General features: G+C 42.4%; 47 protein-coding genes and 1 tRNA gene (2 of these 48 cut by a window edge). 40 read left to right on the forward strand and 8 right to left on the reverse strand.

Features of this window, described 5'->3' with window-relative positions:
• Both BXO88_RS08345 and fsa read left to right on the forward strand, forming a co-directional pair.
• Nucleotides 1-372: the 3' portion of a FadR/GntR family transcriptional regulator gene (locus tag BXO88_RS08345; RefSeq protein WP_078037286.1), read on the forward strand. Its footprint begins 315 nt before the window's first position; 372 of the gene's 687 nt are visible here — the last part of the coding sequence; the start codon falls outside the window, past its left edge; the stop codon is at nucleotides 370-372.
• A 92-nt stretch (nucleotides 373-464) separates the two neighbouring features.
• Nucleotides 465-1,121, forward strand: coding sequence for a fructose-6-phosphate aldolase (fsa, locus tag BXO88_RS08350; RefSeq protein ID WP_078037287.1), 657 nt, complete (start codon nucleotides 465-467; stop codon nucleotides 1,119-1,121).
• Nucleotides 1,122-1,273: 152 nt separating this feature from the next.
• On the opposite strand, the gene BXO88_RS08355 is transcribed toward fsa, so the two are convergent.
• Nucleotides 1,274-2,500, reverse strand: coding sequence for a 6-phosphofructokinase (locus tag BXO88_RS08355; RefSeq protein ID WP_078037288.1), 1,227 nt, complete (start codon nucleotides 2,498-2,500; stop codon nucleotides 1,274-1,276).
• A gap of 232 nt (nucleotides 2,501-2,732) precedes the next feature.
• Nucleotides 2,733-3,803 (reverse strand): pectinesterase family protein, encoded by a 1,071-nt coding sequence (locus tag BXO88_RS08360; protein WP_078037289.1) that lies wholly within the window; start codon nucleotides 3,801-3,803, stop codon nucleotides 2,733-2,735.
• 570 nt (nucleotides 3,804-4,373) lie between these two features.
• Here BXO88_RS08360 and BXO88_RS08365 point away from each other — a divergent pair.
• The 11 genes from BXO88_RS08365 (at nucleotide 4,374) to BXO88_RS08415 (ending at nucleotide 16,047) form a co-directional block, all read left to right on the forward strand.
• Nucleotides 4,374-5,969 (forward strand): glycoside hydrolase family 28 protein, encoded by a 1,596-nt coding sequence (locus BXO88_RS08365; RefSeq protein WP_242945182.1) that lies wholly within the window; start codon nucleotides 4,374-4,376, stop codon nucleotides 5,967-5,969.
• Between the two features lie 117 nt (nucleotides 5,970-6,086).
• Nucleotides 6,087-7,457: an ABC transporter substrate-binding protein gene (locus BXO88_RS08370; protein ID WP_078037291.1), complete on the forward strand. Its 1,371-nt coding sequence runs from the start codon at nucleotides 6,087-6,089 to the stop codon at nucleotides 7,455-7,457.
• A gap of 144 nt (nucleotides 7,458-7,601) precedes the next feature.
• Complete coding sequence (locus BXO88_RS08375) at nucleotides 7,602-8,510, forward strand: carbohydrate ABC transporter permease (protein ID WP_078037292.1); 909 nt, start codon at nucleotides 7,602-7,604, stop codon at nucleotides 8,508-8,510.
• 3 nt (nucleotides 8,511-8,513) lie between these two features.
• Nucleotides 8,514-9,371: a carbohydrate ABC transporter permease gene (locus BXO88_RS08380; RefSeq protein ID WP_078037293.1), complete on the forward strand. Its 858-nt coding sequence runs from the start codon at nucleotides 8,514-8,516 to the stop codon at nucleotides 9,369-9,371.
• A 4-nt stretch (nucleotides 9,372-9,375) separates the two neighbouring features.
• Nucleotides 9,376-10,542 carry a glycoside hydrolase family 88 protein gene (locus tag BXO88_RS08385; protein WP_330395116.1) on the forward strand — a complete coding sequence of 389 codons (1,167 nt, stop codon included), beginning with the start codon at nucleotides 9,376-9,378 and terminating at the stop codon, nucleotides 10,540-10,542.
• Nucleotides 10,543-10,693: 151 nt separating this feature from the next.
• Nucleotides 10,694-11,653 carry an AraC family transcriptional regulator gene (locus BXO88_RS08390; protein ID WP_078037294.1) on the forward strand — a complete coding sequence of 320 codons (960 nt, stop codon included), beginning with the start codon at nucleotides 10,694-10,696 and terminating at the stop codon, nucleotides 11,651-11,653.
• 105 nt (nucleotides 11,654-11,758) lie between these two features.
• Entirely contained in the window at nucleotides 11,759-12,619 is an 861-nt protein-coding gene (locus BXO88_RS08395) for a sugar phosphate isomerase/epimerase family protein (RefSeq protein ID WP_242945183.1), read from the forward strand.
• A gap of 366 nt (nucleotides 12,620-12,985) precedes the next feature.
• Entirely contained in the window at nucleotides 12,986-14,290 is a 1,305-nt protein-coding gene (locus tag BXO88_RS08400) for a hemolysin family protein (protein ID WP_078037296.1), read from the forward strand.
• 59 nt (nucleotides 14,291-14,349) lie between these two features.
• The gene (locus BXO88_RS08405) at nucleotides 14,350-14,904 is read left to right on the forward strand and encodes an NUDIX hydrolase (RefSeq protein WP_078037297.1); all 555 of its coding nucleotides are present in this window, start codon (nucleotides 14,350-14,352) and stop codon (nucleotides 14,902-14,904) included.
• Nucleotides 14,905-15,000: 96 nt separating this feature from the next.
• Complete coding sequence (locus BXO88_RS08410; protein ID WP_078037298.1) at nucleotides 15,001-15,531, forward strand: adenine phosphoribosyltransferase; 531 nt, start codon at nucleotides 15,001-15,003, stop codon at nucleotides 15,529-15,531.
• A 12-nt stretch (nucleotides 15,532-15,543) separates the two neighbouring features.
• Nucleotides 15,544-16,047, forward strand: a complete 504-nt coding sequence (locus BXO88_RS08415; RefSeq protein WP_078037299.1) for a GreA/GreB family elongation factor — start codon at nucleotides 15,544-15,546, stop codon at nucleotides 16,045-16,047.
• A gap of 106 nt (nucleotides 16,048-16,153) precedes the next feature.
• Here BXO88_RS08415 and BXO88_RS08420 read toward each other — a convergent pair whose 3' ends face one another.
• A complete protein-coding gene (locus BXO88_RS08420) occupies nucleotides 16,154-16,618 on the reverse strand; it encodes a CBS domain-containing protein (RefSeq protein WP_078037300.1) in 465 nt (154 codons plus the stop codon).
• Nucleotides 16,619-17,004: 386 nt separating this feature from the next.
• Here BXO88_RS08420 and BXO88_RS08425 point away from each other — a divergent pair, with 386 nt between their 5' ends.
• The 9 genes from BXO88_RS08425 to BXO88_RS08465 all read left to right on the forward strand — a co-directional run bounded on the left by BXO88_RS08425 (nucleotide 17,005) and on the right by BXO88_RS08465 (nucleotide 30,563).
• Entirely contained in the window at nucleotides 17,005-19,257 is a 2,253-nt protein-coding gene (locus BXO88_RS08425; protein WP_078037301.1) for a RelA/SpoT family protein, read from the forward strand.
• A gap of 93 nt (nucleotides 19,258-19,350) precedes the next feature.
• Entirely contained in the window at nucleotides 19,351-20,031 is a 681-nt protein-coding gene (locus BXO88_RS08430) for an MBL fold metallo-hydrolase (protein WP_078037302.1), read from the forward strand.
• 127 nt (nucleotides 20,032-20,158) lie between these two features.
• Nucleotides 20,159-21,964 (forward strand): coproporphyrinogen III oxidase family protein, encoded by a 1,806-nt coding sequence (locus tag BXO88_RS08435; RefSeq protein WP_078037303.1) that lies wholly within the window; start codon nucleotides 20,159-20,161, stop codon nucleotides 21,962-21,964.
• A 188-nt stretch (nucleotides 21,965-22,152) separates the two neighbouring features.
• Nucleotides 22,153-22,569 (forward strand): hypothetical protein, encoded by a 417-nt coding sequence (locus BXO88_RS08440; protein ID WP_078037304.1) that lies wholly within the window; start codon nucleotides 22,153-22,155, stop codon nucleotides 22,567-22,569.
• 259 nt (nucleotides 22,570-22,828) lie between these two features.
• Nucleotides 22,829-24,703, forward strand: coding sequence for an OPT family oligopeptide transporter (locus tag BXO88_RS08445; protein ID WP_078037305.1), 1,875 nt, complete (start codon nucleotides 22,829-22,831; stop codon nucleotides 24,701-24,703).
• Nucleotides 24,700-25,050: a PqqD family protein gene (locus BXO88_RS08450; RefSeq protein WP_078037306.1), complete on the forward strand. Its 351-nt coding sequence runs from the start codon at nucleotides 24,700-24,702 to the stop codon at nucleotides 25,048-25,050. Before BXO88_RS08445 ends, BXO88_RS08450 begins: the two co-directional genes overlap by 4 nt.
• Nucleotides 25,051-25,241: 191 nt before the next feature.
• Nucleotides 25,242-25,433 carry a hypothetical protein gene (locus BXO88_RS08455; protein ID WP_078037307.1) on the forward strand — a complete coding sequence of 64 codons (192 nt, stop codon included), beginning with the start codon at nucleotides 25,242-25,244 and terminating at the stop codon, nucleotides 25,431-25,433.
• Nucleotides 25,434-25,621: 188 nt separating this feature from the next.
• Nucleotides 25,622-26,125, forward strand: coding sequence for a QueT transporter family protein (locus BXO88_RS08460; RefSeq protein WP_078037308.1), 504 nt, complete (start codon nucleotides 25,622-25,624; stop codon nucleotides 26,123-26,125).
• A gap of 190 nt (nucleotides 26,126-26,315) precedes the next feature.
• Nucleotides 26,316-30,563 carry an EAL domain-containing protein gene (locus BXO88_RS08465; protein ID WP_168171656.1) on the forward strand — a complete coding sequence of 1,416 codons (4,248 nt, stop codon included), beginning with the start codon at nucleotides 26,316-26,318 and terminating at the stop codon, nucleotides 30,561-30,563.
• Here BXO88_RS08465 and BXO88_RS08470 read toward each other — a convergent pair.
• The gene (locus BXO88_RS08470) at nucleotides 30,542-31,096 is read right to left on the reverse strand and encodes a chromate transporter (protein ID WP_168171657.1); all 555 of its coding nucleotides are present in this window, start codon (nucleotides 31,094-31,096) and stop codon (nucleotides 30,542-30,544) included. The two genes, BXO88_RS08465 and BXO88_RS08470, sit on opposite strands and share 22 nt — an antisense overlap.
• Before the next feature lie 2 nt (nucleotides 31,097-31,098).
• Entirely contained in the window at nucleotides 31,099-31,728 is a 630-nt protein-coding gene (locus BXO88_RS08475) for a chromate transporter (RefSeq protein ID WP_242945184.1), read from the reverse strand.
• A gap of 333 nt (nucleotides 31,729-32,061) precedes the next feature.
• Between BXO88_RS08475 and BXO88_RS08480 the strand changes: the two genes are divergently transcribed.
• The 12 genes from BXO88_RS08480 (at nucleotide 32,062) to BXO88_RS08535 (ending at nucleotide 47,441) form a co-directional block, all read left to right on the forward strand.
• Nucleotides 32,062-33,636 carry a MotA/TolQ/ExbB proton channel family protein gene (locus BXO88_RS08480; protein ID WP_078037310.1) on the forward strand — a complete coding sequence of 525 codons (1,575 nt, stop codon included), beginning with the start codon at nucleotides 32,062-32,064 and terminating at the stop codon, nucleotides 33,634-33,636.
• Between the two features lie 11 nt (nucleotides 33,637-33,647).
• Nucleotides 33,648-34,661, forward strand: coding sequence for an OmpA family protein (locus tag BXO88_RS08485; protein ID WP_078037311.1), 1,014 nt, complete (start codon nucleotides 33,648-33,650; stop codon nucleotides 34,659-34,661).
• A 198-nt stretch (nucleotides 34,662-34,859) separates the two neighbouring features.
• Complete coding sequence (locus tag BXO88_RS08490) at nucleotides 34,860-36,464, forward strand: Na+/H+ antiporter NhaC family protein (protein WP_078037312.1); 1,605 nt, start codon at nucleotides 34,860-34,862, stop codon at nucleotides 36,462-36,464.
• 193 nt (nucleotides 36,465-36,657) lie between these two features.
• Nucleotides 36,658-37,317: a hypothetical protein gene (locus BXO88_RS08495; RefSeq protein ID WP_139355549.1), complete on the forward strand. Its 660-nt coding sequence runs from the start codon at nucleotides 36,658-36,660 to the stop codon at nucleotides 37,315-37,317.
• Between the two features lie 156 nt (nucleotides 37,318-37,473).
• Nucleotides 37,474-38,748, forward strand: a complete 1,275-nt coding sequence (locus BXO88_RS08500; RefSeq protein WP_168171658.1) for a sensor histidine kinase — start codon at nucleotides 37,474-37,476, stop codon at nucleotides 38,746-38,748.
• A gap of 120 nt (nucleotides 38,749-38,868) precedes the next feature.
• Nucleotides 38,869-40,206 carry a hypothetical protein gene (locus BXO88_RS08505; RefSeq protein ID WP_139355550.1) on the forward strand — a complete coding sequence of 446 codons (1,338 nt, stop codon included), beginning with the start codon at nucleotides 38,869-38,871 and terminating at the stop codon, nucleotides 40,204-40,206.
• A gap of 11 nt (nucleotides 40,207-40,217) precedes the next feature.
• Entirely contained in the window at nucleotides 40,218-41,006 is a 789-nt protein-coding gene (locus BXO88_RS08510; RefSeq protein ID WP_078037316.1) for a response regulator, read from the forward strand.
• 320 nt (nucleotides 41,007-41,326) lie between these two features.
• Nucleotides 41,327-42,169 carry an SDR family oxidoreductase gene (locus BXO88_RS08515; protein WP_078037317.1) on the forward strand — a complete coding sequence of 281 codons (843 nt, stop codon included), beginning with the start codon at nucleotides 41,327-41,329 and terminating at the stop codon, nucleotides 42,167-42,169.
• A 176-nt stretch (nucleotides 42,170-42,345) separates the two neighbouring features.
• Entirely contained in the window at nucleotides 42,346-43,395 is a 1,050-nt protein-coding gene (locus tag BXO88_RS08520; RefSeq protein WP_078037318.1) for a 3-deoxy-7-phosphoheptulonate synthase, read from the forward strand.
• A 253-nt stretch (nucleotides 43,396-43,648) separates the two neighbouring features.
• Complete coding sequence (gene tyrS, locus BXO88_RS08525; RefSeq protein ID WP_078037319.1) at nucleotides 43,649-44,869, forward strand: tyrosine--tRNA ligase; 1,221 nt, start codon at nucleotides 43,649-43,651, stop codon at nucleotides 44,867-44,869.
• A gap of 168 nt (nucleotides 44,870-45,037) precedes the next feature.
• The gene (locus BXO88_RS08530) at nucleotides 45,038-45,562 is read left to right on the forward strand and encodes a hypothetical protein (RefSeq protein WP_078037320.1); all 525 of its coding nucleotides are present in this window, start codon (nucleotides 45,038-45,040) and stop codon (nucleotides 45,560-45,562) included.
• 67 nt (nucleotides 45,563-45,629) lie between these two features.
• Nucleotides 45,630-47,441, forward strand: a complete 1,812-nt coding sequence (locus tag BXO88_RS08535; protein ID WP_139355551.1) for a DUF5722 domain-containing protein — start codon at nucleotides 45,630-45,632, stop codon at nucleotides 47,439-47,441.
• 223 nt (nucleotides 47,442-47,664) lie between these two features.
• Here the strand turns inward: BXO88_RS08535 and BXO88_RS08540 are convergent, their stop codons facing one another.
• Nucleotides 47,665-48,189: an S-ribosylhomocysteine lyase gene (locus tag BXO88_RS08540; RefSeq protein WP_078037321.1), complete on the reverse strand. Its 525-nt coding sequence runs from the start codon at nucleotides 48,187-48,189 to the stop codon at nucleotides 47,665-47,667.
• Nucleotides 48,190-48,402: 213 nt separating this feature from the next.
• On the opposite strand from BXO88_RS08540, the gene BXO88_RS08545 reads away from it, so the two are divergent.
• Nucleotides 48,403-49,683 (forward strand): SPFH domain-containing protein, encoded by a 1,281-nt coding sequence (locus BXO88_RS08545; protein ID WP_078037322.1) that lies wholly within the window; start codon nucleotides 48,403-48,405, stop codon nucleotides 49,681-49,683.
• Nucleotides 49,684-49,814: 131 nt separating this feature from the next.
• On the opposite strand, the gene BXO88_RS08550 is transcribed toward BXO88_RS08545, so the two are convergent.
• Nucleotides 49,815-49,887, reverse strand: a tRNA-Arg gene (locus tag BXO88_RS08550).
• A 302-nt stretch (nucleotides 49,888-50,189) separates the two neighbouring features.
• Between BXO88_RS08550 and BXO88_RS08555 the strand changes: the two genes are divergently transcribed.
• Nucleotides 50,190-51,050: a MurR/RpiR family transcriptional regulator gene (locus BXO88_RS08555; RefSeq protein ID WP_078037323.1), complete on the forward strand. Its 861-nt coding sequence runs from the start codon at nucleotides 50,190-50,192 to the stop codon at nucleotides 51,048-51,050.
• A 285-nt stretch (nucleotides 51,051-51,335) separates the two neighbouring features.
• Here BXO88_RS08555 and uvrB read toward each other — a convergent pair whose 3' ends face one another.
• Nucleotides 51,336-53,333 (reverse strand): excinuclease ABC subunit UvrB, encoded by a 1,998-nt coding sequence (gene uvrB, locus BXO88_RS08560; protein ID WP_078037324.1) that lies wholly within the window; start codon nucleotides 53,331-53,333, stop codon nucleotides 51,336-51,338.
• 313 nt (nucleotides 53,334-53,646) lie between these two features.
• Between uvrB and leuB the strand changes: the two genes are divergently transcribed.
• The 4 genes from leuB to BXO88_RS08580 all read left to right on the forward strand — a co-directional run.
• Entirely contained in the window at nucleotides 53,647-54,741 is a 1,095-nt protein-coding gene (leuB, locus tag BXO88_RS08565) for a 3-isopropylmalate dehydrogenase (protein ID WP_078037325.1), read from the forward strand.
• A 257-nt stretch (nucleotides 54,742-54,998) separates the two neighbouring features.
• On the forward strand, nucleotides 54,999-56,081 hold the full coding sequence (serC, locus tag BXO88_RS08570; RefSeq protein ID WP_078037326.1) for a 3-phosphoserine/phosphohydroxythreonine transaminase: 1,083 nt from the start codon (nucleotides 54,999-55,001) through the stop codon (nucleotides 56,079-56,081).
• Between the two features lie 10 nt (nucleotides 56,082-56,091).
• The gene (locus tag BXO88_RS08575) at nucleotides 56,092-57,261 is read left to right on the forward strand and encodes a phosphoglycerate dehydrogenase (RefSeq protein WP_078037327.1); all 1,170 of its coding nucleotides are present in this window, start codon (nucleotides 56,092-56,094) and stop codon (nucleotides 57,259-57,261) included.
• Nucleotides 57,262-57,549: 288 nt separating this feature from the next.
• A protein-coding gene (locus BXO88_RS08580) for a sodium-translocating pyrophosphatase (RefSeq protein WP_078037328.1) crosses the window boundary here: on the forward strand, nucleotides 57,550-57,671 show its beginning. 1,870 nt of this gene lie beyond the right edge of the window; 122 of the gene's 1,992 nt are visible here — the first part of the coding sequence; it begins with the start codon at nucleotides 57,550-57,552; its stop codon lies off the right edge, out of view.

Genomic DNA, 57,671 nt, shown 5'->3' on the forward strand with positions numbered 1-57,671 from the left:
GCGCGTATGGCTGCAGAAAGAGCTACAGACGAAGACATTCGCACGCTTACTGATATTCATGAGACATTTATAGAGACATCCATGCTGATGGATGATGAAAAGCTTGCTTATCTGGATGAGGAATTTCATACCACAATCATGAAGATGACCGGAAATGAGGTCATGGAGATGATCAATCAGAGTATGAACAAGAAGATAATGAATTTCAGATTTCAGACCTTCAAGATACGTCATAATGTGAAGAATGCCATCGAGGCTCACGGTAAGATACTGAGAGCAATTACCGACAGAGATGCGGATGTGGCAGAGATGTACATGAAGAGGCATATCGAACTCATCGATGAGGACATGGAAAGAATTATCGTAATGTAGAGTTTTGTAAAATAAAGGTTTATAATATGACGTTGGAGCGCATAGTACGATGCGTTCCTATATCGTAAAATATTTATTTATAGGAGGGAATTATGAGGTTTTTTATTGATACTGCAAATGTGGATGAGATAAGAGAAGCAAATGATATGGGAATCATTTCAGGTGTTACTACCAATCCTTCTCTCATCGCAAAAGAGGGTAGAGATTATATGGAGACCCTTAAGGAGATTACAGAAATAGTTGATGGACCTATCTCCGGTGAGGTTAAGGCCAGCACAACTACTGCAGAGGGAATGATCGCTGAAGGCAGAGAGATCGCTAAGCTCCATAAGAATATGGTAGTTAAGATTCCTATGACTGCTGAAGGCCTCAAGGCTGTCAAGGTACTTTCCAGCGAAGGTATCCATACAAACGTTACTCTTGTTTTCTCAGCAGGACAGGCACTTCTCGCTGCAAGAGCAGGTGCTACCTATGTTTCCCCTTTCCTTGGCCGTCTCGATGATATCTCAACAGACGGTATAGCGCTTATCCAGGATATCGAGGATATCTTCCAGATGTATCCTGATATCGAGACTGAGGTTATCTGTGCTTCTGTTCGTCATCCTATGCATATCGTAGAGTGCGCAAAGACAGGTGCCGAGATAGCAACAGTTCCGTTTAAGGTACTTATGCAGATGGTAAAGCATCCTCTTACTGATATAGGAATTGATAAGTTCGTGAAGGATTACGAGTCTGTATTCGGCAAATAAATCGGATATAAATCAGATAATCAAGAAAGCTCCCGGTTTGGTGTTATACCTTGCCGGGAGCTTTTATAATGATGAGTTATGGCTTGATACAATTCAGCCTGTTAAATCAATTTTAGAATTTAATTAGTTAGAGGCGATGACCATGAAATTGATCAAAGTACTATGTACTTCGGTATACCGTTTTCGAACTTACAGGTTAGCTCGCCCTGAACGAGAGGGGTGAGATAGCGGAGCATTTCTTCCTTTACCCCGTTTCCTTCCTCGTTTATCCATTCTACGGGAACTTTCTTCTCGCGGTCTGCAATCTGAGAAATGTCTGCGGCACCGTAGCTTACTTCATACTTTTCGCCCGGTAAACGTGTAAGAGTTGACATGACTCCGTTTTCACCGCTTACAGCAAGGCGTACAGCGTTTCTTCCCAGCTCAAGGGATTCCTTTATATCTGTTTCTGAAAGAAGATGTCCGGCACAGCGCTGAAGGAGGTTAAGCTCAATATAACGTACCTTACAGCCGATATTGGAACGGATGGCATTCTCGAGAACACGGCCTGCACCTGTGGCAATGGTATGTCCGAAGGCGTCCTTTGTCTGATCGCGATCAGCGTAGTCACAGATCATTTTGCCACTCTTGTCTTTGATGCCCTCGCTGATGGCTACTATGAGATTGTTGCAGATAGAGAGCTCTCCACGCACATCTGATATGAAATTGTTTAGGTCGAAAGGATGTTCCTCGAGGTAAATGAGGTATGGAACATTGCTGTTATTTCCTTCAGCAAGTGCAGCAGCTGCTGTGAGCCAGCCTGCATTACGTCCCATCATTTCTACGACTATGACATATGGAGTGTCATATACCTCCAGCTCACGCTCAAGCTCAGAGATGGAAGTTGCGATGTATTTGGCAGCAGAGCCAAAGCCGGGACAGTGGTCGATTCCGTAAAGATCGTTATCTATGGTCTTTGGAGCACCGATTACAACTATATCATCTATGTTGTTCTCTTTGATATACTCTGAAAGCTTCCATACGGTGTCCATGGAGTCATTTCCACCGATATAAACGAAATATCCGATCTCGTTTTTTCTGAATATATCTATGATACTCTGAAACTCAGAAGGATCTTTGGATGGGTCCTGAAGCTTATAGCGGCAGGAACCAAGAGCTGCCGCAGGAGTTACGGAAAGGGTTTCGAGTATATCGTTAATGTCTTTAATGGAGCTTAATTCAATAAAATTTTCCTGTAACACTCCCTGAATTCCGTATTTTGCTCCGTAGACCTTGTCAACAGAAGAAGATTTGAGTGCTTCCTCGATTATTCCTGCAAGTGTTGCATTGATGGCTGCTGTAGGTCCGCCTGACTGTGCTACAAGTAAATTCTTATTCATTGCTGCTCCTTTGATGTGAAAATCTAGTGCTTAAAAAGTTCGCATTCTTAAGATTTTTACAACAAAATGAAGACTCTGTCTATTGTAAATAATCAGACAAAAAACCAACTTATTTATTTATATTATGATGTATGTGTCAAAAGGATAGATATAGATGAACCATCCCTTGTGAAAATGAAGAGAGAAGGACGTCTCAAGATGATATTTCGTCAGGATTTCCTCAAGGGATGATTTATCTAATGGAATATCGGTCGGCTTCTTCCGAAGTAAGGATTTTGACAAAGGTCGCCCGGGAATTGCTTTTTTTCATACAGATGGATCCGGGACCGAAATTCTCATATTCATAAAATCTGACTGTAGATTCGGCATCCTTTTTGTTCCAGTTATGAAAACCTTCATCCTTAATATGAGGTCCCAGATAACAATGCAGGATAGCAACAAATGCATGATTTCGCCAAGGTCTTCCCAGGTAACAGCTACTATCGGGACAATCTGATTCAAAACGACAATTCGAGAAAATATATCCGTAGGACTGATCTTTAGGCGTTGAAGCGGCTGTGGCGAAGCTTTTGGTTTCTCTTGCTTCATCCTGCCGGAGGATCACTTTTAGGTCTTCCGGACTTTTATTCCGATTTATCCTTTTCAGGAGTTTAGCCCTGTCTTTCTGGAAGAGGAGACAATCATCGAAGTACGCACTGGCTGAACCGAAGATAAAGTCGATATCACCTTCTATATAGCAGTTCTTATAATATTGAACACCGTTGATTCTGGGTGCAAACTGTTTGGGACCTACAAAACCGTTCTTTTCGATTTCTTTTTCGGGAAGAGGACCGGTGAAAAGAGTATCCTGCCAACCCAGCAGCCTGACATTTTCGAAGTGAAGATTATTGCCTTCTGCATAAAGCGCGATAGCCTGACCGATATCTGGACCGGAACCTGCATGGTTTTCTATAGTGATATTTCTGAGAGTTACATCGTCAGAATCAATGAACATGGTATAGCTTCTAAAGGTGCCGAGTCTGCCAATGTCTTCGGAGGGCATCTTTGCATAAAGTCCATACGTAATTACAGTACGGTCTGAAGCGAGATGATCGTTTACTCTTGATTCATCATCAGCGTTTATGGTTTCTGAAGATCTAAAATCGGTATTATTTCCTATGATAGTAAGTTTCTTTGCTGTTACGGTGACACGTTCTTCATAGATCCCTTCTCTTATAAGGATGGTTTCACCATCGACCGCGTTATCTACAGCCTCCTGAATGCTTGTGTAATCCCCATCATCATATTTTGAAACAATAATCATGTATGCTTCCCTTTCGGTAAAAACAGGTTTTGTGAAACATATCATATTATAAATTGAACAATCACTATAGAAATTATAAAATCGAATACTATTACAATATCGGCTACAATTCTCTTTTGACTAGATTCTGAGAGGGGAGAATTAGTGAAAACGTGATAATTGTCAAAATGATATCAGGATAATACTAAAAAATGATAACATAAAGCGTTTACATAACCCCATAAATTATGTAATATGTATAGACTAAAGACCGCAAATACGTGCATTTTCGAAGATGAAGAATACAATAATTATCTAAAAGGATATAGAAAATAGGCAATTATATTAGAATCAGACGCAAAATAGTATCCGATAAGATAATAATAAGCTAAATAAGGTTTGTTTATGTAAGTTTTTTCTAAAAGTGAATGATATAATCTTAAATGTCAGATGAGAAAAGACAAAAATAATTGAATTGTTAAAATTTAATTGTACATATGGTATGAATCAATGAAACATATGAAACAGGATGAGTGCAATATGATACAAGAATGTATCTGATTATACAATCGGATACTGAAAAGAGGCATCATGGATTTTGAAATAAGTGCTGCTTTTAAGCGGAGTGTAACAATAGAAATAGAAAATAGTACTATCTGCTACACTGACGAAGAGTACAGAATTCTGATAAACGGAGAAGAAAAGCTTAAGACAAATCTGAATGTTGTCTCGATAGACGGTCTTTTGCCTGACAGTGATTATACATTGGCTGTAGAGGATTCAAGGGGCAGGACAGAAAAGACGTTTAAGACAGGACATGAAACTGTACTGCTTGATATAAAAAACTTTGGCGCAAAGGGCGATGGTAAGAATGAAGATACAAGCTTTATACAGGCAGCCATAAGCTCTTGTCCGGTGGATGGAACGGTCTATGTTCCTAAGGGCATATATCTTACAGGACCGCTTTTTCTAAAGAGCCATATGAGCCTTTGGGTAGACGAAGGAGCAGTGCTTCTCGGATGTGAAGAAAGAGAGAAATATCCTTTACTTCCAGGAATGACTGAGACAACAGACGGGAGTGATGAATACAATCTTTCAAGCTGGGAAGGTAATCCTGAGACCAGCTTTGCCTCACTTATCACTGCTGTAAATGTGGAAGATCTGGATATTTTCGGAAAAGGAACCATAGATGGCAATGGGGACAAGGGAGACTGGTGGGTGAATCCAAAGGTCAAAAGGATAGCCTGGAGACCCAATACAGTATTTCTTAATCACTGCAGAAATGTGAGATTGCAGTCTGTTACAGTCAGAAACTCACCCTGCTGGACCATCCATCCGTACTATACAGATGAACTTTCGATCTACAACATCAATGTCTGGAATCCGTCGGATTCACCAAACACCGATGGTATGGATCCGGAAAGCTGCAGCAGAGTACTGGTACTGGGGAGCAGGATATCTGTAGGAGATGACTGTATAGCCATAAAGTCGGGAAAATACTATATGAGTGAAAGACATCATAAGCCTTCCGAGCATATATTGATCCGAAATTCATTTCTGGAAAGAGGACACGGCAGTGTGACGATAGGATCTGAGGCGTCCGCGGGAGTCAATGATGTGACAGTCGAGAGATGCATCTTCGAGGGGACAGACAGAGGTCTTCGTATAAAGACAAGAAGAGGCAGAGGACCAAGGGCAGTTTATGACAATATCATCTTCCGTAACATCATCATGAAGGATGTACATATGCCTTTCACCTTCAATATGTTTTATTTCTGTGATCCTGACGGACACAGCGAATATGTGCAGGATCAGAATGAAAGACCTGTGGATGAAAGAACTCCGGAGATAGGAACCATAAGGGCTGAGAATATCGAAGCGACGGGAGCTGATCAGTGTATGCTGGTGGCTTACGGACTTCCGGAGAGATACATTGACAACATCGTACTTAGAGATGTGAAGGTTTCCTTCCGGCCTAAATCGGAAAGAAAGCCCGGTCAGACCATCATGATGGATAATTTCCCTGAGATGACCGGAAAGAGCGTATATGCAAGGAATGTAAAGCGCCTTGCCATGGATAACATAGAGATAAGAGGCTCTGATGATACGGAGACAGAGCTAATCAATGTGATCGATTTTGACAGCTATAATGTAGTCTACGTAAATGATGTGGCTACAGAGTTCTGATGTCCGTTTGATGCAGGTTATATCGGTACTGGCACCGTTTCCTGCATTGCAAATAGAAATAAGAGATTAAATTCAATTTATAAGCGGGGCTCGAAGGGGTACCCCAAGGAGGTAAAAATGAAAAAAATGGTAACAAAGATTCTTTCAGGAAGCTTAGCTGCAACAATGGTACTTGGACTTGCAGCCTGCGGCAGCAAAGAAGCACCTGCAACAACAGAGGCTCCAAAGCAGGAGACAACCAAGGCTGCTGAGACAGCTAAGGAGACTGTTGCTGAAGCAGCTGCTGCCAATGGCGGAGATGTAGTGCTCCGTATGTCATGGTGGGGCGGTGATTCAAGACACAACGCTACACTTAAGATGCTTGATGAGTATATGGCTGCAAATCCTAATATCAAGGTTGAGTCAGAGTACGGTGCATGGTCAGGCTGGCAGGACAAGATCGCTACACAGATCGCCGGTAATTCAGAGCCTGATCTTTTCCAGATCAACTGGAACTGGTTATGGCAGTTCAGCCCGGACGGAACAAGATTTGCAGATCTCAAGGATCTTTCTTATTTCGATCTTTCACAGTATGATCAATCACTTATTGATCTCATGACAATCGACGGACATGTACTTGGCGTTCCTGTATCATCAACTGGCCGTGTGTTCTACTGGAACAAGGCTACATTTGAGAAGGCAGGTCTTGAGGTTCCTAAGAGCTTTGCTGATATCCTTGCTGCAGGACCTGTATTTAAGGAGAAGCTCGGTGATGATTACTATCCACTTTCATGCGGTACATATGATCTCACCATCCTTCTTACATACTATATGCAGGAGAAGTACAACAAGCAGTGGATCGTAGACGGACACCTCAACTACACAGTTGATGAGCTGGCAGATGGTTTCGATTTCCTTAAGAGTCTGGAACAGAACCATGTAATCCCTACACAGGAGAAGCTTACAGGTGACGGCGCAGATTCACTTGATAAGAATCCTAACTTCATCGATGGACATTATGCCGGAGTTCTTGAGTGGGACAGCTCGATCAAGAAGCTTTCAGATGCACTTGAGGATGGTCAGGAGCTTGTGATCGGTGAGTATCCTGCAGACTACGGTACACCTGCAACAGTTTATAAGGTATCCATGGGATTCGCTGTATCACCTAACTCAGCCAACAAGGAAGAGGCTGCCAAGCTCCTTCAGTACATGTTCAACGGTGACGGCGTAGAGACTCTTGCTCTTGAGAGAGGTGTTCCTGCATCAAAGGCAGCTCAGGATAAGCTTTCAGCTTCCGGTGCTCTTCAGGGTCTTACATACGAGGCTAATAAGGCAGCTTCTGCAAATGCTCCGTTTGCACTTTCACCATACTATGAGGATGCAGCTCTCAAGGACAGCGCAGAGGGTGCTTACCAGGAGATCATCAACAACATGTCTTATGACGGAACAGATTCAAAGGAGCTTGCTCAGGCACTTATTGATGCTGTGGATGAAGTAGAGAACAAGTAATACCGGCATCCATAAGGATAGGAAAGTGATTTATCCCTGATCCTCCTAAGTTTAGGGTTAAATAAATTAATTTGTACCTGAAACGGGCCTCCGAACCGAAGGTCCGTTTCATCTGCGAAAAATATGAAATAAGGAGTAGACAAAATGTCAAATACAAAAACAAAAAGTGCTCCGAACAACTTCTGGAAAGAAAATAAAGGTTTTATATTTATTTTTCCCTGGTTGGTAGGATTTCTTGTTTTCAAGGGATATCCATTCCTTTCATCATTGGTTTACAGCTTCAGTGATTATTCACTTTTTGAAGGCATTTCAAAGTGGGGTATCTTCAATTATCTGGATGTTTTTACAAATTCAAAGATTCAGACAGGTTTCGGCATCACATTCAAGTATGCATTCATGACGGTTCCTCTTAAACTTGTCTTCGCATTATTTGTTGCTTACATCCTTAACTTCAAGATCAAGGGAGTTAAGATGTTCAGAACAGTCTATTACATTCCTTCAATTCTCGGATCATCAGTTGCCATAGCAGTTCTCTGGAAGGCCATCTTCAAGGACGACGGAATCATTAACATGCTCCTCGGATTTATCGGAGTAGAAGGACCGCACTGGCTGTCAAACAAGTCGGCGGCACTTTTCATCATCTGTCTTCTCCGTGTATGGCAGTTCGGTTCCACCATGGTCATCTTCCTTGCAGCTCTTAAGGGAGTTTCACCTGATCTTTATGAGGCGGCTTCTCTTGACGGTGCAGGTAAGTGGAGACAGTTCTTTACAATTACTGTTCCGATGATCACACCGGTTATTTTTTATAACCTCGTTACACAGCTGGTTCAGGCGTTCCAGGAATTCAACGGACCTTACATCATCACAGCGGGCGGTCCGAGAGGCGCTACAACACTGGTTTCACTGCTTATTTATAACAACGCGTTCAAGAAATACGCAATGGGTCTTGCAAGTGCACAGGCATGGGTACTGTTCATCATCCTTATGATTTTCACAGCTATCTTACAGTACAGCCAGAAGCACTGGGTATACTATTCCGATGAGGAGGCTTAAACAATGACACTTGAAAAGAAAAGACAGATAGCCACAGTTTTTAAGTATATCGTACTGGTTCTGGTGGGTATCGTTATGATCTATCCACTGGTATGGATGATCGGTGCTTCATTTAAGACAAACTCAGAGATCTTCTCAAGCATCGGATTCATTCCCAAGCAGCCAACTGTTCAGGGCTATATCGATGCCATGAACGGTTACGGCGGAGATATCGACATCTGGAAGTCAATGCTTAACACCTACAAGATCGTAATTCCGAAGGTCATACTCACCATCGCTTCATGTACACTGACAGCCTACGGTTTTGCGCGATTCAAGTTCAAGGGACATGATCTTCTGTTTGCGGTACTCATGGCTACTCTGTTCCTTCCGAACGTAGTTCTTAATGTACCTCAGTTCATCATGTATAACGGCTGGGGATGGGTCGACTCTCCGGTATATCTTCCTCTTATCGTTCCTACCATGTTCGCTCAGGATACCTACTTTGTATTTATGCTCATTCAGTTCCTGAGAAATATACCAAAGGAGCTTGACGAGGCTGCGAAGATCGACGGATGCACAGCACTCGGAACTCTGTGGCATGTTATCGTTCCGGTTCTTAAGCCTGCCATGACTTCGGCAGCTCTGTTCCAGTTCATGTGGTCATCAAATGACTTCATGGGACCGTTGCTCTATGTTTCTACTCCGAAGCGTTATCCGGCAGCTATATTCGTAAAGATGTCAATGGATGCAGATACAGGCTTCTCATGGAACAGAATTCTGGCACTTTCACTTATTTCTATCATTCCATCCCTGATTGTGTTCTTTATAGCTCAGGATCAGTTCATCGATGGCGTGACAGCAGGTTCTGTTAAGGGATAAAGAAATGAAGATGCAAACGGGCTATCTTGAAGGTGGCAGAGAAGAGACAGAAAAACTGCTTAACGAATATATAGAGTACCTTATGAAAAATTCGGATTCCGAGCATCCGGCATGGAATCTGGAGGTCATAAGAAGCGGTAAAGAGAATAAATGGAATTATATAGACGGATGTATGATCAGGGGCATTCTCAGTCTTTATGAGATAACTGAGGATGAAAAGTATCTTCGTTTTGCGGATGATTTTATGGGGGGCTTTGTGAGGGAAGACGGCTCCATAAGAACGTATGATGTTGAGGAGAAAAATCTCGATAACATTAATCCGGCAAAGAATCTGTTTATGCTCTATGACAGGACCGGAAAAGAGAAGTACTTAAAAGCAATAAAGCATGTACGTTCGCAGGTTGATATGATGCCCAGAACGAAGGCCGGAAATTTCTGGCACAAAAACATTTATCCCTACCAGGTGTGGCTGGATGGATTATACATGGCTCAGCCCTTTTACCTGGAGTATGAAAAGAGATTCGATGATTCCAGGAAGGTGATGGATGTGTATGAACAGATCTGTAATGTGGAAAAGTTCATGCGTGATAAGGAAACGGGTCTTTACTATCATGGCTATGATGAGACGAGATCCATGTACTGGGCAGATAAGGAAACGGGATGCAGCAAAAACTTCTGGCTAAGGGCAGAGGGGTGGTTCATCATGAGTCTTGTGGATGTACTTGAGATAATGATGGATATGGAAATGAAATCACAGTTTCTGCATCTGAAGACAATGCTAACGGAGCTTGCTGAGTCGCTTTCGAAGTATCAGGATGAAAGCGGACTCTGGTATCAGCTTATAGCTTTGCCGGAGCTTCAGGGAAATTATCTTGAGACTTCAGGAACAGCGCTTATAAGTGCAGCTCTTTTGAAGGGGGTAAGGTTGGGACTTCTCCCTGAAAGATTCAAGAGTATAGGACAAAAGGCTTTTTACGGAATAGTTGACAGGAGATTGTCTAAAGGTGAAGATGGTAATCCATGCGTGACCGGCATATGTCTCGTGGCAGGTCTCGGTGGAGAGAAACACCGTGACGGATCGGTTGAGTATTACCTGGCAGAACCTGTAGTTGATAATGATGCAAAGGGAGTAGGCCCCCTATTCCTTGCGTATACAGAGATGCTGCGATAAAATATGGGATGTGTGTCCGATCGGATAAGTTTCGGTGAGACATGCATCCCATTTACTGTTTTAATTTCATTTAAAAACATTTTTGCGAAGCTTAAATATGCATGTTTCGGGATATGAGCGTGTGGAGATTCGCGATTAAAAGAGGAAACTAATGGCAGACGAGAACTTACACAATTCGCGACTTGAGCTGGTCTTTGAAAAAAGGATACCGGGACTCAGGGTTTCTGAGGCGGTCAGACATCAGAGGTTCATAATGCGAAACAGGCATTTTCATGAGACCATAGAGCTTCATTTCATAATATACGGACAGCGCCTTATGTTCGTGAATCAGGAGACCTACAGACTTACTCCACATACAGCCATCATGGTGAATCACAATATCATACATAAGACTTCAACAGCGCCAAATATGCCACCGGATCATCATAACTTCATTCTTCAGCTGGACAGATCGGTATTTGATGAAAAGTTCAGAGAGTTTGGACTTAAGAGCTTTGATGATTTCGGTGCAACCTACGGTGGACTTGCAAAGTTCAATGACACCGAATGGCAGCTTATACAGTCCATAATCGATGAATTCAAGGCATCCTGCGAGGATGAGAGAAGAGGCATGACTTCTTCAATGGAGGATCTGCATTCTTTTCTGTACCTGCAGGCTGTGGAGCTGGCATGCATCTTTGCGAAGAGTCGAAGAAGAGATATGCAGAGAAAACTGATGGAGCAGGGACTGGAAACAGAAGAGCAGCAGTCTGTGGTAAAGACCGGTGTACACCAGAAGGTCAGAGACATCGCCATGTATCTTCAGAGTCATACAGATGAGAACATGTCTCTGGATGATCTGGCAAAGAAGTTTTTCATGAGTAAATCATATCTCACCAGGGTTTTCAGAAATGTAACGGGATTTTCGGTTGTTGAGTATATAACCTATATCAGGGTTCAGAAGGCGCAGCAGCTACTGAGGGATTCTGACACCAGCATAACTGAGATCGCCGAGATATGCGGATTTGGAAACATCACTTATTTCGAAAAGGTATTTAAGCAGATGACCGGCTTTTCGCCGGGAAAGTACCGGAAGAATCCTGAGAAGGAAGTGAAGCTCAGGCTGAAATAAAAATGGACCATTGAAACGGTGGCTTTTAGATATTAATTTCAGGCGGTAAAACTGCAGCAGGATCATAAAAGGCGGTAGATTAAAAAGCGATAAAGGAGACAGATTATGATACAGTTTGGGATGCGAGTTCATGATATTTGCGGAAAGGGTACGGTAACAGGAGTTCTTGATAAGGTACAGGAACTGGGAGTCCATTATGTTCAGCTTGCTATGTCGAAAAGTTTTTCAGATGCGGATACATCTGTGGGACATTATAATGCAGGTCTCGGGGACTTTGTTGGAGAAGAGCTTCTGAAGAGAAATATCCATGTGTCTATACTTGGCTGCTATATAAATCCTGCTCATCCTGATGAGGAAAAACGTATGAGGGAGGTTCAGAGATTTATAGAACACCTTAAGTACTGTAAGCGTATAGGCGCTGATATGGTTGGTACCGAAACAGGACGGGCTGATGCTGATATGAAGATAGTTCCTGAGACGTATACAGAAGAGAATTATCTTCGTGTTCTTGATTCTTTCAAGCGAATAAGAGAAGCGGCAGAAAAGCTTGGAGTGATGGTGGGAGTTGAGGGAGTTTTCAATCATACTATTCACTCCCCGGAGCTTATGAGAAGATTTCTTGATGATATAGATTCTGTCAATTTTGATGTTATCCTCGATTCCGTGAATCTCATAACACCTGATCTTGAAAATGATCCTGACGGTCAGAATGCTCTGATAAAGAAAGCATTTGACCTGTACGGAGACAGGATATCAACACTTCACCTTAAGGATGGTGTGTTCGAGGGTAATGATCAGAGATTCAGACATCCGGGAGAGGGCTTTTTTAATTATGAAGAACTGATGAGACAGGTGAGCCTTTGGAAGCCGTATATAGTGGGTACTCTTGAGAATTCCACACCTGAGAGATACTATGATGACTGCAGGTACCTTCAGGAACAGTATGACAGATTCAAAGTGAAATAAAATACGGGCATAATGTGAAAGAAAGCCTGATTTGACAAAATATAAGGGTTCAGATACACTGATATCCGTAGATTTCATTGAGTCGAAGTTGATGAATATAAAGTTTTCCTTTATCAGAGGATATATGTTCTCAAATCGTTTAGTGATAAAAAGGAGATATTAACAGCATGGATGAAGGAGGAGCCGAGAGCGGCTTTACCTCACGAAATATATAGTTAGTATTAAGGCATAGTCGGCAGTGAGGGTGGCTGATTAGGCCTTTTTCTCGTATTTAAAACAGTGAATTCTTATGTACGGCACATTTTTCTGCCGGGATCAGTATAGTGAAAGTACCCTGTTACCGCTTGGAGGGCGGCATCTTATTTTATGATCAGAAGTTTTGTTCTTCTTGTAATTTTGATTTTTATTAACGGTCTTTTTTCCTGCGCTGAGATAGCAGTGCTTCAGGTTGGAGACACTAAGCTTAAGAGACTCGCGGAGGATGGAGATAAAAATGCAACGAAACTTTTAAAGCTCACAGAAGATCCGGCGAGGTTTCTTTCCACGATTCAGGTGGCCATAACCATGGCGGGATTTCTGTCATCTGCATTTGCTGCAGACAGTTTCGCAGGACCATTTACCAGGCTTCTTTTGAAGATAGGAGTTCCTGTAAGTGAAGAGGTCTTGAATCCTATAGTTATCATAGTGATAACTCTGGTTCTTTCATATGTTAATATCGTTTTCGGAGAACTTGTACCGAAGAGGCTTGCACAGGCATATACCGAGAAGCTTTCTCTCAGTATGGCAGGGATCCTTCAGTTTGCGTCAGTGCTTTTCAGACCCTTTGTATGGCTTCTCACAGTTTCAACCAACGGAGTCATGAAGCTTATGGGTATAAATCCTCTGGATGTGGAAGATAAGGTTTCTGAGGAAGACATTAAGATGATGCTGGATGAGGGTACCGAAAACGGAACAATCGAGTCTACTGAAAATGAGATTATACAGAATGTGTTTGAGTTCAATGATATCACAGTTGAGGATGTCTGCACCCATCGTACTGATGTAGCCATGCTCTATACAGAGGACAGTGATGAAGACTGGAGAAGGATCATTTACAACAACAGATTCGCGAACTATCCTATCTGCGGTGAGGATGATGACGATGTCATTGGCATTTTGGATACCAAGGATTATTTCCGTCTGGAGGATCAGTCCCGTGAGAATGTTATGAAGAACGCGGTGGACAAACCATTCTTCGTTTCCCAGAACATGAAGGTATCAGATCTTTTCCAGACCATGAAGATAGAGCGTAAGTACTATGCTGTTGTAATCGATGAGTATGGCGGAATGACAGGTATCGTAAGCCTGCATGATCTTATCGAGGCACTTGTGGGAGAGCTTCAGGAGGAAGATGCCATACCTGAGCCTGAGCCTATCGAGGCTATCGGAGAAAATGAGTGGATAGTTCTCGGAATCGCTGATCTCGATGATGTCAATGAAGAGCTTAAGGTGGATATACCCACAGAGGATGCGGATACCTTTGGCGGATATATAATGGGAATAATCGGAAAGGTTCCGGATGACGGAAGCTCATTCCATGTGGAAACAGATGATCTCAGTATAGATGTTGCATATATCAAGAATCATCGTATCGGAAAGACTATAGTAAGAAAGAAGATTAATTCTACGTAAAATTCATTTTATATGCTATACTACAAATCCGTGCTTGAAAGCACAACAGGAGGTTGATTATGCTTAATCAGGATAATGCCGAAAAACCTGTAGAGCTTATAGAAAGAAAGCTTGCATATGAAGGCAAGGTCATCACTGTTTATGATGACTATGTGGATGTGGGAGGACACAAGACCCACTGGGATTTCATCCATCATGTTGGAGCGGCAGCAGTTCTTCCGGTATTACCGGACGGTCGTATACTTATGGTGAGACAGTACAGACATGCCCTTGGCCGCTATACCCTCGAGCTTCCTGCAGGAAAGAGAGATGCGGAGGATGAGCCGTTTGAGATCTGTGCAATGAGAGAGCTGGAGGAAGAGACCGGATATAAGACAGATCATCTGGAGTTTCTTCTTTATGTGAACACCACTATAGCGTTTCTTGATGAGAAGATCGGGATTTATGTTGCAGATCATCTGGAGAAGGGTAATGTTCACTGGGATGAGGATGAAGAGCTCGGTGTAGAGCCATGGAAGCTCGAAGATCTGAAACAGCTTATCTATGAAGGAAAAATGACCGATGGTAAAACTGTGGCAGCTATCATGACTTATGCTGCAAAATACAATAAATAAGATGTTTTGATGTGCCCGGCGTTAACTGTCGGACACATGACTTAGACATTAATAAAAAACAATGGGCAGATGTTCCCAAACAGAGAGGATAATAAAATGAAGAGAGAAAAATTAGAAGATTACGTATTGACCATTCCTGATTTCCCTGAGCCGGGTATCATGTTCAGAGATGTCACATCCATTCTTCAGGATCCTGACGGATTTAAGGATTCTATCGATGGGCTTCTCAGCGCTTTAAAGGATGTGGATTTCGATGTGGTAATGGGACTTGAGTCCAGAGGCTTTATCTTCGGAACTCCTGTCGCATACGCACTTGGAAAGAGCTTCGTACCTGTTCGTAAGAAGGGTAAGCTTCCGAGAGAGACGGTTTCTGCAAAGTACGATCTTGAGTATGGTCAGGCTGAGATCGAGATCCATAAGGATGCCATCAAGCCAGGTGACAAGGTGGTTATCATCGATGATCTCATCGCTACAGGCGGAACCCTTGAGGCCTGCTGCAAGCTTGTGGAGCAGCTGGGCGGAGAGGTTGCTGAAATTGCTGTAGTTATGGAGCTTGCAGGTCTCAACGGACGTAAGAAGCTTGAGGGCTACAATGTCAAGTCACTTATAACCTACGAAGGAAAATAATCGGGTAAGTAAATGGGACAGGAATTAACCAAGTCGGATGTAAGAAGAATTCAGGAAGAGATCGATCACAGAAAGCTGGTACTGAGACCTCAGATCACAAGAGAGATCGCAGAGGCTGCGGCTCAGGGAGATCGTTCCGAGAACTTCGAATACTATGCGGCTAAGAAGGCAAATCGTGAGAATAACGGTCGTATAAATTATCTTGAAAGAGTTCTCAAATTTGCACGTATCATAGATGATTCATCCAAGGATGATGAAGTTGGTCTCAACAATACAGTGACCCTCTATTTTGAGGAGGACGACGAGGAAGAGGTCTATCGAATTGTTACGTCTATACGCGGGCATAGTCTCGAGGGTCTCATATCCAATGAATCTCCTATCGGTCGTGCTGTTATGGGGCACAAGGTCGGTGACAGATGTGAGGTTACCACTGAGAACGGAGCAAGCTACTTTGTTGTCATCAGAAAGATAGAGAATACAGGCGAGTCAGAGGATGACTATATCAAGTCTTTCTGACGATCATTTATCCGTATGTAAAGCGGATAGTTATAAAGAGAAAACCGTCCGGGAAAAGTAATCAAAAGATGCCTTTCCCGGACGGTTTTTCTATGGAGAAGATTGATTACGCGAGTTCACGAAGATCTGAAATGATGTTGTCTCCTTCATCCTGATCCGCAGGAAGTGAAAGACTTGAGTGAGCGTATAAATAATTGATAAGCTCTTTTCTGCGTATGATTCCTATAAAATGCCCCATGTCATCAACAACAGGTACGAAATTCTGCCTTGAAGCCCGTTCCATGAGATCCTCCATGGTTGCATTGACATCCACAGGATTGTAATGATTCTTCATGGGAACTTCTGAAACTCTGACCTTTTCAAGCTGGTTTAAATTCATGTTAAGGTCGTTTTTGATCTCGTAAAGCAGATCCCCCTCAGTCATGGTTCCAAAATACTTCCCGTCCTTCGTGAGAATGGGAATGGTTGAATAGCGATGAAACTCCATTTTTTCGAGAGCCTGTCGCAGTGTATAGTCTTCCTCCAGATAAGCTACATCACACTTGGGTGTAAGGAAGAATAAAATATTCATTTATGATGCCTCCAAATCAAGACGCCGGTCCTTTAGATTCGCTTCGCGGGGACAGACGCATCGTGGAAAGTTTCTGTGAAAAAATCCACCGGGTTAAAAAATATTTTCGACCTTTGATATAATAGCATATTCTGCATAAAACATCCTATCAAATAACGAAATTGATTATTAAAATTTACTAAATCAAATTTGCTGAATAATTAAGATTATTTATTTGTAAATAGTAAGATTTATTCTGTGACGATTTTTAGCCGAAAATTATATGGTGGGATGGAAAAAGATGGGAGACATAGTTTTGACAATATTAAAAACGGATAGTAAAATTGAAGTTTGTATTGGAAATATCAGGTTACCGTACATAAACAGTAGCCATAGGGGAAAGTAATATGACAGAAGAAGTAATCTTGGAGAGACCAAAGGATAATACTCCGCCTGAACAATTATATCAGAGTCTGATAGATACCATATCATCGTATCATCCGTCAGATGATCTGAGTATGATCGAAAAGGCATACAGGGTAGCAAAGGAACAGCACAAGGATCAGAAGCGTAAGTCAGGTGAACCGTATATCATTCACCCTCTTTGTGTTGCCATAATCCTTGCCGATCTTCAGATGGATAAGGAGACTATAGTAGGTGGTCTTCTTCATGATGTAGTCGAAGATACAGGTATGACACTTTCTGAGGTGTCAGAGGAATTCAATCCGGATGTTGCTCTTCTGGTAGATGGTGTTACAAAGCTGACTCAGTTGAATCTGAATACCGACAAGGTTGAGATGCAGGCAGAGAACCTTCGTAAGATGTTTGTTTCCATGGCGAAGGATATACGTGTCATCATCATTAAGCTGGCAGACCGTCTTCATAACTTAAGAACACTGGAGTATCAGACACCTGAAAAGCAGAGGGAAAAAGCCAGGGAATCACTGGAGATCTATTCACCTCTTGCAGAGCGTCTCGGTATCAGTAAGATAAAGATCGAGATGGATGACCTTTCTCTTAAGTATCTTGAGCCGGATGTTTACTATGATCTTGCGGCTAAAGTCAACCTGAAGAAGGAAGCCAGAGAAGAGCGTATAAGAAACATTGTCAAAGAGGTTTCCTCGCATATAACTGAAGCAGGTATCGATGCGGATATAAACGGCCGCGTCAAGCACTTCTTCTCTATATATAAGAAGATGGTTAATCAAAACAAGACCATCGATCAGATCTATGATCTGTTTGCCATCAGAATCATAGTGGATACAGTAAGGGACTGCTATGCGTCTCTCGGCGTAATACACAAGATGTATACGCCTATTCCGGGACGTTTCAAGGATTATATCGCCATGCCGAAGCCCAATATGTATCAGTCACTTCATACCACTGTAATCGGCAGAGACGGTGTACCATTCGAGATCCAGATACGTACATTTGAGATGCACCGTACAGCTGAATTCGGTATCGCTGCCCACTGGAAATATAAGGAATCCGGCGGATCCAAGGAAAATGTCTCACAGAGCGAAGATGTAAAGATGAACTGGCTTCATGAGATCCTTGAGTGGCAGAAGGATGAGTCTGATTCCAAGGAATTCATGAACATGGTTAAGTCTGATCTTAACCTTTTTAATGAGAATGTTTACTGCTTTACTCCATCAGGTGATGTAAAGAATCTTCCTGCAGGATCCTGTCCTATCGACTTTGCATATGCCATCCATTCCGCTGTTGGAAACAAGATGGTAGGTGCCAAGGTAAATTCAAAGCTGGTTCCTGTGACATATAAGCTGCAGAACGGTGACCGTGTGGAGGTCATCACTTCTCAGAACTCACATGGCCCAAGCCGCGACTGGCTTAAGATATGTAAGTCTACACAGGCAAAGAACAAGATCAATCAGTGGTTCAAGCATGAGCAGAAGGACGAAAACATTGACCATGGAAAGGATCTTCTTTCAAGCTATGCGAAGTCCAGAGGATATAACTTAAGTGATCTTACCAAGCCAGAGTATATCGAGGGAGTTATCAGAAGATACAGCTATGTGGACTGGGAGTCTATACTTGCTTCTGTCGGAAGGGGCGGCATAAAGGAATCCCAGGTCATCGCGAAGCTCATAGAGCTGAAGCATAAGGCCGAGGAGACAACTGTTTCTGATGAGGATGTTCTCCAGAATCTTGAGGGCATGACCAAAAAGCCTGAGATCATCCGTAAGTCAAAGTCCGGAATAGTCGTTAAGGGTATACATGATCTTGCGGTGCGTTATGCAAAGTGCTGTTCACCTGTGCCGGGAGACGAGATAGTCGGGTTCGTGACAAGAGGACGTGGTATAACCATTCACAGAACTGATTGTATCAATATGATGAATCTTCCTGAGGATGAAAAGGCGAGACTTATCGAAGCCGAGTGGCAGTCTGACATCGCAGGAGAAACTTACTCTACAGAGCTTGAGATCTTTACAAATAACAGAGTCGGTCTTCTCGTTGACATCTCAAAGATGTTCACAGATTCCAACATCGACATCAAGGCTCTTACATCAAGAGTTGGAAAGAATGATAAGGCTACTATTACGATTTCCTTCGACATTCATAACAAGACCGAGCTTCAGACTCTGGTCAGCAAGATTCATAAGATCGCAGGAGTGATCGATATCGTAAGAGCTCAGGGATGATAGTAGTCATGGATTTTCAGTTGAATGTGATACTGAGATAGGATCACATTTTATCTGTAAATTCTATGGTTTAAAAAATTCAGCGGGGATAAAATGTTAAAAATATCAAAATATGCGACTGGAATGCTGGAGACCAATGTCTATTTCTGCTATGACAGTGATACGCGTGAATGCGTTATCATTGACCCGGCGGACAAAGCCGATCACATAATAAATATTGTTGAAAATGAGCTTTCAGTAAAACCTGTGGTTATTCTGCTTACCCATGCTCACTTTGATCATATAAAGGCGGCTGGAGAAGTAGCGAAGCATTTCGGGTTAAAGATTTATGTTAATGCTTTGGACGCTGACATGATGACTGATGCGGAAGCAAATCTCAGCCTGAGCTTTTCTTATGACAGGTTAGTTTACGAAAATGGAGATTTTGAGACCTTTAGGTCTGGTGATAGCCTTAGCTATCTTGGAAGGATATGGAAGGTTATAGGAACTCCGGGACATACGAAGGGCTCTACATGCTTCTATGTAGAAGACGGTCTTTCCTATATACCAAATGGTGGAAGTGAAGAGAAGATAGTACCTGTACTTTTTTCGGGTGATACTCTTTTTCAGGGTTCACATGGGCGTACGGATTTCCCGGGAGGCTCTCAGAGTGAGATAACATCAAGCATCAGAGAGAAGCTGCTGACACTACCTGAAGAGACTTCGGTGTTTCCGGGACATGGTCCGCAGACAAGTATAGGCATCGAAAAGAGGTACAATCCTCTGGCAATTTGAGTCGTAAACGGTTGCCGGGTTTTGGAATACAGATACAGTTTAGTCCATAAATCAATGAAGAATGCAATATTTTCTCTGGTTTATACGCATATATGCGTGTGAACCAGATTTTTTATAAGAGGTAAAAATGATTAGACTTATTTTAGATGAAGCTTCGGAAAGCTTTGAACAGGATATAAGAGAGCTGGTACAGGAATTCTATCCGGGAGAGGATTTCGAGATTCGTACCTCTCTGGGGGTTCATTTTACAAATACGACTCAGGAAGAGAAGAATGCTTTGAAGCAGGCAAAAGCTACCGGAGAAGTAACGGAGGTAAATAAGAAGTCCACAAAGAACAGGGCAAGGATGGCTCATGAGGTTACACCTGACGGAGCTTCTGAAGATAAGATCAGACTGACTCTTGAGATCTCCGCTTCTGAGATGCCGCTTACGGGCGTAAGGAAGGATGATAAATCTGTGATCAAAGCGGAGCTTTACGATACTCTTGTGGGAATGACTGGAAAGGAACTTCCATGGGGAGATCTTACAGGGATAAGACCTGTTTCTCTGGTGAGCCCTATGGTTGAGGCTGCCGCGGAGAAGAATGAGAAAAATCTTGATATCAAAGGTATCAAGGAGGCATTGACAAAGGAATACTGTATAAAGGGAGAGAAGCTTGATCTCATGACAGATATAGCTGTCAGGGAGCATCATATTCTCAACCGCATATTTGAGTCCACAGGAAAGACCTACAAGGAAGGCTGGAGCTTATACATAGGAATACCATTCTGTCCTACCAGATGTCTGTACTGCTCATTTTTGAGTAATACCATTGATATCTGGGAGAAACGTCTTTCCGATTATATGGATAATCTTCGAAGGGAGATCAGATTCACTGTGGCAGAGCTCTGCGGAAAGCAGAAAAAGCCTCTTCAGACCATATATATAGGTGGAGGCACGCCAACCTCACTTGATGAGAAGTGGCTTCAGGTACTTATGAATATGGTTCATGAGGAGTGCGGTGAGGCTAACATTCCATTGCTTGGTGGTAAAAAATGCAGTGGTATGAATGTAATCTCATCCCGTCATGACTGGATGAATACAGTTACGGGAATGCCTGGGATAGTCGAGTTCACAGTTGAGGCAGGAAGACCGGATTCCATTACCAGGGAAAAGCTAGAGATACTGAAGGCTTCGGGAGTAGACAGAATATCCGTTAATCCACAGACATTTAACCAGAAAACACTTGATCTTATAGGAAGAAAGCATAGTGTAGAGTCTGTTATAGACAAGTATCTTCTTGCAAGAGAAGTAGGGTTTGAAAATATTAATATGGATATAATCCTCGGTCTTCCGGGAGAAAAGCTTCCTGAGGTCACACATACTCTTTGTGAGATAGCGAAGTACAAGCCTGACAGTCTCACTGTTCACAGTCTGGCTATCAAAAGAGCAGCACGTCTTACGCTGGAAAGAGATTTCTGGGCAGGTGTTTACCGCGCCGGGGACGAAAATGAGATAGTCGCAGAGACGAAACTGCAGGAAGAAGCATTGGCAGAAGAGCTCAGAGGAGAGGGAACATCAGGATCCGGGAAGAAAGCTTCCTTCAAATACCCGGAGATAACACGTATGATGAAGGCTTCTGCTTATACTGCTGAAGTTCTTGGTCTTAAGCCATATTATCTCTATCGCCAGAAGAATATGGCGGGTAATCTGGAAAATGTGGGTTACTGTGAAGAAGGGAAGGAATGTCTGTACAATATTCTTATGATGGAAGAGAAGCATACGGTGGTGGGCTGCGGAGCCGGTACCAGCACCAAGGCAGTACTTCCTTCAAAGGATGGTGATCCTACGCATAAACGCGTTGAGAGATGCGATAACGGTAAGTCTATACCGGATTATCTCGATAATATTGAGAAGTTTATAGAGAGAAAGAGGCAACTTTTTTCACTTTGAAAAATATGCAGAAAAATTTGTTATCAAAAGTAATAAAAAAATGTGTATAGTGTGACAGTTTTGTGATTGAGTAAACAGTATGATGTTGTCATGAAAAATCAGTTCGGGCCTGAAATAGTAACTGTGTAATAGGAGTATATGACGATTTGATTCGTTAGCTTGTCTTGAAAAATACGGAGGGCATTGAGATGAAGATAGCGGAGACCAACATCATAGCAGCTTTTTTATGGCAGATGAAAATAGAACACAGGACACCGTTTGTGAATGTTAACACACTTATGGATTTTTCAAGGTATCTGGACAAGATTTCCAGAAGGAAGGGCTTTGAGTATGAGCTGACTGCTGACAGGGATGCACTGCTGGATGCAGGTGAGTTTACCGGAAGATACTTCCATATAATGAGGGTACATAATGCATCAGTCGGGACAGAGACTTTTATACAGCTTAATTATGATGCCGACGTTGAAAGACTTTATGAAAGCTATATAAGACCCTGCGATTTTGATCTCAGACGTTTACTTACTCAGGGAGCTGAGAATTATATCGATCAGATCGCAAAAATAGAAAAGTCTACTGACAAGATAGAGATGGGTATGTGCAGCTGATAGAATAGAGATATTTTACATAAATAAACATATAGAGGGGTATGTTTACAATTAGGGGAAAAGAGCGGTAAGTGTAAGAGCTTACTGCTCTTTTTTGTGTAAAAAAATTTAAATTGTTGTTGTGTAAAATCCACAATCAGGTGCATATATATGCGGATATTCATATCATACCGTATAAAATAATTAAAAACATTGCAAAGCTTGAAAAGTGCGGATATACTTTAACCCTGCAAAGTAATAAATAGGAGATATAAACAAAATGAATAACGAATTTAAGCCTTACATCCCTGCGGATAAGGTATTGCCTGAGATGACACCCACATCCATTGTCATGGGTCTCATTTTGGCAGTTATCTTCGGCGCAGCTAATGCATATCTGGGTCTTAGAGTTGGTATGACAGTATCTGCTTCTATTCCGGCAGCGGTTATTTCTATGGCCGTTATCGGCGTGATCATGAAAAAGGATTCTGTTATCGAGAGCAATATCGTTCAGACTGTAGGTTCTGCCGGCGAGTCTCTTGCTGCAGGTTCTATCTTCACCATGCCTGCACTTTTTATCTGGGCTAAGGAAGGAATTATGGATAAGCCTTCACTTATTGCCATCACAGTTATCGCTCTTTTCGGAGGACTTTTAGGAGTATTCTTCATGGTTCCGTTAAGAAGCGCACTTATCGTTCAGGAACATGGTTATCTTCCTTATCCTGAAGGAACAGCATGCGCAGAGGTTCTCCTTGCCGGTGAGGAAGGCGGATCTTCTGCCAAGTCTGTATTCATGGGAATGGGACTTGGTGCATTTGTAAAACTCATTGTTGACGGTTTTATGGCTGTACAGGGAGTTGTTGTACTTAAGATCGAAGCTCTTAAGACAGAGTTTGCCGCAGAGGTTTATCCTGCACTTATTTCAGTTGGTTACATCTGTGGACCACGTATCTCTGCATACATGTTTGCGGGCGGTGTGCTCGGATGGTTCGTACTTATTCCAGCTATCGTTACTTTCGGCGGAGATATAGTATTGTATCCTGCAAGTGTTTCAGTAGCAGAGCTTTATGCTACAGGCGGTGCTTCAGCTATCTGGTCAAACTACATAAAGTATATCGGTGCAGGTGCAGTTGCTTCTGCGGGTATAATCAGTCTTATAAAAACACTTCCTCTTATAGTAAGAACCTTTGTGGATTCTATCAAGAGCATCTCAAAGGCTGGACAGATCTCATATGAGCGTACAGCTCTTGACCTCGATATACGTTTTGTACTTGCGGGTATCGTGGCTATAATTATTGCAATTTGGTTAACTCCTGTAGTGCCGGTTACCTTCCTTGGTGCTATACTTATAGTAATCTTTGGATTCTTCTTCAGTGCCGTTTCATCACGTATGGTGGGCCTGGTAGGAAGTTCAAATAACCCTGTTTCAGGTATGACTATCGCAACTATACTTATCGCTACAATCTGCCTTAAGGTATCAGGTGATGTAGGTGTACACGGTATGCAGGGAGCCATAGCAATCGGTTCAGTTATCTGTATCGCTGCATGTATGGCAGGTGATACTTCTCAGGATCTGAAGACAGGATATATCCTCGGTGCAACTCCTAAGAAGCAGCAGATAGGAGAGATACTCGGTGTTGTTGCTTCAGCTCTTGCAATCGGAGGAGTTATGATCCTTCTTGATTATGCATATAAATTTGGCTCGGATAAGCTTGCCGCTCCACAGGCTACTATGATGAAGATGATCATCGAGGGTGTTATGAACGGAAACCTTCCATGGGCACTTATTTTCATCGGTGCATTCATTTCCATCTCTGTTGAGATCCTTGGAGTAGCCGCACTTCCTGTATCTATCGGACTTTATCTTCCTCTTGAGCTTTCATCAACTATCATGCTTGGTGGTCTTATCAAGCTGTTTGCTGACAAGAAGTTCGGAAGTGAGAACGGTGAGTCAGGAAAGGGTATCCTTTTCTGCTCAGGTCTCATCGCAGGAGAGGGTATAGTAGGAGTACTTCTTGCAGTACTTACTGTAGTAGGTCTGACAGACAAGATGGACCTCAGTGCGATCATTCCTACAGGAAACATTCAGGCACTTATCCTTATTGTTCTTGTTTCTGCAGCTGTACTTAAGTCTGCTATCAGAAAGAAAAAATGAGTGATAAAGTAAATTTCTTAGATTACATATTTGAGATAAGCAGTGACCTCAGCTGGACGTGTACTACGTCCGGTGAGGTCATTGTTGAAATGGAGAATAAGGGAATAACCAACAGGATAGCCCAGAAGTTTTTCAAAAAGCCTGCAGTATCGCATATTCATATTCAGGATATGGGCAGTTTTATTTTCAGATGCATTGATGGTAAAAGAAGTGTATTTGAGATCGGTGCCTTGCTTAAAGATGAGTATGGTGATGCGGCAGAGCCGCTTTATGAAAGACTCAGTTTATATATGAAGCAGTTACAGAATACCGGATTCATAAAGCAGATCGGTATCAAAAGTGAATAAGAAAAACTATCATTAATTCCATTGAACCAAAATTAAAAAACTGTGCATATAGTACAAACATGAATTAAAAAATAATAAAGTGTTGAAAAGGTACTTCCAATTTTGGAAAAATGCCTTATACTATGTCAAACGGTTAATTAAAACCTTGTTCTTTTATTAATTTATATTGATTTAGAAAGGCTTTAAAAACGATGAACACACAGTCAGTAAATGCGGAAATGGTCAGAAACAACAATCTCGTATGTGTTACAGATTGTGATACAGGAGACAAGAGAAAGTTCCTTGTTAAGGGATTCAACAATCCATTCTACGGACATGAGATCGGAAATCGTGTTAGAGTTGGAGTAAGCAATTACCTTATCGATGGAATCATCGCTCAGTGATCAGGAAATAATATGAAATTTGTATCCCTCGGACATGAAGTCCGGGGGATTTTGACACTTATATCATGATATAAGAGCTTGAATTATATTTTTTCAGGTGGTATCTTATAGAACGTTGCTTAAAAAGCGATGGCTAAACATGAGTTCGTGACCTTCCTCATGAAAAATAAAACTAAAGGAGAATTTATATGAAGAATAAAGGAGTGCTTTTCATAGCACAGGCCGGTATCATAGCGGCCTTATATGTAACGCTTACATATGTTTTTGCAGCTATCTCTTTCGGAGAGGTGCAGCTTCGTATCGCTGAGGCACTTACCATATTGCCAATGTTTACACCGGCTGCCATACCGGGACTTTTTGTCGGATGTATAATCGGTAATGCCATGGGTGGGGCCGTACTTCCTGACATTATCTGCGGCAGTCTCGCGACTCTTGCAGGCGCCTACGGTACATGGATGCTCAGAAGCAAGTCTCCGATGATAGCATGTCTTCCGCCAATTATCGCCAATATGATAGTGGTACCTTTCGTGCTTCGCTATGCATATGCTGTAAGTCTTCCTATCTGGTTCATGGCTCTGACAGTCGGTGCAGGAGAAGTCCTCGGCTGCGGAATTCTCGGCTGTGTTCTGTATTTCGCTGTAAATAAGAACAGGGTAGCTATCTTTAAGCCTGATATGAGTGAGAATAACTGAATATAAAATAAAGCTGTCCTCATGGGATGAAGCTTAAAGACCTCCAAAAGTCAGATCTAAAAACCGGCTTTTGGAGGTCTTTTTTGTCTGTTCCATAAGTAATGAAGGATATGATTTCTTCTATTATTTATTATGCTTTATGTCGATAAGTACTTTAGAAGACATGGATCAGTCTAAGGAAATATACGATATGAATAAAAAGGATTTAAATTCAGTATTGATAAAAAATGAGCATATATTAAAGGGTCTTGAGATCATGCCCGGCGGATTTATGGTATATAAGGGATTCGGAAAGGGCGAGATCATTTATGTCAACAAAGCGCTTATCATGATGTATGACTGTGAGACCGAAGAGGATTTCATGAAACTTACCGGGGGAACCTATACAGGTATGATATATGAGGAGGATCTCCCGGAGGTTCAGGAAGGAATCAGAAGACAGTTCGAAAGAAATGACGATCGCTTTGAAAGACTTAATTATCGTATCAAGACTAAAAGCGGAAATATAAAATATGTGGAGGACTTCGGAAGATATAGTGAAGATACTGTAGAAGGCCAGATTTGTTATGCATTCATTTCAGATCTGGAGCAGGTGCCGGATGTACTTACAGGACTGCCGAACAGAAATGTTTTTTTGAACAGGGCAGAAAAATATGCAAAGGCATGTCTCGAAAGTCATAAAAATGTATTTATGATCTCATTCAATCTGAGCGGGATAAAGGGGTTTAATGCCAGGAACGGTATAAGGGAGGGAGACAGATTCCTGTGTATTTTCGCTGATATATTGAGGAAATATTTCCCTGATGAAAACTGTTCAAGATTTGGTGAGGATAAGTTTTTTGCATTCAGTGACGATGAGGAGCTAAAGGAAAAATTAGAGGATCTAATTCAGGATCTCGAGGGTGCAAACGGAGGAAAGACTCTTCCTGTAAAAATAGGTTACTGTAAGATGGAAGAGGGCATGACAGTTCATCTTGCCTGCGACTATGCAAGGATGGCATGCGAAGCCCAAAAGTCACACTATGGATCACGGTGTGGAAGTTTCAATGAAAGTATGGCTCAGCGTTACGTAAAGGCTGATTATATACTTAGTCACTTTGATCAGGCTCTCGATGAGGGATGGATACATATATATCTTCAGCCGGTAGTACGTACGCTGACCGAGAATGTTTGCGGGTATGAGGCATTGGCAAGATGGATAGACCCGGTTTACGGATTCATATCTCCAGGTGATTTTGTCCCTATTCTGGAAGAGAACGGATTGTCATATAAGCTTGATACATTTGTGGTTAAGAGAGTAGCTGAGCTCCAGGCCAGAAAACAGAAACAGGGAAATCCTGTAGTGCCTGTTTCTGTCAATATCTCGCGCTCGGACTTCGACAGCTGCAGTCCGGTTGATGTCATAGTCGGTGCTCTGGATGAGTATGATCTCAGGAGAAGCTGTATATGTGTAGAGATAACCGAGAGTGCTCTCATGAACAATGAAGAGGTGATCAAAAAGGAGATAAACAGGTTCAATGAGGCAGGAATCGAAGTCTGGATGGATGATTTCGGCTCCGGATTTTCATCACTTAATCTCCTTAAGGATTATCATTTTGATGAAATAAAGATAGATATGCTGTTCCTGAGAGATTTCAGCGAGAAATCAAAGATCATCATGACCATGGCGGTCAGAATGGCAAAGGAACTCAATATACATACGCTTGCAGAGGGAGTGGAGAATGAGGAACAGATACGGTTTCTGAAGAGTATAGGATGTGAAAAGATACAGGGATACTACTATTCAAAGCCCTTGCCGGTAAAAGAAGTTGATAAGCATTTATCTGAAAAGGGACTTTCATTTGAGACCAGAGAGGAGAGATCTGTTTATGAAAAGACAGGTCTGATTGATGTTGTCACTCAGCAGGCACTGGGACTTCTGTTCTTTGACGGAGCGAGCTTCAAAGTTATGTACTGCAACAAAGAATGTCATGAAACCGCAGTTCTCATGAATGAGGGCAAGGAAGTTGACATCGAAAGAGTCATGAACTCAAAGGGTTCGATAGTTAATAAGAGACTAATCGACCTTTCTTTGAAAGCCCAAAACAGTCAGCATGATGAAAATATGACTATCATTGCCAATGGAAGGTATTTCAGATTCACCTTCAGAAAGGTGGCAGAGAGTAGACAGGGGTCTATGATCCTTTGCATAATAGACGGAAAACAGTATGAGGAGCAGGAACTGCAGGAAAAGTATGACAGTATCATGCGAAATGTTGTTTCTATCTACGACTGTATCTATGTTCTGGACTTTATCAATGATACAAGAACTGTAATTTACAGCAACCTTCCATATGAGAAGGTGGGCTCGGTGATAAACGGACTACATGAGTTCTATCAGGATTATTCACCGCGTTTCATCCACCCTGATGATGTGAACCGATGGTATGATTTCATTAGAGCAGATAACTATAGAAAGAAGATACTGGAACAGGCTGATGCAAGATTTTTTGATGCCTTCAGAGTAAAGCATCCGGATGGAAGCTATAAGTGGACGGAGTTCCAGATAGTTCTGATTTCCGATGTTGATAACAGAAAAGCACTGATATGCGAAAAGCCTTTTGAAATCGAAAAGATAAGCGGTATTTTTAAGGATAAGGTAAAGAAGTCAAGACCGGGAGAAGAGGGATATAATATAAACGATGATCTGATTACGGCTATAAGACATCATTCTGACATCAGATTCTTCTGGAAAGACAGAAACAGAAGATTTCTGGGAGTTACAGATGCATTCCTGAGATATTATGGCTTCAAATCACAGGATGCGGTTCTCGGAAAAACTGATGAGGATGTAGGCTGGCATATAGATGATACTCCTTTCAAGTCGGATGAGGAACGAGTTCTCGAGGAAGGTGAGATCATCAGAAAGAATGTGGGACAGAACGTGGTGGATGGAGTGACCCATTATATCGCTGCCACAAAATTCCCTGTATATAATAACGGTGAGATCATAGGTCTCATGGGATACATGATAGATATAGAGCAGGATATAGAATCAAAGGATGATCTGAAGAGAGAAAGTCTCATAGATCCTGTGACAGGATTCATGAACGCCTATGGACAGATACTCACGCTTACACAGCTGGACGACAATCTCAGAACAAACGGTGAAGCATTTGCATACATAGTACTTGAGGTGCCTGAATTTGAAGATATAAGTGTGGATTACGGCCGTGAGATAGCTGAAAAGCTGGTAAAGACCGTATCGGAATTACTGGTATCATGTTTTGGACATGTCGCCTCCATATTCCGTATGTATGGATGTCATTTCGGAATTGCAAAACGAAATATGAGTTCAGAGGAGATAAGAGAAACTGCCGAGACATGGCAGAAGGGACTTAGATCCATAAGAGAAATCGATGGCAGACAGGTGAGGATACATGGAGAGTTTGCATATGCACAGGGAACAGAAAAGGAAACTATGCAGGAGATAGTCGAGCTGGCGAGCAGAAGACTGAACGAAAAGCTTTCCGGAACTGATGAAAGAAGCGATGAAAAAACAGAGCTGATAAAGGGGTATCTCAACAGGATGCCTCTTCCATATCTGGTCACAAAGCTAATCATGGATGAGGAAGGAAAGACTCCTGTTGATCTGGAATTACTTTATGCGAATAAAAGATTCTGTGAGATAACAGAAAAGAGTCCGTCCCTGATCATTGGAAAGAGGTATACGGAAGTATTTCACAGTACAAAGAATCAAAAGTGGCTGGATATAGGCTACAGGGCAGCTTCGGGTGAATATATCTATTCCAGAACCTACAGTTATTCCATGAAGCACTGGGTGAATTTCATTGCGGCACCGTCAACCGAGGCAGGAACATTTTCGACTGTGTTCATCAAGATGTTCGATGCGGATAAGCAGTCAGAGGAACCGATGGCTGAACATATCGTAAATGAGATAGGCTCCAAGGATAAGATGATGAGAAGTGATAAGCGGGATGGAAGCATTCGCACACTTATCATGAATCTGAAGAAAAGCATCAAGGCAGACAGAATATTTATCATGGAGCTCATGGGAGATAACAAGATAAGCAACACCTTTGAGTGGTGTGCCGACGGAGTGGAGTCTGTCATGGATCAGTGGCAGAATCTGGATCTCGGAACTTATGTAACGAGAAATGAAGAGTTTCTTCCCGGAACCAGCAGAGTGGTTAAGAATGTAGAAAACTGTAAATATATAAATCCGAAGAGGGCAGATCTTATGTCGGATCAGGGTATCAGGAGTTATATCGAGATACCGTTCTACAACAACGGAAAGCTCTTCGGATTCATAGGTGTTGACAATTATAAGGTTGAAGATGAAGAAAATGTTAAGCTGCTTCTGGAGCATGCATCATATTTCCTTGAGTTCAATGAGGAAATAAGACGGGTTGAAGCTCAGAAGCCTAAAACACCATAAATAAGTAAGCCTGTGATGGCACTGATGATGATAACAGTGGGTATCCCCAGCTTTGCTATACGAAGCAGGAGGATATCCACTATACTTATGGCTATAGATATAACTGAGATACCTGAATCAGTCACATAGTTTGAGGCGGAGAGAGTGAATATAACTCCGATCACCATGGCTATACATGCCGGACGTACTCCCACCAGTATCTTCTGCATGATGTTGGATTTTTTGAATTTCTCAAAGAAAACAGCGCCTATAAGACAGAGCGAAAGAGAAGGAGTCAATGCTCCGAGATTTGCTGCAACTGCTCCGATAAATCCGGCTGCCTTGAGTCCTGCGAAGGTTGCGCAGTTAAGGCCAAGGGGACCCGGAGTCATCTCGGCTATGGCAACGATATCTGATATTTCAGAAGCTTTCATCCATCCATGACCAAGCATCTCACTGGTAATAAGAGGAATCATGGAGAGTCCTCCGAAACTGGTAAAGCCGATTTTTAAAAAGCTCCAGTAAAGCTGTAATACAGTTATAAAAGAAGACATGATCACATACCGCCCTTTCTCTCATAAAATTCACTGATGACAAGTCCGCATATGGCTCCGAGTATGACCAGATAAACGCAGTTCACATCAAACAGCAGATAGAGAACTACGCAGATTACTGTTACGAGATAGCATGCCTTGAATTTAAATGCTCCTTTTATCATATTGAAAGCAGCCATAATGATAATTGGTACAACAGCACATCTGATTCCGTTCATGGCTGATGCCACCCAGAAATTGTTTCTGAAAGCAGTATAGCAGCCTGCAACTATCAGAAGTACGAGAAATGGCGGAAGCACCATGGCAAAGAGACATACTATAGAACCGGGAACACCATGCCTGGAATATCCGAACAGTATGGCTATATTTCCTATCATGGTGCCGGGAAGACTTCTACCTACACTGGTCAGATCCAGAAGCTCCTGCGAACTGATCTCTTTACGCTCCTCCACGTATATCTTTTGCATCTGTGCAACGATACTCCATCCGCCACCGAAGGTGAAGAGACCGAATTTAAAGAAATCAAGAAAAAGTGATCTGAGAGATGACCTGGAAATTACTTCATGCTGAGCGGATGTTTCCGGAGTCATTTCTTCTTTTGTTGTATCTATGTTATCAGAATCTTTTTTCATAATCTTCTCCGTTTCACTGCCTGATCTGTATGAACAGAAGGTGCGTAAAATCATCGCACTATAAAGTCATACGATGAGGCTTTTTTGTGGCTGCTTTTATGCAACACCTCAATATTATACTCATTATATATAAATGTGAAATGACATTTTTGTCACGGAATTATAATTAGTACTGATAATTTTGTCTGTTGAATATATTTGTTAAAAAAATAGACCATATCTAATCTTAAAATTAATATTTATTTCAGTAAAAATTGATATAATTATTATAATCGTCCTCTTTCTAAAGCATGGAGGAGCGATATATCAATTTCCGTATTCGGAGGAAGAGTTATGCAGAATAAGAAGTGGTATGAGTGGCTCCTGGCGTTAGTCTTTATCGCCATGGTGGGACTGTGTGTTTATCTCAATGTTTTTTCCGGGCAGGGAGAGGGTGTTTCAAATATCGCAGTCAATGGGGCAATGTTTGTTATTGTGGCCATCATTTTGATAAGCTGTGACCGTAACAGCTTTGGACCGGTAAATGAGATCATAGCGGATTTTACCAGAGTAACAGCCAAGATACGTGATGATGCCATGAACAGCCATGCTTTTCTGTATGACCGGTATAAGGAAAATCAGGAGATGCTTTTTGAAGATGGACATCTTCTGGAGGTCTACAAGGACTACCAGTATGAGCTGGAACGAATAAACGAAATGAAGGAGCACAGCTATAAGTGCGATGTACAGGATTATTTCAATGATGACATCATTGATAAGGTCATGCACAGAAATCAGCTGAATCAGGTTCCGGGAGTTATGACGGGTCTTGGTATACTTGGAACCTTCATAGGACTTTCCATAGGACTTCAGGGCTTCAATACAGGTTCAACAGAGGCTATTACCAACAGTATCACGCCTCTTATGAATGGTATAAAGGTTGCATTCCATACCTCTATATATGGAATGGTGTTCTCTCTGACCTTCAACTACGTTTATAAGCGTAAGCTTGATGAGGCGGAGAATGCTGTCCGGGCGTTTGCATTGGCATACAAAAAGTATGTATTGCCAGATAGTGAGTTCGACAGTGTCAACAGGCTTATAGAGCTTCAGGAAAAGCAGCTTGATACTATAGATAAGATGGGAGACAAACTGAGCCGTAATATCGCTGATATCCTGAATCCTCAGTTTGAAAGACTGCACAGAACCATTACTGAATTTGCCAATATAGCTACAGAGAATCAGATGGATTCACTTAAGGCGGTTGTGAATGCATTTTTAGTTGAGATGAACAAGGCTCTCGAAGGAGCTTTTGCAAATCTTAATGAAACGATAAACGAGTGCTATAACCTTCAGAATAAAAACGCAGATCTCATGAGACAGGTGCTGGATGAAACCGGAAGCTCAAGAGAAATTGCCCATCAGATAAACGAAGAGGCAAAGCTTCTCGGTGAGCAGCTGGCTGCCTTTGCCGGAAGTGTATCTGAGACGCAGCAGGAAATAAAGCGCAGTATGAATGATCTCTGGGTTTCAAACGGAACCAACCAGAAGCTTATAGCCGATGACCGTCAGTATCTTAGGGATCTGGAAAATTACAGAAATATGCTCAATCAGTCTGTACAGGTATTCCAGAACGAGCTGAAGTCACAGAAGGAGCTTCTCGACGCCATACGGCTTTCTGTAAATCAGCTTCCAAAGAATATAGATAATACATTCAAGGTAATCGACAGTAATCTGGTGAATGTTGAGTCACATCTGGTTCAGCAGGTAGCGGAGATCAAAAAAGCCAACGAACAGCTACCGAAGCTTATCAATAACAGCTACAGGGATATGCAGGATGCAGTGGAGCGGGCTTCTTCGGCTATCAACAATCTTTCACTTGCCATGGAGGATGCCAGAAGAAACACCAACATATCTAGAAGAGTATAAGGACGTTTGACATGTTTGATTTGAAGAAGAAAAATGTACGTCCTCGCAAGCAGGATGGGGAAACAACATATTGGCTTTCATATTCTGATATGATGGCAGGTCTTCTGCTTTGCTTTGTACTGATCATTGCGCTGACGACTCTGCATTCACAGATGAAATTCGATCAGAAGGAACTGGAACTCAATGGAAAGGAACAGGAGCTCGTGGTGCAGGCGTCTGAACTTGATGAGCAGAAAAAGGTGGTGGCAACTCAGAAGGAGGAGCTGGAAGATCAGAAGGCAGAGCTTGCAGCCCAGAGGGAGCTTCTGCTCACTCAGGAGGATAAGCTTAATTCACAGGAGGCTACCCTTAATGAGCAGTCTCAGCTGCTTGCAGAGTTTGAAGAGATCATGAAGACACAGCAGGCAAAGCTGGACAGAATAATCGGTATAAGATCAGAGCTGATAGAAGAGCTTAAGGAGGAATTCTCCGGTTCCAATCTGAACATATCCGTGAATGAAAAGACGGGTGCCATAACCATGGATTCCAGCATACTTTTTGAGTACAACAAGGATGAGCTGAAGGATACGGGAAAGACATTTCTCGCAGAGTTCCTTCCGAGATATGCCAACATACTTCTCAGCGACAAGTATAAAGATTATGTTTCTTCCGTATCTATAGAAGGACATACCGATACTCAGGGTAATTATCTCTTCAATCTGGATCTGTCCCAGAAGAGAGCATATTCTGTTGCGGAGTATTGTCTCGGAGATGATTCTGCGGTGCTTAAGGGAAATCAGCTGACAGCCATGAGGGATCTCGTTTCAACAAACGGAAAATCTTATACAGACCCTGTTTTAAATGAAGACGGAACCGAGAATATGGAGGCTTCAAGACGAGTTGAGTTCCTTTTCAATCTGAAGGATGAGGATATGATCAGAGAGATGATAGAGATACTTAACGAGCAGGAAAATGCTGATAAAACAAAGGCTGAGGATAAGGCTGAAATAACAGAGTCAGGTCCTGTTGCGGGAGCTGTGGGATAAGTATACGGATATCATAGTATGATGATGGGAAATATGTACTTAATGAAAACTCCGTGTATATTACGCTTGAATGAATAGATGCAGAAGAGTATTATTAACGTGTTTGTGTCTTGAATCCTCTATAAATGTGATGAACAGAAATATAGCGTTACGGATTCAAACCGACTTAAACATACATATAACACAAAGGGGATTAAAATGGATAAAAAAAGCAATCGCTTTCTGACCTTTGGTGCGCTAAGCATCGTAGTGGCTTTCCTGGTCATCGCAAAGTTTGTGACCACCCAGGAGACAGTGCAGCAATCATTCTGGGCACTTATGCCACCTCTTATAGCTATAGGTCTTGCACTTATAACCAAGGAAGTGTACAGTGCATTGTTTATGGGTATACTTACAGGTGCTCTTCTTTATTCAGGATATGATTTCGAGGGCACTATCAATCATATCTTCAGTGATGGAATCATAGCTGTACTTTCAGACAGCTACAATGTCGGCATCCTGTGCTTCCTTGTTATACTTGGTGCCATGGTTCAGCTTATGAACAGAAGTGGTGGTTCCGCAGCATTCGGAAAATGGGCCTCCAGCCATATAAAGACAAGAGCGGGCGCACAGCTCGCCACCATAGCATTTGGCTGTCTCATTTTTATTGACGATTATTTTAACTGTCTTACTGTTGGATCCGTTATGCGTCCTGTTACGGATAAGCACAAAGTAAGCCGTGCAAAGCTTGCATATCTTATCGATGCGACTGCGGCTCCCATATGTATCATAGCACCTATTTCATCATGGGCAGCGGCTGTATCCGGATTTGTAGAGGGAGAGAATGGTATGAAGCTGTTCCTTCAGACCATACCATACAATTTCTATGCGATCCTCACTATCGCAATGATGATTTTTCTTGTTATCTTCAGGGTTGATTACGGTCCGATGCGTACACACGAGATCAATGCCATTGAGAACAATGATCTTTTCACAACAAATAAGAGACCTTTCGAAAATGAAGAAACGGTAAATGAAAGAAAAGACGGACACATCCTCAATATGCTGGTGCCTATTATCTCACTTATCGTCTGCTGTGTTATCGGTATGATCTATTCCGGCGGATTTTTTAACGGAGAGAACTTTATCGATGCCTTCGCAGGCTCTGATGCATCAGTCGGTCTGGTACTCGGTTCCTTCGGAGCACTTGTGATCACCATAGTTTTCTACATGGTGAGAAATGTACTGCCTTTCAATGCATGTATGGATTGCCTTCCGGATGGATTCAAACAGATGATCTCACCTATACTCATCCTTACTTTTGCATGGTCACTTAAGGCTATGACAGACAGTCTGGGAGCAAAGGAATTCGTTGCGGGAGTGGTTCAGGGGTCAGCTGCTGATTTTGTTGGATTCCTTCCATTCATTATTTTCCTTATCGCAATAGGACTCAGTTTTGCATCAGGTACTTCATGGGGAACCTTCGGTATACTCATTCCTATAGTTGTTGCATGTTTTGAACACACAGATCATACTATGATGATCATTGCCATGTCTGCTTGTATGGCCGGTGCAGTTTGCGGTGACCACTGCTCACCTATTTCTGATACGACCATCATGTCCAGTGCCGGAGCGCAGTGTGTACATCTTAACCATGTATCGACCCAGCTTCCATATGCTCTTACAGCAGCTGCTGTGTCAGCTGTCACATATCTTGTGGCAGGACTCACAAAGAATGTATATATCTCTTTGATCATAGGTTTTTCACTTATGCTGCTTACACTTTATGCTTTGCAGAGAATGACCGGAAAAGAAAAAGAGTGATAAATACGATCCTTTTCGGATTTCTTAATTTATATTTCAAATATTCAGGATGCAGGCTTCAGTAACAGGAGCCTGCATCTTTTTTAGTGGTCTACATCATAAAAATTTAAAATATCTGTGACTGTTTTGTGATACATCACGAAGTATCATATGTGCTACAAGGAAGTGTTTTATCTTTAGCATGGTGGTTTTTATGGATTCTATCGTAAAAAACAGAGAATTGAATATGGTTATTCCAAACAGAACAGTTCTCATGAATGCTGAGAAGTTTAAGGAAGATGGACTTGAACTTAATACTGTTTTTGTTCCGCCTGTAAATCATTCCATGATCCCCCGGGATTTCAGGTTCAATGAATACCTGAAGGAGGCTACCAGAGGGGAGATATCGCAGGAAAAGCATGAGAAGTTTCTGATTGTGGTACATGAACCCTATGACAGGGCGAGTAATGTTAATAATGGTTTCTGGTGGGGAAATGATACGAGTGAAAGACCTGAGAATCTCATCGAAACCTACTCAAAGAGGTTTACAGAATGTTTCGGTGAAAAGGGCAGAAATCTTGTGACAGCACCTTCAGCAATTAGAGAGATACTTGAAAATATATATGTCAACGGAAAAAAATATGCAGAATACTATGGGATCAGTCGTGTAAACAAGATGAATTTTCTAGAAGTTGTGTGTGAAGTAATAGAGAATATGAGTCGAGGTGAGATAGCGAGAAGCTTTTCACCGAAGTCCAAGGAACATATTATAGTAACATATCATCCCATGGGAAAAAACTATGTCAATGTTTATTTCCCGGTGAATGCATTTGCCGATATCGGAATGAGAAAGATCCCACCTGATAGGTATTAGAGAATAGAGGGAAAGCCGTTCGAGCAAATGATTTCGACAGACGAAGTCATTTGTCCGAACGGTTTTTCTTTTTGCAAAGAAATTATAAAAGTTATTAATTTTTATGGTATATTAATATGTAAGAAAAGAGTAAAGATCGTAAAGAAGGGACCCAATATGTTATTAGTAAAAATGGGCTCTGAATTTTATGCAGCACTGGTGGTACTCGTGCTGTTTTCAGGCATAGTCACAACATTTGAAAGAAATATAAAAAATAACTGTCTTATGGTTATTTTGATAGCAGATTTTCTAATGCTTATTTTGGATGCCCTCACATGGCTTTTGGAATATAACGGCATGGTAGGTGTGCTATATACCATTCTGACTATCAGTTCGGTCTCTCTGCTTTACATCATAATTACATCCTTTAATTATTATATTTACTATTATTTTTGTGAGAAGACCCATATTTCGGTATGGGTTGGCCATTTTGGGTTGCCTGTATGTATAACCGGCATATTCATGTGGGTAACTTCACCGGTTCATGAAATGGTCTTTTATATAAGAGACGGAGTATATATACATGGTCCTTTATATGCTTTTTCACAGCTTTTAGGTGCCAGTGTCATCTTTTTTGATTTTATGCTTACCTTCAAGTATCGTAGAAAGCTGGAGGTCCTTGACTTTGTAGCGATCATATCCTACATGGTCCTTCCGCTGATTGCATTGATCATAACCATGAATATGCCTCAGGTGGGATCGCTGCTTATATATCTTTCCGTAACACTAAGCATACTTATGGTCTATACATTTATCCATGTTCAGCAGAGTATGGAGCTCAAGAAGAAGGAAAATGCACTTACCCAGGAGAGACTCAATATCATGATGAGTCAGATCCAGCCGCATTTCCTGTATAATTCGCTCAATGCTATTTATTATCTCTGCACCAAGGATCCTGAAAAGGCTCAGGAAGCAATAGGAGAGTTCTCGGATTATCTGAGAGGTAATCTTGACTCTCTGCGCACCAAGGAGCCTGTACCCTTTGAAAAGGAGCTTGATCACATTAAAAACTATCTCGCTCTTGAAAAGATGAGGTTTGATGATGATCTAATGGTTGTATATGACATTCAGGCCAAGAATTTCAAGCTTCCTGCATTATCCGTACAGCCTATAGTTGAAAATGCAGTAAAGTATGGAGTAGGCAAGTCTCCTGACGGAGGAACTGTTACCATTTCCAGCAGGGAATATGATGACAGATATGAGATCATAGTGGATGATGACGGTGTAGGAGGATATACGGAGACAAAGAGAGAGTATGACGGACGTTCACATATCGGTATCCAGAATGTAAGAGACAGGATAAAGATGCAGTGCCGTGGAACCTTAAAGATAGACAGTGAAATAGGCAGAGGCACAACAGTAGTTATCAGTATTCCAAAAATGACAGAGTGAAATAATCAGACATCTGTTATTTGTTACGTTTTTCCGACGAAATTAGTATATATAGTTTTATTTTGAAAGAGATAGACAGCAGTAGTTTTTTCATTTACGTTGGAAATGAGGGGTGTAACATTGGAGCAGTATGATAATAAAAAGTTACAAAAGATCGGAAAAAGCAGAACCCCATACAGAAATCTGAAGAATTTCAGGAAAAGCATAAGTGAAGATATAAAGACCCTTAAGACAAAGGATATAAACTCAGCCATGAATATGTTCATGGAGGTCATGAAATATCCGATTATATATGTGCTTTGTATAAATCTCACCGATTATCTGGGAAAGACATTGACCCGGGGAATGGCTGAAGAGGAGTTTTATACCGGTAAAGGGAATATATATCATCTTCTTGGAAATATTTTGTTCCTGTTCGTTATCACTATACTTTTACGGAGCAGAGGGAGATCCTTCAGATCTCAGTTCAGCCTGTTCAGGGATCACAGACTGCTGTGTCATGCGGGTAAAAAGAACCTGAAAGCTGATATAAAGGCAGCTGCAAAGAGATGTAAAAGGATTTTCAGTAAAGGGATTACGGCTAAGAGCGTAAGAGTTCAGTATCTGATGCATTTTTTTGCAGGAATTACTCTTGGACTTATGTTCATGGGGATATTCCTTTTGGCAACCGACAGCAGTCAGTATATCCGATGCTTAAATGATGCGGGTCTCATCTTCAGGGGAAGCTATGAGCTTATTGGACTTTTAACATTTGTCTTTCTGCTTCCTTTTATCGAAGAACTTATATATCATGCAAATAATATGACAGTACTGAGGAAGGATGTTACCGCTTTTACCGCTTCTTTCATGGTTACTGTACTGTATATGTTGTTTCATAAAGGAAAGACCTTTGCAGTACTGTTCATTCCTGTGATGTTTCTTATCAGTCTCGTATTTGACAGGACCCAGAATACACGACATATAGGGGATTATGTTTCGGGAAGAACTTCAAAAAGTCAGGCTGCAGGAACAGCAGCTAAGGATAAGATCATATCCATAAAAGACAGAGTCGGAAAAAACAGAAAACTCAGATTTAAAGAAAAAAGCACAGACAGGACTCTGCATCTTGCAAAGAACGGAGATGTGAGGATCGATGGAAACATTGACATAGAAGTTCATACCGCAGAGGCGGTCAACGATCTAGGCGGGATCAAGGATACAAATAAGGAATTCAACATAACTGATATCAGTTCGGAAAGACCGGATAGCGCGAAACCGGATATAACCTACAGCTTACTCATGAATGTGGGCGTTCATATGAGTCTTGCCGTGGGATGGGTGTTCATCAGTTACCATGAAGCTGAAGTGGGCAGGATATTCAGCAAACAGGTACTTATTTTTCTGGTTATATTCTCGGTGTTGATTCTTTATAAATTTATAAAAAAACAGCATTTGTGTGGAGTCGGTTCCACAAAGTAAGGAGTTGAAATATGCAGGTACTTGCTATTGATGACGAGAAGATAGCATTGGAGGGGCTTACCGATGTTATAAAAAAGGCTTTGCCGGAGGCGGAGGTTTTTCCTTATCGTAATGCATTAAAAGCGATAGAGGAGCTTGAGGACAAGCATATTGACATCGCTTTTCTTGACATAGAGATGAGAGATATTAACGGAATGCAGTTTGCCGATCATCTCAAAGAGCGTTTTCCGAAGATCAATGTGATCTTTACAACAGGGTACAGTGAGTATGTGGGGGAGGCTATGGATCTTCATGCCAGTGGCTATATCATGAAGCCTGTAACCCTCGAAAAAGTGAAAAGAGAGATCGATGATCTCAGATATCCTGTGGAAAAGGCAGAAGAGAAAAAGGATGTGCTGAGGGTTCAGACCTTTGGTAATTTTGAAGTACTCAAAAACAACCAGGTGCTTCATTTTCAATACAATAAGACAAAAGAGCTCTTTGCTTATCTGGTGGACCGCTGTGGTGCCCTTACAAGCAATGGCGAAATACTTGGAGTTCTGTGGGAAGATGATGCAAATCCGGAAAGAAAGGCTTCATATCTTCAGAATCTCAGAGCTGACATGATATCCACACTTACTGATGCAGGCTTTCCTGATGTTATAGTCCGTCAGAGAGGAACCATAGCCATAGTGCCTGATAAGATCGAGTGTGACATGTATGAGTGGAAAAAGGACAGGAAAAATGCAAAAAGCAGGTATGCGGGAGAGTACATGAACCAGTTCAGCTGGGCTGAGTACAGTAAGGGTGCACTGGAGTGATAGGATGAAGCCTTAGCCCTGTTTACGTACATATAATCAGCTTGAATACTCACTGTAGGTCAGGCAGTGATTTATCGAAGAAGAGTGGTCGTTTTTACGGCCACTCTTTGTTTGTGAAAAAACAAACGAGAAATGGCGGAATTTAGCCGATGAAAGGGCTTACATAGTAAAAGGTTATCTGCTATAATGCAGAAGATCTGTTGGATCACAGAGAGTGATTCTCATGTGAATAGACTATGGAATATGAAGCCTTTCATGGATGAGCAGAATGTATGCCATAAAGTGAAAGCCTTGATATCCGAAAGACGAGGAGAAGAATTATGAATTTACCATTTAAGATCGACCTTTCAGGTGAAGTGGCGGTTGTAACAGGCGGTACAGGGGTTATCGGCGGAATGTATGCAAAGGCGCTTGCTGCATGCGGGGCAAAGGTAGCTGTTCTCGGAAGAAGTAAGGAGAATGGTGATAAGGTTGTTTCAGAGATCGAGGCTGAGGGTGGAGAAGCCATGGCTGTATCTGCCAATGTTCTCGAAAGAGACAGTCTTCTTGCTGCCCGTAAGGAGATACTCGATAAGTGGGGACATATAAACATCCTTGTTAACTGTGCAGGCGGCGCTGTCAAGGCAGCACAGGTTCCTCAGGATCATTTCCATGAGGCTGAGGATGGTGCAGAGACCTTCTTCACAAAGGATCTGGAGAATGTCCATAAGGAGCTTGATCTCAACATCTACGGAACCATGCTTCCTACTCAGGTATTCGGCGAGGTTCTGGTAGGTCAGGACAATGCTAACATCATAAACATTTCCTCTATGTCAGCATACCATCCACTCACAAGAATTCCGGGATATTCTGCAGGTAAGGCAGGAGTTGCAAGCTTTACAGAATGGTGCGCTATCTATTTCGCAAAGAGCGGCATAAGAGTAAATGCAGTTGCTCCGGGCTTCTTCCATACAACTCAGAATCATGCTCTTCAGTTCAACGAGGACGGAACACCTACTCCGAGAGCAAAGCATATCGTAGATGCTACACCTATGGAAAAGTTCGGTGATCCTGAGGATCTCGTAGGAGCACTTCTCTACCTCGTAAGTCCTAAGGGCTCAAATTTTGTAACCGGTGTGATCCTTCCAGTAGACGGTGCCTTCCATATTTATCAGGGAGTATAAGGTTATATTATATATGCCCTTTGATTACTTGATTTTATAGTTTCATAAGTCTATACTTCAAATTATGCGGCCGGTATATGCGGAGTTTCGTACAGGAGCAAGCGTTCCTGCACGAAGCATTACAGGTCCAAGGGAAGGGTAGATATGAAGACCCTCGCATAAAAAGGAGAGTAACTATGGGATTTGAATTCAGGACAAAGCTTCCGTCAAGTGCGGAAATCAGAGAGCAGATTCCTCTTTCAGCCGACCTTGCAAAAATCAAGGCAGAGCGTGATGAGGAGATCAAGGCTATTTTCAGAGGAGATTCAAAGAAGTTTCTTCTCATTATAGGACCATGTTCAGCGGATCATCCGGATCCTGTACTGGATTACTGCAACCGTCTTAAAGAGGTGCAGGAGCAGGTAAAGGACAGCATCATGATCGTGCCCCGTATCTATACAAACAAGCCTCGTACCACCGGTCAGGGCTACAAGGGTATGCTTCATCAGCCGGATCCTGAGAAGGAAGCCAATGTTTTAGGCGGTATAGCGGCTATCAGAAAGCTCCATATGGAGGTTCTTTCACAGACAGGCATGTCAACAGCCGATGAGATGCTTTATCCTGATAATTTAAGATATCTCAGCGATATCATGAGCTATGTGGCTGTAGGCGCCCGTTCAGTCGAGAACCAGCAGCACAGACTCGTGGCTTCGGGTATAGATGTTCCTACTGGTATGAAGAATCCTACATCAGGGGATTTCGGGGTTATGCTTAATTCCATCTATGCAGGTCAGCATCCTCATGATTTCATTTTCAGAGAGTGGGAGGTAAAGTCAGACGGAAATCCTTATACACATGCAATCCTCAGAGGCTCACAGTCAAAGCACGGTCAGATGATGCCTAACTATCACTACGAGGATCTCAAGCTTCTCTACAATCTCTATACAAAGAAGGAGCTTATGTATCCTGCTGTAGTCGTTGATACAAATCACTGTAACTCCGCAAAGAAGTACAAGGAGCAGCTTCGTATATCCCAGGAGGTCATGCATTCACGCAAGTATTCTACAGAGCTTGCTCGCTTCGTAAAGGGACTTATGGTTGAATCCTATATCGAGGAAGGAAGCTGTAAGGTTGAGGATCATATATACGGAAAGTCCATCACAGACGCATGTATCGGATGGGAAGATACAAAGAGACTTATCTCTAACGTATATGATTATATCCAGATCACTAAATTTGATGACTGATGTCTCTTTTTCGGTGAAATGGAAAAACGGAAACTTAAACAGACATTTATAGAACATAAATGTAAAACATAAAGATAAAACAGTTGATACCCCAAGTTGAATGGTTGCATTTGGCTTGGGGTATTGTATAATATGTAACCAGGGTCAAAAGGTCAACCGTAGACATTTTTGCCGTAAAATCATTGAGCCGGTTCATAGTAACGGCGCAAAGATGATCACTCTGAAAGAAAAAATAATAAGGAGAAACAATTCGATGGGTGTTTATGAAGAATTAGTAGCCAGAGGCCTGATCGCTCAGGTCACAAATGAGAAAGAGATCAAAGAGCTCGTTAATAACGGTAAGGCTACTTTCTATATTGGTTTTGATCCGACTGCTGATTCTCTGCATGTTGGACACTTTATGGCGTTAACTCTTATGAAGAGACTTCAGGATGCAGGAAATAAGCCTATCGCCCTTGTAGGCGGCGGTACCGGTATGATCGGTGATCCATCAGGACGTTCGGATATGCGTTCTATGATGACCATAGAGCAGATCGATCATAACTGTGAGTGCTTCAAGAAGCAGATGAGTCGTTTCATAGAGTTCGGTGAGGGCAAGGCTCTCATGGTAAATAATGCCGACTGGCTCAGAAATCTCAACTTCCTTGATTTCATGCGTGAGATAGGACCATGCTTCTCAGTCAATGACATGCTTCGTGCAAGATGTTACGTTAACCGTATGGAGCAGGGACTTACATTCCTTGAGTTCTCTTACATGCTCATGCAGGGATATGATTTCTACCGTCTCTACAAGGATTATGGATGCAACATGGAGTTCGGCGGAGATGACCAGTGGTCAAACATGCTTGCAGGAACCGAGCTTATCCGTAAGAAGGAAGCAAAGGATGCCCATGCACTTACCATCACACTTCTTACAAACAAGGAAGGAAAGAAGATGGGTAAGACAGCCAGCGGCGCTGTATGGCTGGATCCTGAGAAGACCTCACCTTACGAGTTCTATCAGTACTGGAGAAATGTTGACGACGCTGATGTTATCAAGTGCCTCAAGCTCCTTACATTCATTCCTCTTTCAGAGATCGAAGAGATGGAGAAGTGGGAAGGTGCCGAGCTTAACAAGGCTAAGGAGAGACTTGCTTACTCTCTTACAGAGCTTGTACATGGAAAAGAGGAAGCTGACAAGGCTGATTCAGCGGCAAAGGCTATCTTTGTAGGCGGCGGTGACAGTGAGAACATGCCTAAGTACACTCTTAAGGCAGAGGATTACAGAGACGGTGCCATCGATATCTGCGGTATTCTTGCAGTTTCAGGTCTTGCAAAGTCAAGATCAGAGGCTCGTCAGAATGTTCAGCAGGGCGGTGTTCAGGTCGCAGGTGAGAAGGTTACAGATATTAAGACATCTTACACTGCGGAGTATTTCAAGGATGGCGTTGTTGTACAGCGTGGAAAGAAAAACTTCGTAAAGATTTTCTCATAAGATACATAAATTGTAGGTTGTCTTAAGTTTAGTTTACATATAGGTGGATTGGGTTGTCTCAATCCACCTTTTAATTTATAATGCTATTGTACAAAAGATTAAATTATTCTACGATTCGTAGTTTTTTACTTTTTATCATGAAGTCTTAAGAAGGAGCTTTGTACATTCATGCATTTGAAAAATACCATAAGGTGTATGCTTGCAGCAGTAGGGATGGTAGTGTCTCTCGGTATACAAGCATTCGCTCAGTCAGGTGTTAAAGGGGTTGGAGTTACCAGTCCTATTCAGATAGAATTGGACAGCGACTATATCATTTCAAAGGTGAACGACCCTGTAACCAAAAAAGATAAGCCTGCCTTTATAGTATCCGAGAACGCTGTATTTCACTTTGTTTCAGAGTATTACAGTGAAGCTGATGTGATTTTTTATATCAACGAATATGAAGCTGATCAGGACAAAGGATCACGAAACAGGGTTTTGAAAAAAGTGGTAAAGATGGGCGAGAGCATTACCATGCTTCCTGAAGATGTTTACGATAAGGGCGTTATGGATGGCTCTGCATACAAGTTTACAGAGCGCTGTTATAGCGTAAGAGTTTGCTACGGACCAAATAATCAGAATACTGAAGATTTTTATTTTGGTCTTGTGGATGAGGATACTTTCGAACAGATTGCCAGTTCGATAGATCGCTGAAAACGGAACTACACATGAGGATATACATCCTTTTGTGTAGTTCTTTTTAAAAATGAAAGGAACATATATGTCATACAGTTTAAGTAAAAAAAGCATATTTACCATTCTTTTGGCAGGTTTCATCACCATGACAGCACAGACTACCGCTTTCGCTGAGGTTGTGGCAAATGGAGTTGATGTGAATGCAATAAAGGGACCCACGGCAGGTACAGAATCTATAGTCTCACAGAGTACCGGAGCAGGACCTGTAGCAGGAGGTTCAGTCACAAATTACAGCTATAAGATCGATTATACAACCAAGGCTTCTTTAAACGCTTCAACAGTAGTGTCAGGATATGCCAGGGTCGAGAAAGCAGAGCTGAATCCATATGATCCCACAAAGATAAATATTACCATCGATGCCTCTTCACTTATGGGACAGGTGGGTGAAGTATATCTCTTTGATATGAAGCCCTACGAAATGGATCTCAGCAATCGAAGCGATTATCTCATATCGAGAAGCATAGGAAACGGGAAAATCATTATTACGGTGGATCTTTTCAGAGAGGATGGAAGTAACAGACTGTATGATGCATTTGTTCTCGCAGTTCCACATAATGACGGATATTATATTGTTTCAAACCGATGCTACATATCAAATCCGGAGGCTATAGCTGCTGATCAGAGCCCTGCTCTGAATCTCGGTAAAAAAGGTCTGATGGTAGATCCAAATATCATTGACGATGCCATAGATCTCAATATCAAACATGCATTTATCGCCATAACAACAAGTCAGCTTTTCGGAAACGGAATAAATTACAATTTTGAGGGAAAAACCTATTCCTTTGATTCAGGTCTCATAAATCAGCTGGATCAGGAGATAAACAGACTTAGTGCAAGCGGTATCGCGGTCACAGCCGGTATAGTGAACGGATGGAATGTTCAGTATCCGGCTCTCTACAGGCCGGGAACTGCCGTACAGTCTCAGGATGCGGCACTGTATTATGGTTTCAATGTTGAGACCGAGGAAGGCTTCCAGATGGTGAAGGCTATAGCTTCCTTCCTGGCAAACAGATACAACGGTCATAACAGTCATGGCAAGATAACAAACTGGGTAGTGGGCAATGAGATCAACAACCAGTTCTGGAATTATGTCGGAAATTACGGAGTAGAGGAATATACAAGGATCTTCCAGAGAACCTTCAGAGTATTTTATAACGCCATCAAATCTGTTTCCGCCAATGACAATGTTATGTTCTCACTGGACTACTACTGGACTATTCCTACAGAGTCCGGTTCTGTGAGAAAGTATGCCGGAAAGGATGTGCTTGACACCTTTGCTTCTCTCGATGAGGAAGAGGGAAGAACCAACTGGGCACTGGCCATACATCCGTATCCGTACCCTCTGACTGATCCGGTTTTCTGGGATGATGAAAAGTCAAACAAGGTTACTCAGGATGTGACAACTCCAGTGGTAAGTTACATTAACTTAAGTGTGCTTACGGACTACATGCATAACAGTCAGATGCTTGACAATAACGGTGGCGTCAGAAACATTTTCATGACAGAGCAGGGCTTCAGTTCTATAAAGAATCTAAGCAGAGATGCCCAGACAGAGCAGGCTGCGGCGGTTGCATACGGACATTATATAGTTGAGAACAACCCGGATATAGATGCATATATGCTGTCACGTCAGCTGGACAATGCAGGAGAGACTAAGGATGGTCTTTACTTTGGGCTTTCAACCACCGGATCAGATGGTTCCCTTGTGGCAAAGCCTGCGAGAGAAGTATTTAAGTACATAGATGATCCGGCTCAGTCCCTTCAGGTTTCAGAGTTTGCAAAGGCTGTCATAGGAATAAATGACTGGCCGGATGTCATACCCGGATTTCATTTATAGAGAAACAGGGAAAAAGTCGAAGAATGTGGAATGAATAAAGCTGGATATCATGTATGAGAGTTCATGCAGAGGATTCAGATATGAAAAAGCTTCAGAAGGTGAATTCAAACCTTCTGAAGCTTTTATTCTTTGAATACATATGACCGGCAGCAGGTTGAATATAAATCAGACTGCCGTGGAAAGCTTTTACTATGTAAGTACAGGTTAGGATGATACCGTAAGATCAGGAATCGAAGAACTGGCGTCCGTTGTCGGTAACGAGTCTTTCTGTCTTAGGATACTCATAGATAGAAGCATTGTCCTTGTTTTCTGCAAGATACTTTGCAAATCTCTCTGCATACCACTTAGCCATGGGAAGATTATGCATGAGGCTGTTTCCGCAGTTCTCAGGAGAAGTTCCCGGAACCTCCGAAGAGTCCTTTACAGAATCAAAGGCTCTGAAGAGAAGATCCTGAATCTCCTTCGGTGCACGATCTCCCTTCAGGATGAGATAGAAGCCTGTGAGGCATCCCATAGGTCCCCAATAGATAACCTCGTTTTTCCAGTCAGGGTCGTTTCTGAGGAAAGTCGCGATAATATGCTCAAGTGAGTGCATGGCTGCAACATCAATTGCAGGTTCAACATTGGGCTTTGTGACTCTTATGTCGTAGGTTGTTATCTTTGATCCTGATACATCATCAACTCTGCTGGTGAAGATGCCAGGTACGATCTTTGTGTGATCAACGGAAAAGCTTGGAATCAGATCCATATCAATCCTCCTTTAAGTAATACTTCGCTGTGCGCGTTCGCTTTTGACATTATATCATAGGGGATTGAAAATATGATTGTTCTTCCGAAAAACAAAGAAGATTTATTCTAAAGTAAATATATTGAAAGTAAGTTTTATTGTTAGTGTATAAAAATTAGTCTATAATATTCCTCAGGAAAACTAGATTTTTAATAGTTTAGAGGAGGAATTTTTATGGGACTTTTGCAGGTTGCCAAGGGAGCGCTTGAAACTGTTCTTGCCGATCAGTGGCGTGAATATTTCTATTGCGACTCACTGAGCGAGAATGTTCTGATGAAGAAGGGAACACCTCGAAAATCCAAGAACAATTTCAATACAAAGGGTTCAGATAACCTGATCACGAACGGTGCAGTAATTGCAGTAAATGAAGGTCAGTGCATGATCATCGTTGATAACGGCGCAATCGTGGAATTCAGTGCAGAGCCAGGTCAGTTTGTATGGGATTCTTCAACAGAGCCGACTATTTTTTATGGCGGCTTAGGAAAGGGTATCATAGATTCGTTTAACCAGTGGAAGAAGAGAGTTGCATTTGGCGGCGATACAGCCACAGATCAGAGGATCTATTTCTTCAACACCAAGGATATCATGGGAAACAAGTACGGAACCCAGAATCCTATTCCTTTCCGTCTCATAGACAGGAACATCAATCTCGATGTTGAATTCGGTGTACGCTGTCATGGTGAGTACAGCTACAGACTGTCAGATCCTATCCTTTTCTACAAGAAGGTCTGCGGTAATGTTACAGACCAGTTCACTCGTGACCGTATCGATTCACAGCTTAAGTCAGAGCTTCTAACAGCTCTTCAGCCGGCATTTGCTGACGTTTCCGCAAAGGGAATCCGTTATTCCGAGCTTCCTGCACACGCAGACGACATAGCAGAGGCTCTCAATGTACATCTTTCAGAGAGCTGGGGCAGAAATTACGGTGTAGAGATTTCTGCATTCGGACTCAGCTCTGCAACCATATCAGATGAGGATGCACAGAAGATCCAGACACTGCAGCTCAATGCTACACTTCGTGATCCAGGTATGGCAGGTGCTACCATAGCCGCAGCTCAGGCACAGGCAATGAAGGATGCTGCGAACAACACCAGCACAGGTCCTATGATGGCATTTGCAGGCATGAACATGGCGAGCATGGCGGGTGGAATGAATCTCAATAATCTTTACGGAATGGCTCAGCAGAATCAGATGCAGCAGGGTCAGATGCCACAGGGAACGCCTATGGGTCAGGCAACTCAGGCAGTTCCGCAGGGAGTTGTCGGGGCAGCAGGAGCTGAGGCACCTAAGATGCAGGCAGGCGGATGGACATGTGAGTGCGGAAGCAGCAACAATGGAAACTTCTGTACAAACTGCGGTAAGCCGAGACCAAAGCCGGCTAACTGGTTCTGTCCTGAGTGCGGAACAGAAAATGGTGGAAATTTTTGCACAAATTGTGGAACAAAGAGACCTTGATAAGTCTCGTGAATTAAATAACCTTTGTGATGATTTAAATAAAAAGATGCGGTTTCTGAGTGAACTGCATCTTTTTTGATATGCATTATGTCAAGAAAAAATCCTGAATCACAGGATTCAGGATCTCTTTATGTTCCTAGACGGACTCGAACCGTCACTACAGGCGTCGGAGGCCTGCGCTCTATCCTGTTAAGCTATAGAAACAATTAAATTATATTTTCAACTGTTCAATTATAAGATATTAAGATCAAAAAGACAAGCTGAGTTTGAGAGTTGAAGGATTAGCAACTGCGAATGATGTAAATCAGCCTGTTATTATTGTTTTGACTTTGTAAAAAATAATTTTTGTATGAAAATGATAGGAGAATAGGGTTTTTAAGAGAGATAAATGAAAGTGATATTTTTTAATATTCTTTTAATTGAAACTAATTTTCGTACATGTTATCATAAAGCAAGAATAGTTCGTTTTTTTGGTGTGTTTTTTGACACTTTGAGAGGAGAAAGCGATGCAGGAGGATTACATTACTAAAATTCGTTCAGCATATAATCAGTTTACAAAGGCAGAGAAAAAGGTTGCGGATTATATATTGGCAAATCCCAGACAGGTGCTTTTTATGTCTATTTCTGATCTTGCAGAAGCCTGTGATGTTGGTGATACATCGGTTTTCAGATTCTGTAAGACCATGAACGTTAAGGGATATCAGGAGTTCAAGATGATGCTGTCCCTGAGCATGAGGTCCGGTGATTCTTCACTTTCCGCCACAGAAGATAAGACCATAACATTGGAAGATGATATTGCAGAACTTGCGAAGAAGGTTCTTTCAGAGAATATTTCCGCCATTCAGGAAACTTATTCTCTTATAGACAGTAAGCAAATGACAGAGGCTATGAATGCTCTTACTGATGCGAAGAGAATAGTCTTTTTTGGTGTAGGTACGTCAATGCTGACAGCTATGAAGGCTATGAACAAGTTCCTTCGTATAGAACCTAAGGTGGCATGCAATATGGATGCACATATGCAGCTTATCATGGCTTCTACGCTTACGAGCAATGATGTGGCTCTGATTTTCTCGTATTCGGGTTCTACCAAGGATACCGTTGAGATCGCCAAATTTGCGAAAAAGGCTGGCGCGAAGACCATAGTTATCACCAGATTCACCAAGTCGCAGCTTACACAGTATGCGGATATTCTGCTTCTTTGCGGTGCTAATGAGGGCACACTTCAGGATGGGTCTACATCGGCGGAGATCTCTCAGTTATTCCTTGTGGATGTGATGTACAGTGAGTATTACAGGAGGCACTACAAGAAGTGTAAGCCTACCTGGGACAAGACCAGAGATGCGGTGAAGGATAAGAATTATATGTGAATGTAATAATTATTTATTATAGAAAATGCGGCGGGACAGCACCGGCTCACTCGGTTGAAAGTACAGTCTGTTTGCCCTGTTCGTACCGGTTGTACTTCGTACACCCGGATACGTACAGGACTGCACAGCCAGTTCGTTCAACTCGCAAGCCTTGGTGCATGTCCCGCCGCATTTTCCTTGGTCTTGATTATCTCGTCAAAAAATCATGGATATGGCAGAAATGCGTAGTTCTCTGCATTAGCTGGTCATGCTGAACCGGTGCTGTCCTGCCACATTTAACCTGTTTTAGTCTTCTTTATTCATAGATTTTCTGATTTCTTCTATCTTGTCGCGGTATTTTGCGGCGTCTTCGAAGTTCAGTTCTGCTGCCGCGGCACGCATCTTCTTCGAGAGTTCTCTGATCAATTTGTCGAGCTCCTGATGGGTCATGGATTCGATATCTTTCTTTATGCCATGTTTATCATCGTCGATGTTTGTAGCCTTGGAGATGGCGATGAGCTCGGCAACTGCCTTCTTGATGGTTGTAGGGGTGATACCGTGTTCCTTGTTGTACTCCATCTGGACTTTGCGGCGGCGCTCTGTTTCTGTGATGGTACGCTTCATGGAGTCGGTAATGTTATCGGCATACATGATGACATGTCCTTCGGAGTTTCTCGCAGCTCGTCCGACGGTCTGAATAAGCGAGGTTTCTGATCGAAGGAAGCCTTCTTTATCAGCATCGAGGATCGCAACCAGTGCAACCTCAGGGATATCAAGGCCCTCTCTCAAAAGGTTGATTCCTACCAGTACATCAAATTTATCGAGACGCATATCTCGTATGATTGCAGCTCGTTCGAGAGTATCTATATCAGAGTGGAGATACTTTACGCGAATGTCTGCGTCCTTCAGGTATTTGGTGAGATCTTCGGCCATTCTCTTCGTAAGTGTGGTGACGAGGATCTTGTTTTTCTTTTTTGTTTCCTTTTTAATCTCGGAAATAAGGTCATCGATCTGCCCCTTTGTAGGACGAACATCGATCTCAGGATCCAGAAGGCCTGTTGGTCTTATGATCTGTTCGGCTCTCATAAGCTCATGTTCGCCCTCATAGTCACCGGGGGTTGCGGACACGAAGAGCATCTGATCCACCTTCTGCTCAAATTCTTCGAAATTCAATGGTCTGTTATCGAGAGCAGACGGGAGTCGGAATCCGAAATCAACAAGGGTGGTCTTTCTGGAAAGGTTACCGTTGTACATGCCTCGTACCTGAGGGAGAGTGACATGGGACTCATCTATGATGATCAGGTAATCATCCGGGAAATAATCCATCAGGGTGTAAGGTGGCTCTCCGGGCTGGGCGAAATTCAGGTGTCTCGTGTAGTTCTCTATGCCGGAGCAGAAGCCTGTCTCTTTAAGCATTTCAACGTCATAATTAGTTCTTTCGGAAATGCGCTGTGCCTCTATAAGCTTATCATTGTCCTTAAAGTACTGAACTCTTTCTTCCAGCTCTGAAAGTATGTTTTCACAGGCAAGATTGAGCTTTTCCTGAGGGATGACGTAGGGGCTGGCAGGGAAGATCATGATGTGTTCCATGGTGGCTGTTGCCTTCGCGGTGAGGGCGTTGATACGGGTTATACGGTCTATTTCATCACCGAAGAACTCGACTCTGTAGGCTTCTTCTCCTTCGCTGGCAGGGAATACATCAACCACATCACCCATTACACGGAAGGTGCCACGCTTAAAGTCCATGTCATTACGGTTGTACTGAATGTCTATGAGCTGTCGTATGAACTGATCTCTGTCCTTCTGCATACCGGGACGGAGAGAGATGGCCATGTTGAGATACTCGGTAGGTGCACCGAGACCGTAAATACAGGAAACAGAGGAAACAACGATGACGTCGTCACGTTCTGCAAGGGATGCCATGGCTGAGTTTCTGAGTTTATCGATCTCGTCGTTAATGTCGGAGTCCTTTTCTATATATGTATCAGTTGAAGGTACATAAGCCTCAGGCTGATAGTAGTCGTAATAGGAAACGAAATATTCGACGGCGTTTTCAGGAAAAAATTCCTTCATTTCCGAATAGAGCTGGGCTGCCAGAGTCTTGTTATGGGAAATGATGAGTGTAGGCTTTTTTACAGCCTGAATGACATTCGCCATGGTGAATGTCTTACCGGATCCTGTGACACCGAGAAGGGTCTCGAATTGATTACCCTCTTTAAAGCCTGAGACCAGTAGGTCTATGGCATGGGGCTGATCACCTGTGGGAGCGTAGTCTGAATGTAATTTAAAGTCGTGATGTTCCATTATTCCATCCTTTTATAGATTCAAAAAACGGTTTATGATTCTGGCTTTTTTGCGGAATCCCGTATTCACAGAGAAACCATGAGATCAGATCTGTGAAACGAGATCTGTGTAACAAACATAATAGCATATATATGTTGGTACATACAGATTGATATATACACGATCGCGGAAGCTTTCATCATATTCGCTGGAAAGGTGATAACAGTCATATCGTAAATATATTTGTGTTGTCAGAATAGCTCTGTAATATAATATACATGGAAGTTATGACGAATTAATATATATGACCGCTCGAAACAGAGGAGAAAAAATTATGAATTTTAAAATCACAACAATCCCCGGAGACGGTATCGGTCCGGAGATCGTAGCAGAGGCTCAGAAGGTACTTGAGAGGGTGGCTGAGGTATACGGACACAGTTTCACATTTGAAAAGGTTCTGATGGGAGGCTGTTCTATCGATGCTTACGGTGAGCCTCTTACAGATGAAACTATAGAAAAGTGTAAGGCAGCTGATGCTGTTCTTATGGGTTCAATAGGCGGAAAGGTCGGACAGTCGAAGTGGTACGAGCTTCCTCCTGAGAAGAGACCTGAGGCCGGACTTCTGAAGCTTCGTAAGTCCCTCGGACTTTTCTGCAATCTGAGACCTGCCCATCTTTATCCTGAGCTTAAGAAGGCATGTCCACTTCGTGAGTCCATCGCTGACAGGGGATTTGATGTAATGATGGTAAGAGAGCTTACAGGAGGACTTTATTTCGGTGAGCGTAAAACAGAGGTAGTGGATGGTGAGGAAGTTGCCATCGATACATTGGAATACCACGACTATGAGATAAGACGTATAGCTAAAAAGGCTTTCGAGATCGCAATGAAGCGTAACAAGAAGCTTACTTCAGTGGATAAGGCCAATGTTCTCGATTCGTCCAGATTGTGGCGAAAGATCTTTGCAGAGATATCCGCTGAGTATCCTGAGGTGGAGCTTGAAAATGCTCTCGTGGATTCTACTGCCATGCAGCTTGTCAGAGATCCGGCGCAGTTCGACGTAGTTGCAACAGAGAATATGTTCGGAGATATCCTTTCAGATGAAATGGCTGAGATTGCAGGATCCCTCGGCATGCTACCTTCTGCATCTCTTCGTGAGGACAGCTTCGGCCTTTATGAGCCATCCGGCGGATCCGCACCTGACATCGCAGGTATGAACATAGCAAATCCCCTTGCCACTATCCTGAGTGCCGCTATGATGCTGAGATACTCCTTCAATCTCACAAAGGAGGCTGATTCCATCGAGGATGCTGTGGCAGAAGCATTGGCACAGGGATACAGAACAGGCGACATCATGGATGACAGTGTAGAAGGACTCAAAAAGCTTCATACCGATGAGATGGGAGATAAAATAGCGGAACTGATAAAGTGATCAAAATGTATCCATCTAAATACATAAAAATATTTTATATACTAGATAAAGCAAAATGGTGCTATAGTATGGTCATGTCCGGAAGGAAAGGTAATGAATGTTAAATATAACCTGATGTTATCGAAAATCCGGAAAATTCTTAAATCATGAGTTTTTTTGAAACTCAATAATATGACGCAGGAGTCGAAATATCAATTGAAGGTATTCTTTCCGTTCAGGTTGATGTTTTGATTCAAAAAACAAAGGAGATTATGAAGATGAGCAGAGTTTACAATTTCAGTGCAGGACCTGCAGTATTACCGGAAGAAGTTCTTAAAACTTGTGCAGCAGAGATGCTTGATTATCATGGATCGGGCATGTCGGTCATGGAGATGTCTCATCGATCTAAGGACTATGAGAATATTCTGGATACAGCAGAGGCTGATTTTCGTGAGCTCCTTTCTGTTCCTGATAATTACAAGGTGCTTTTCCTTCAGGGCGGCGGAAACACACAGTTCGCCATGGTTCCTATGAACCTGATGAAAAACAAGGTGGCTGATTACATCGTTACAGGTCAGTGGGCAAAGAAGGCTGCGAAGGAAGCAGAGATGTACGGTAAGGTAAATATCGTAGCAAGCTCTCAGGATAAGACATTTTCATACATTCCAGATCTCAGTAACCTCGATATAGATGATGATGCGGATTATGTATATATCTGCCAGAACAATACGATTTACGGCACTACCATAAAGGAGCTTCCTGACACAAAGGGAAAGACACTTGTTTCAGATGTTTCTTCCATGTTCCTGAGTGAACCTATGGATGTCACAAAGTACGGTGTCCTCTGGGGCGGAGTACAGAAGAATGTGGGACCTGCCGGTGTGACTATTGTAGTTATCCGTGAAGACCTGATCACAGAAGATGTTCTTCCGGGCACACCTACCATGCTTCGTTACAAGACACATGCAGACAACAAATCACTTTACAACACACCTCCATGCTACAACATTTATGTATGCGGACTTGTGTTCAAGTGGTTAAAGGAAATGGGCGGTCTTTCCGTGATGAAGGAAAGAAACGAAGAGAAGGCAAAGGTTCTCTATGATTTCCTTGATGCTTCCAATATGTTCAAGGGTACAGTCGTTCCTAAGGACAGATCACTTATGAATGTTCCTTTCATAACAGGAAACGAAGAACTGGACAAGAAGTTTATAGCCGAGGCTTCCGCAGCAGGCTTCAAGAATCTGAAGGGTCATCGTACAGTTGGCGGTATGAGAGCTTCCATCTACAATGCCATGCCTAAGGAAGGCGTTGTAAAGCTTGTGGAGTTCATGGATAACTTTGAGAAGAACAACAAGTGAGGAGAGCGTGATGAAGGATCGTGAGATATTTTGTCTTAACAATATAAGCCGTGTAGGTACAACAAAATTCCGCAAGGGCTATACACTTGTGGATCAGATAGACAATGCAGCAGCTGTTCTGGTTCGTTCGGCAGATATGAAGTCTATGGATTTCCCTCCGACTCTCCGTGCCATCGGACGTGCAGGAGCGGGAGTAAACAACATTCCTCTTGAAAAGTGCGCAGAGCAGGGAATCGTTGTATTTAACACTCCGGGTGCCAATGCTAACGCCGTTAAGGAGCTGGTGGTGGCAGGTCTTATGCTGGCAAGCCGTGATGTCATCGGAGGTGCCGACTGGATAAAGGCCAATGCTGAAGATCCTGATATAGCAAAGAATGCCGAAAAGGCAAAGAAGAACTTCGCAGGAACCGAGATCAAGGGTAAAAAGCTCGGAGTTATCGGTCTCGGTGCCATAGGTGTGCTTGTTGCCAATGCAGCAGTTGATCTCGGTATGGATGTATATGGATATGATCCTTATCTTTCTGTAGTATCTGCATGGAATCTGAGCCAGAAGGTCCATCATGCGGCAGTTGTTGATGAAATCTATGAGAAGTGTGATTACATCACCATCCATGTTCCTGCACTTGATTCAACAAAGGGAATGATCAATGCGGATTCCATCAGCCGAATGAAGGACGGAGTTCATATTCTGAATTTTGCCCGTGACACTCTGGTTAATGATGATGATATGACCAAGGCTCTAAATAAGGGTAAGGTCAAGACATATGTTACGGATTTTCCGAATGCAAAGTCAGCCAATATGCATGGTGCAGTAGTTCTTCCTCATCTTGGAGCTTCAACAGAGGAGGCTGAGGATAACTGTGCTGTTATGGCTGTGGAAGAGGTTCAGGATTATCTCGATAACGGTAATATCCTTCATTCGGTAAACTTCCCTGATACGGATATGGGAGTCTGCCAGAGCGGAGGACGAATCGCTATCCTCCACAAAAATATTCCTAACATGCTCGGTCAGATAACAAAGGCACTTGGTGATGCCGATATAAACATTGATGGGCTTCAGAACAAATCAAAGGGCAATTATGCTTATACACTTATGGACATAGATCAGCATCTCACTGATGACGGTCTTGAGAATCTCGGTAAAATTGAGGGAATACTGAGAGTACGTAAGGTCAAGTGATTAGATCAGGATACCTGATAGTAAGAGTAGAATAGAAGAGATATAGGATAGTATGTTATAGGAAAGGGACTACATCGGTAAGTATCGATGCAGTCTCTTTTATTTATTAAAATTATTTAAAAAAGTGATATAAGCAGATTATTTATTTATAATTGATATGAGTGATTTTTTATATATCATTGATGTTTCATGTAGCCAAAAATATAATTTTATCAGCATTTTTACGCGGATGATCTATAGGATGCAGGACAGCGCATTATGGATCATCAGTAATAGGGAGGATCAAAGATGATAACATTTGACGCATTACTTTATCTTGTCCCGGTTCTTGGCTTCTGTGCATTGATATTTGCCGGTTTTCAGTCAGGACGTGTTGCCGGGGCGGAAGAAGGCAATGACAGGATGAAGGA

This window comes from Oribacterium sp. C9 (genome assembly GCF_002007235.1).
Taxonomy (GTDB): domain Bacteria; phylum Bacillota; class Clostridia; order Lachnospirales; family Lachnospiraceae; genus Oribacterium.

Excerpts from the sequence above, each read along its gene's own strand:
- BXO88_RS08385 (WP_330395116.1), top strand. The coding sequence starts at position 9,376 with ATGAAGATGCAAACGGGCTATCTTGAAGGTGGCAGAGAAGAGACAGAA.
- BXO88_RS08435 (WP_078037303.1), top strand. The coding sequence starts at position 20,159 with ATGATTAGACTTATTTTAGATGAAGCTTCGGAAAGCTTTGAACAGGAT.
- BXO88_RS08405 (WP_078037297.1), top strand. The coding sequence starts at position 14,350 with ATGCTTAATCAGGATAATGCCGAAAAACCTGTAGAGCTTATAGAAAGA.
- BXO88_RS08455 (WP_078037307.1), top strand. The coding sequence starts at position 25,242 with ATGAACACACAGTCAGTAAATGCGGAAATGGTCAGAAACAACAATCTC.
- BXO88_RS08450 (WP_078037306.1), top strand. The coding sequence starts at position 24,700 with ATGAGTGATAAAGTAAATTTCTTAGATTACATATTTGAGATAAGCAGT.
- BXO88_RS08480 (WP_078037310.1), top strand. The coding sequence starts at position 32,062 with ATGCAGAATAAGAAGTGGTATGAGTGGCTCCTGGCGTTAGTCTTTATC.
- BXO88_RS08510 (WP_078037316.1), top strand. The coding sequence starts at position 40,218 with ATGCAGGTACTTGCTATTGATGACGAGAAGATAGCATTGGAGGGGCTT.
- uvrB (WP_078037324.1), bottom strand. The coding sequence starts at position 53,333 with ATGGAACATCACGACTTTAAATTACATTCAGACTACGCTCCCACAGGT.
- tyrS (WP_078037319.1), top strand. The coding sequence starts at position 43,649 with ATGGGTGTTTATGAAGAATTAGTAGCCAGAGGCCTGATCGCTCAGGTC.
- BXO88_RS08460 (WP_078037308.1), top strand. The coding sequence starts at position 25,622 with ATGAAGAATAAAGGAGTGCTTTTCATAGCACAGGCCGGTATCATAGCG.
- BXO88_RS08485 (WP_078037311.1), top strand. The coding sequence starts at position 33,648 with ATGTTTGATTTGAAGAAGAAAAATGTACGTCCTCGCAAGCAGGATGGG.
- BXO88_RS08515 (WP_078037317.1), top strand. The coding sequence starts at position 41,327 with ATGAATTTACCATTTAAGATCGACCTTTCAGGTGAAGTGGCGGTTGTA.
- BXO88_RS08370 (WP_078037291.1), top strand. The coding sequence starts at position 6,087 with ATGAAAAAAATGGTAACAAAGATTCTTTCAGGAAGCTTAGCTGCAACA.
- BXO88_RS08555 (WP_078037323.1), top strand. The coding sequence starts at position 50,190 with ATGCAGGAGGATTACATTACTAAAATTCGTTCAGCATATAATCAGTTT.
- BXO88_RS08390 (WP_078037294.1), top strand. The coding sequence starts at position 10,694 with ATGGCAGACGAGAACTTACACAATTCGCGACTTGAGCTGGTCTTTGAA.
- BXO88_RS08575 (WP_078037327.1), top strand. The coding sequence starts at position 56,092 with ATGAAGGATCGTGAGATATTTTGTCTTAACAATATAAGCCGTGTAGGT.
- BXO88_RS08375 (WP_078037292.1), top strand. The coding sequence starts at position 7,602 with ATGTCAAATACAAAAACAAAAAGTGCTCCGAACAACTTCTGGAAAGAA.
- BXO88_RS08490 (WP_078037312.1), top strand. The coding sequence starts at position 34,860 with ATGGATAAAAAAAGCAATCGCTTTCTGACCTTTGGTGCGCTAAGCATC.
- BXO88_RS08470 (WP_168171657.1), bottom strand. The coding sequence starts at position 31,096 with ATGTCTTCTTTTATAACTGTATTACAGCTTTACTGGAGCTTTTTAAAA.
- BXO88_RS08440 (WP_078037304.1), top strand. The coding sequence starts at position 22,153 with ATGAAGATAGCGGAGACCAACATCATAGCAGCTTTTTTATGGCAGATG.
- BXO88_RS08420 (WP_078037300.1), bottom strand. The coding sequence starts at position 16,618 with ATGAATATTTTATTCTTCCTTACACCCAAGTGTGATGTAGCTTATCTG.
- BXO88_RS08530 (WP_078037320.1), top strand. The coding sequence starts at position 45,038 with ATGCATTTGAAAAATACCATAAGGTGTATGCTTGCAGCAGTAGGGATG.
- BXO88_RS08400 (WP_078037296.1), top strand. The coding sequence starts at position 12,986 with ATGATCAGAAGTTTTGTTCTTCTTGTAATTTTGATTTTTATTAACGGT.
- BXO88_RS08545 (WP_078037322.1), top strand. The coding sequence starts at position 48,403 with ATGGGACTTTTGCAGGTTGCCAAGGGAGCGCTTGAAACTGTTCTTGCC.
- fsa (WP_078037287.1), top strand. The coding sequence starts at position 465 with ATGAGGTTTTTTATTGATACTGCAAATGTGGATGAGATAAGAGAAGCA.
- BXO88_RS08500 (WP_168171658.1), top strand. The coding sequence starts at position 37,474 with ATGTTATTAGTAAAAATGGGCTCTGAATTTTATGCAGCACTGGTGGTA.
- BXO88_RS08360 (WP_078037289.1), bottom strand. The coding sequence starts at position 3,803 with ATGATTATTGTTTCAAAATATGATGATGGGGATTACACAAGCATTCAG.
- serC (WP_078037326.1), top strand. The coding sequence starts at position 54,999 with ATGAGCAGAGTTTACAATTTCAGTGCAGGACCTGCAGTATTACCGGAA.
- leuB (WP_078037325.1), top strand. The coding sequence starts at position 53,647 with ATGAATTTTAAAATCACAACAATCCCCGGAGACGGTATCGGTCCGGAG.
- BXO88_RS08430 (WP_078037302.1), top strand. The coding sequence starts at position 19,351 with ATGTTAAAAATATCAAAATATGCGACTGGAATGCTGGAGACCAATGTC.
- BXO88_RS08540 (WP_078037321.1), bottom strand. The coding sequence starts at position 48,189 with ATGGATCTGATTCCAAGCTTTTCCGTTGATCACACAAAGATCGTACCT.
- BXO88_RS08535 (WP_139355551.1), top strand. The coding sequence starts at position 45,630 with ATGTCATACAGTTTAAGTAAAAAAAGCATATTTACCATTCTTTTGGCA.
- BXO88_RS08465 (WP_168171656.1), top strand. The coding sequence starts at position 26,316 with ATGAATAAAAAGGATTTAAATTCAGTATTGATAAAAAATGAGCATATA.
- BXO88_RS08475 (WP_242945184.1), bottom strand. The coding sequence starts at position 31,728 with ATGAAAAAAGATTCTGATAACATAGATACAACAAAAGAAGAAATGACT.
- BXO88_RS08410 (WP_078037298.1), top strand. The coding sequence starts at position 15,001 with ATGAAGAGAGAAAAATTAGAAGATTACGTATTGACCATTCCTGATTTC.
- BXO88_RS08520 (WP_078037318.1), top strand. The coding sequence starts at position 42,346 with ATGGGATTTGAATTCAGGACAAAGCTTCCGTCAAGTGCGGAAATCAGA.
- BXO88_RS08495 (WP_139355549.1), top strand. The coding sequence starts at position 36,658 with ATGGATTCTATCGTAAAAAACAGAGAATTGAATATGGTTATTCCAAAC.
- BXO88_RS08365 (WP_242945182.1), top strand. The coding sequence starts at position 4,374 with ATGGATTTTGAAATAAGTGCTGCTTTTAAGCGGAGTGTAACAATAGAA.
- BXO88_RS08415 (WP_078037299.1), top strand. The coding sequence starts at position 15,544 with ATGGGACAGGAATTAACCAAGTCGGATGTAAGAAGAATTCAGGAAGAG.
- BXO88_RS08445 (WP_078037305.1), top strand. The coding sequence starts at position 22,829 with ATGAATAACGAATTTAAGCCTTACATCCCTGCGGATAAGGTATTGCCT.
- BXO88_RS08425 (WP_078037301.1), top strand. The coding sequence starts at position 17,005 with ATGACAGAAGAAGTAATCTTGGAGAGACCAAAGGATAATACTCCGCCT.
- BXO88_RS08380 (WP_078037293.1), top strand. The coding sequence starts at position 8,514 with ATGACACTTGAAAAGAAAAGACAGATAGCCACAGTTTTTAAGTATATC.
- BXO88_RS08355 (WP_078037288.1), bottom strand. The coding sequence starts at position 2,500 with ATGAATAAGAATTTACTTGTAGCACAGTCAGGCGGACCTACAGCAGCC.
- BXO88_RS08395 (WP_242945183.1), top strand. The coding sequence starts at position 11,759 with ATGATACAGTTTGGGATGCGAGTTCATGATATTTGCGGAAAGGGTACG.